The 57671-nt window shown below is 33.4% G+C and carries 67 protein-coding genes and 4 pseudogenes (2 of these 71 cut by a window edge); 18 read left to right on the forward strand and 53 right to left on the reverse strand.

Translation table 11 applies throughout. From position 1 onward, the window contains the following. A protein-coding gene (gene kynU / locus ACLBWW_RS13125; RefSeq protein ID WP_098132637.1) for a kynureninase crosses the window boundary here: on the reverse strand, nt 1-1145 show its 5' portion. The gene continues 142 nt to the left of window position 1, outside the view; 1145 of the gene's 1287 nt are visible here — the first part of the coding sequence; the start codon lies at nt 1143-1145; the stop codon falls past the left edge of the window. A gap of 159 nt (nt 1146-1304) precedes the next feature. Here kynU and ACLBWW_RS13130 point away from each other — a divergent pair, with 159 nt between their 5' ends. Then, on the forward strand, nt 1305-1916 hold the full coding sequence (locus tag ACLBWW_RS13130) for a TetR/AcrR family transcriptional regulator (RefSeq protein ID WP_447614065.1): 612 nt from the start codon (nt 1305-1307) through the stop codon (nt 1914-1916). 271 nt (nt 1917-2187) lie between these two features. On the opposite strand, the gene ACLBWW_RS13135 is transcribed toward ACLBWW_RS13130, so the two are convergent. The 7 genes and pseudogenes from ACLBWW_RS13135 to ACLBWW_RS13165 form a co-directional block, all read right to left on the reverse strand. Beyond that, the gene (locus ACLBWW_RS13135; RefSeq protein ID WP_048547317.1) at nt 2188-2427 is read right to left on the reverse strand and encodes a DUF3953 domain-containing protein; all 240 of its coding nucleotides are present in this window, start codon (nt 2425-2427) and stop codon (nt 2188-2190) included. Between the two features lie 21 nt (nt 2428-2448). Continuing rightward, nucleotides 2449-2694 carry a DUF3977 family protein gene (locus tag ACLBWW_RS13140; protein ID WP_098067942.1) on the reverse strand — a complete coding sequence of 82 codons (246 nt, stop codon included), beginning with the start codon at nt 2692-2694 and terminating at the stop codon, nt 2449-2451. A gap of 112 nt (nt 2695-2806) precedes the next feature. After that, nucleotides 2807-4657 carry a sigma-54-dependent Fis family transcriptional regulator gene (locus tag ACLBWW_RS13145; protein WP_447614066.1) on the reverse strand — a complete coding sequence of 617 codons (1851 nt, stop codon included), beginning with the start codon at nt 4655-4657 and terminating at the stop codon, nt 2807-2809. A gap of 311 nt (nt 4658-4968) precedes the next feature. Further along, nucleotides 4969-5310 (reverse strand): NIPSNAP family protein, encoded by a 342-nt coding sequence (locus ACLBWW_RS13150; protein WP_098077513.1) that lies wholly within the window; start codon nt 5308-5310, stop codon nt 4969-4971. Between the two features lie 4 nt (nt 5311-5314). Continuing rightward, entirely contained in the window at nt 5315-5866 is a 552-nt protein-coding gene (locus ACLBWW_RS13155) for a GNAT family N-acetyltransferase (protein ID WP_098221956.1), read from the reverse strand. Nucleotides 5867-5878: 12 nt separating this feature from the next. Then, nucleotides 5879-6649, reverse strand: a complete 771-nt coding sequence (locus tag ACLBWW_RS13160) for a DeoR/GlpR family DNA-binding transcription regulator (RefSeq protein WP_098633667.1) — start codon at nt 6647-6649, stop codon at nt 5879-5881. 276 nt (nt 6650-6925) lie between these two features. Continuing rightward, nucleotides 6926-7547, reverse strand: a pseudogene (locus ACLBWW_RS13165) (DUF4085 family protein). Between the two features lie 220 nt (nt 7548-7767). On the opposite strand from ACLBWW_RS13165, the gene ACLBWW_RS13170 reads away from it, so the two are divergent. Next, the gene (locus ACLBWW_RS13170) at nt 7768-8361 is read left to right on the forward strand and encodes a hypothetical protein (RefSeq protein ID WP_048547333.1); all 594 of its coding nucleotides are present in this window, start codon (nt 7768-7770) and stop codon (nt 8359-8361) included. Between the two features lie 82 nt (nt 8362-8443). Here ACLBWW_RS13170 and lpdA read toward each other — a convergent pair whose 3' ends face one another. The 5 genes from lpdA to ACLBWW_RS13195 all read right to left on the reverse strand — a co-directional run bounded on the left by lpdA (nt 8444) and on the right by ACLBWW_RS13195 (nt 13768). Continuing rightward, nucleotides 8444-9823, reverse strand: coding sequence for a dihydrolipoyl dehydrogenase (gene lpdA, locus ACLBWW_RS13175; RefSeq protein ID WP_098721263.1), 1380 nt, complete (start codon nt 9821-9823; stop codon nt 8444-8446). Between the two features lie 15 nt (nt 9824-9838). Beyond that, nucleotides 9839-11041, reverse strand: coding sequence for a dihydrolipoamide acetyltransferase family protein (locus ACLBWW_RS13180; RefSeq protein ID WP_098721262.1), 1203 nt, complete (start codon nt 11039-11041; stop codon nt 9839-9841). 27 nt (nt 11042-11068) lie between these two features. After that, nucleotides 11069-12103, reverse strand: coding sequence for an acetoin:2,6-dichlorophenolindophenol oxidoreductase subunit beta (acoB, locus tag ACLBWW_RS13185; RefSeq protein WP_447614067.1), 1035 nt, complete (start codon nt 12101-12103; stop codon nt 11069-11071). Between the two features lie 17 nt (nt 12104-12120). Continuing rightward, nucleotides 12121-13119, reverse strand: coding sequence for an acetoin:2,6-dichlorophenolindophenol oxidoreductase subunit alpha (acoA, locus tag ACLBWW_RS13190; RefSeq protein WP_048547341.1), 999 nt, complete (start codon nt 13117-13119; stop codon nt 12121-12123). Between the two features lie 169 nt (nt 13120-13288). Beyond that, entirely contained in the window at nt 13289-13768 is a 480-nt protein-coding gene (locus ACLBWW_RS13195; RefSeq protein WP_048547343.1) for a DinB family protein, read from the reverse strand. A 194-nt stretch (nt 13769-13962) separates the two neighbouring features. Here ACLBWW_RS13195 and ACLBWW_RS13200 point away from each other — a divergent pair, with 194 nt between their 5' ends. Both ACLBWW_RS13200 and ACLBWW_RS13205 read left to right on the forward strand, forming a co-directional pair. Further along, nucleotides 13963-14808 (forward strand): oxidoreductase, encoded by an 846-nt coding sequence (locus ACLBWW_RS13200; RefSeq protein ID WP_048547873.1) that lies wholly within the window; start codon nt 13963-13965, stop codon nt 14806-14808. A 40-nt stretch (nt 14809-14848) separates the two neighbouring features. Then, the gene (locus ACLBWW_RS13205) at nt 14849-15358 is read left to right on the forward strand and encodes a GrpB family protein (RefSeq protein ID WP_048547345.1); all 510 of its coding nucleotides are present in this window, start codon (nt 14849-14851) and stop codon (nt 15356-15358) included. 76 nt (nt 15359-15434) lie between these two features. Here ACLBWW_RS13205 and ACLBWW_RS13210 read toward each other — a convergent pair. From ACLBWW_RS13210 to ACLBWW_RS13245, 8 genes and pseudogenes are all read right to left on the reverse strand, one after another. Then, nucleotides 15435-15817 (reverse strand): annotated as a pseudogene (locus ACLBWW_RS13210) (DUF4181 domain-containing protein). A gap of 23 nt (nt 15818-15840) precedes the next feature. Beyond that, complete coding sequence (locus ACLBWW_RS13215; RefSeq protein ID WP_141497601.1) at nt 15841-16278, reverse strand: NUDIX domain-containing protein; 438 nt, start codon at nt 16276-16278, stop codon at nt 15841-15843. Between the two features lie 28 nt (nt 16279-16306). After that, nucleotides 16307-16630 carry a DUF4181 domain-containing protein gene (locus tag ACLBWW_RS13220; RefSeq protein ID WP_098132629.1) on the reverse strand — a complete coding sequence of 108 codons (324 nt, stop codon included), beginning with the start codon at nt 16628-16630 and terminating at the stop codon, nt 16307-16309. 68 nt (nt 16631-16698) lie between these two features. Next, nucleotides 16699-17523, reverse strand: coding sequence for a PP2C family serine/threonine-protein phosphatase (locus tag ACLBWW_RS13225; RefSeq protein WP_088110299.1), 825 nt, complete (start codon nt 17521-17523; stop codon nt 16699-16701). Continuing rightward, nucleotides 17507-18049, reverse strand: coding sequence for an HIT family protein (locus tag ACLBWW_RS13230; RefSeq protein WP_095205759.1), 543 nt, complete (start codon nt 18047-18049; stop codon nt 17507-17509). The genes ACLBWW_RS13225 and ACLBWW_RS13230 overlap by 17 nt, the downstream gene beginning before the upstream one ends. Nucleotides 18050-18089: 40 nt before the next feature. Next, on the reverse strand, nt 18090-18257 hold the full coding sequence (locus ACLBWW_RS13235) for a hypothetical protein (RefSeq protein WP_048547350.1): 168 nt from the start codon (nt 18255-18257) through the stop codon (nt 18090-18092). A 360-nt stretch (nt 18258-18617) separates the two neighbouring features. Further along, complete coding sequence (locus ACLBWW_RS13240; protein WP_000095064.1) at nt 18618-19454, reverse strand: ABC transporter permease; 837 nt, start codon at nt 19452-19454, stop codon at nt 18618-18620. After that, a complete protein-coding gene (locus ACLBWW_RS13245; protein WP_000370614.1) occupies nt 19447-20652 on the reverse strand; it encodes a quaternary amine ABC transporter ATP-binding protein in 1206 nt (401 codons plus the stop codon). Before ACLBWW_RS13245 ends, ACLBWW_RS13240 begins: the two co-directional genes overlap by 8 nt. 171 nt (nt 20653-20823) lie before the next feature. Between ACLBWW_RS13245 and ACLBWW_RS13250 the strand changes: the two genes are divergently transcribed. After that, nucleotides 20824-21681, forward strand: coding sequence for a glycine betaine ABC transporter substrate-binding protein (locus tag ACLBWW_RS13250; protein WP_098221967.1), 858 nt, complete (start codon nt 20824-20826; stop codon nt 21679-21681). 44 nt (nt 21682-21725) lie between these two features. On the opposite strand, the gene clpP is transcribed toward ACLBWW_RS13250, so the two are convergent. Both clpP and ACLBWW_RS13260 read right to left on the reverse strand, forming a co-directional pair. After that, entirely contained in the window at nt 21726-22307 is a 582-nt protein-coding gene (gene clpP, locus ACLBWW_RS13255; protein ID WP_000991621.1) for an ATP-dependent Clp endopeptidase proteolytic subunit ClpP, read from the reverse strand. 21 nt (nt 22308-22328) lie between these two features. Beyond that, complete coding sequence (locus ACLBWW_RS13260; RefSeq protein ID WP_098079751.1) at nt 22329-23015, reverse strand: RNA polymerase subunit sigma-70; 687 nt, start codon at nt 23013-23015, stop codon at nt 22329-22331. Between the two features lie 143 nt (nt 23016-23158). On the opposite strand from ACLBWW_RS13260, the gene ACLBWW_RS13265 reads away from it, so the two are divergent. The 3 genes from ACLBWW_RS13265 to ACLBWW_RS13275 all read left to right on the forward strand — a co-directional run bounded on the left by ACLBWW_RS13265 (nt 23159) and on the right by ACLBWW_RS13275 (nt 24687). Beyond that, nucleotides 23159-23479: a 2Fe-2S iron-sulfur cluster-binding protein gene (locus ACLBWW_RS13265; RefSeq protein WP_001125375.1), complete on the forward strand. Its 321-nt coding sequence runs from the start codon at nt 23159-23161 to the stop codon at nt 23477-23479. Nucleotides 23480-23483: 4 nt separating this feature from the next. Next, a complete protein-coding gene (gene rpiA, locus ACLBWW_RS13270) occupies nt 23484-24146 on the forward strand; it encodes a ribose 5-phosphate isomerase A (RefSeq protein ID WP_098143882.1) in 663 nt (220 codons plus the stop codon). 106 nt (nt 24147-24252) lie between these two features. Continuing rightward, on the forward strand, nt 24253-24687 hold the full coding sequence (locus ACLBWW_RS13275; protein WP_098123849.1) for a GNAT family N-acetyltransferase: 435 nt from the start codon (nt 24253-24255) through the stop codon (nt 24685-24687). A 117-nt stretch (nt 24688-24804) separates the two neighbouring features. On the opposite strand, the gene ACLBWW_RS13280 is transcribed toward ACLBWW_RS13275, so the two are convergent. The 20 genes and pseudogenes from ACLBWW_RS13280 to recQ all read right to left on the reverse strand — a co-directional run bounded on the left by ACLBWW_RS13280 (nt 24805) and on the right by recQ (nt 42065). Beyond that, nucleotides 24805-26172, reverse strand: coding sequence for a lytic polysaccharide monooxygenase (locus tag ACLBWW_RS13280; RefSeq protein WP_098221970.1), 1368 nt, complete (start codon nt 26170-26172; stop codon nt 24805-24807). A gap of 454 nt (nt 26173-26626) precedes the next feature. Next, nucleotides 26627-27820, reverse strand: a complete 1194-nt coding sequence (locus tag ACLBWW_RS13285; RefSeq protein ID WP_098221972.1) for a macrolide family glycosyltransferase — start codon at nt 27818-27820, stop codon at nt 26627-26629. Between the two features lie 92 nt (nt 27821-27912). Beyond that, on the reverse strand, nt 27913-28593 hold the full coding sequence (locus tag ACLBWW_RS13290) for a formylglycine-generating enzyme family protein (protein WP_098067952.1): 681 nt from the start codon (nt 28591-28593) through the stop codon (nt 27913-27915). Nucleotides 28594-28754: 161 nt separating this feature from the next. Beyond that, nucleotides 28755-29258, reverse strand: coding sequence for a DNA topology modulation protein (locus tag ACLBWW_RS13295; protein ID WP_000720552.1), 504 nt, complete (start codon nt 29256-29258; stop codon nt 28755-28757). Continuing rightward, complete coding sequence (locus ACLBWW_RS13300) at nt 29255-30184, reverse strand: phosphotransferase enzyme family protein (protein WP_098221975.1); 930 nt, start codon at nt 30182-30184, stop codon at nt 29255-29257. The genes ACLBWW_RS13295 and ACLBWW_RS13300 overlap by 4 nt, the downstream gene beginning before the upstream one ends. A gap of 24 nt (nt 30185-30208) precedes the next feature. Then, the gene (locus ACLBWW_RS13305; protein ID WP_447614068.1) at nt 30209-30595 is read right to left on the reverse strand and encodes a ribosomal maturation YjgA family protein; all 387 of its coding nucleotides are present in this window, start codon (nt 30593-30595) and stop codon (nt 30209-30211) included. Between the two features lie 65 nt (nt 30596-30660). Next, a complete protein-coding gene (locus tag ACLBWW_RS13310; protein ID WP_000655256.1) occupies nt 30661-31368 on the reverse strand; it encodes a class I SAM-dependent methyltransferase in 708 nt (235 codons plus the stop codon). A 21-nt stretch (nt 31369-31389) separates the two neighbouring features. Further along, on the reverse strand, nt 31390-31743 hold the full coding sequence (locus tag ACLBWW_RS13315) for an MmcQ/YjbR family DNA-binding protein (RefSeq protein WP_048547363.1): 354 nt from the start codon (nt 31741-31743) through the stop codon (nt 31390-31392). Nucleotides 31744-31758: 15 nt separating this feature from the next. Then, nucleotides 31759-32162: pseudogene (locus tag ACLBWW_RS13320) on the reverse strand (GNAT family N-acetyltransferase). Nucleotides 32163-32197: 35 nt separating this feature from the next. Beyond that, the gene (locus ACLBWW_RS13325; protein ID WP_000680417.1) at nt 32198-32614 is read right to left on the reverse strand and encodes a GNAT family N-acetyltransferase; all 417 of its coding nucleotides are present in this window, start codon (nt 32612-32614) and stop codon (nt 32198-32200) included. A gap of 28 nt (nt 32615-32642) precedes the next feature. Next, nucleotides 32643-33014, reverse strand: coding sequence for a hypothetical protein (locus ACLBWW_RS13330; RefSeq protein WP_098067956.1), 372 nt, complete (start codon nt 33012-33014; stop codon nt 32643-32645). Further along, nucleotides 33011-33787: a serine hydrolase gene (locus ACLBWW_RS13335; RefSeq protein ID WP_098221978.1), complete on the reverse strand. Its 777-nt coding sequence runs from the start codon at nt 33785-33787 to the stop codon at nt 33011-33013. The genes ACLBWW_RS13330 and ACLBWW_RS13335 overlap by 4 nt, the downstream gene beginning before the upstream one ends. Before the next feature lie 162 nt (nt 33788-33949). After that, a complete protein-coding gene (locus tag ACLBWW_RS13340) occupies nt 33950-34462 on the reverse strand; it encodes a GNAT family N-acetyltransferase (protein WP_098067957.1) in 513 nt (170 codons plus the stop codon). A gap of 34 nt (nt 34463-34496) precedes the next feature. Then, entirely contained in the window at nt 34497-35507 is a 1011-nt protein-coding gene (locus tag ACLBWW_RS13345; RefSeq protein WP_048547372.1) for an HAAS signaling domain-containing protein, read from the reverse strand. Further along, the gene (locus ACLBWW_RS13350; protein ID WP_048547374.1) at nt 35494-35841 is read right to left on the reverse strand and encodes a PadR family transcriptional regulator; all 348 of its coding nucleotides are present in this window, start codon (nt 35839-35841) and stop codon (nt 35494-35496) included. The genes ACLBWW_RS13345 and ACLBWW_RS13350 overlap by 14 nt, the downstream gene beginning before the upstream one ends. A 169-nt stretch (nt 35842-36010) precedes the next feature. Continuing rightward, nucleotides 36011-36343 carry a DUF952 domain-containing protein gene (locus ACLBWW_RS13355; RefSeq protein ID WP_048547376.1) on the reverse strand — a complete coding sequence of 111 codons (333 nt, stop codon included), beginning with the start codon at nt 36341-36343 and terminating at the stop codon, nt 36011-36013. 76 nt (nt 36344-36419) lie between these two features. After that, nucleotides 36420-38501, reverse strand: a complete 2082-nt coding sequence (locus tag ACLBWW_RS13360) for a HelD family protein (RefSeq protein WP_048547378.1) — start codon at nt 38499-38501, stop codon at nt 36420-36422. Nucleotides 38502-38617: 116 nt separating this feature from the next. Continuing rightward, nucleotides 38618-39361 (reverse strand): class I SAM-dependent methyltransferase, encoded by a 744-nt coding sequence (locus tag ACLBWW_RS13365; protein WP_048547379.1) that lies wholly within the window; start codon nt 39359-39361, stop codon nt 38618-38620. A 179-nt stretch (nt 39362-39540) separates the two neighbouring features. Next, complete coding sequence (locus tag ACLBWW_RS13370) at nt 39541-39924, reverse strand: gamma-glutamylcyclotransferase family protein (protein WP_048547381.1); 384 nt, start codon at nt 39922-39924, stop codon at nt 39541-39543. Between the two features lie 23 nt (nt 39925-39947). Further along, nucleotides 39948-42065: a DNA helicase RecQ gene (recQ, locus tag ACLBWW_RS13375; protein WP_447614069.1), complete on the reverse strand. Its 2118-nt coding sequence runs from the start codon at nt 42063-42065 to the stop codon at nt 39948-39950. A gap of 284 nt (nt 42066-42349) precedes the next feature. On the opposite strand from recQ, the gene ACLBWW_RS13380 reads away from it, so the two are divergent. The 4 genes from ACLBWW_RS13380 (at nt 42350) to ACLBWW_RS13395 (ending at nt 44894) form a co-directional block, all read left to right on the forward strand. Beyond that, nucleotides 42350-42511, forward strand: coding sequence for a hypothetical protein (locus ACLBWW_RS13380; RefSeq protein ID WP_048547384.1), 162 nt, complete (start codon nt 42350-42352; stop codon nt 42509-42511). Between the two features lie 682 nt (nt 42512-43193). Further along, a complete protein-coding gene (locus tag ACLBWW_RS13385; protein ID WP_048547385.1) occupies nt 43194-43817 on the forward strand; it encodes a hypothetical protein in 624 nt (207 codons plus the stop codon). A gap of 129 nt (nt 43818-43946) precedes the next feature. Next, nucleotides 43947-44303, forward strand: a complete 357-nt coding sequence (locus tag ACLBWW_RS13390; RefSeq protein WP_000606238.1) for a hypothetical protein — start codon at nt 43947-43949, stop codon at nt 44301-44303. A gap of 138 nt (nt 44304-44441) precedes the next feature. After that, the gene (locus tag ACLBWW_RS13395) at nt 44442-44894 is read left to right on the forward strand and encodes a hypothetical protein (protein ID WP_048547387.1); all 453 of its coding nucleotides are present in this window, start codon (nt 44442-44444) and stop codon (nt 44892-44894) included. Between the two features lie 51 nt (nt 44895-44945). Here ACLBWW_RS13395 and ACLBWW_RS13400 read toward each other — a convergent pair whose 3' ends face one another. The 4 genes and pseudogenes from ACLBWW_RS13400 to ACLBWW_RS13415 form a co-directional block, all read right to left on the reverse strand. Beyond that, nucleotides 44946-45134, reverse strand: a complete 189-nt coding sequence (locus tag ACLBWW_RS13400) for a hypothetical protein (RefSeq protein ID WP_088096646.1) — start codon at nt 45132-45134, stop codon at nt 44946-44948. Nucleotides 45135-45439: 305 nt separating this feature from the next. After that, nucleotides 45440-45529 (reverse strand): annotated as a pseudogene (locus ACLBWW_RS13405) (DUF6884 domain-containing protein); the annotation flags it as partial. A 216-nt stretch (nt 45530-45745) separates the two neighbouring features. Next, complete coding sequence (locus ACLBWW_RS13410) at nt 45746-47062, reverse strand: hypothetical protein (protein WP_048547389.1); 1317 nt, start codon at nt 47060-47062, stop codon at nt 45746-45748. 69 nt (nt 47063-47131) lie between these two features. Further along, the gene (locus ACLBWW_RS13415; protein WP_098047703.1) at nt 47132-47461 is read right to left on the reverse strand and encodes a hypothetical protein; all 330 of its coding nucleotides are present in this window, start codon (nt 47459-47461) and stop codon (nt 47132-47134) included. A gap of 389 nt (nt 47462-47850) precedes the next feature. Between ACLBWW_RS13415 and ACLBWW_RS13420 the strand changes: the two genes are divergently transcribed. Genes ACLBWW_RS13420 through ACLBWW_RS13435 form a run of 4 tightly spaced genes read left to right on the forward strand, consistent with a single transcriptional unit; the run spans nt 47851 to nt 50553 of the window. Further along, nucleotides 47851-48126 (forward strand): TIGR04197 family type VII secretion effector, encoded by a 276-nt coding sequence (locus ACLBWW_RS13420; RefSeq protein ID WP_048547393.1) that lies wholly within the window; start codon nt 47851-47853, stop codon nt 48124-48126. Between the two features lie 41 nt (nt 48127-48167). Then, a complete protein-coding gene (locus ACLBWW_RS13425; protein WP_098047704.1) occupies nt 48168-48530 on the forward strand; it encodes a DUF3958 family protein in 363 nt (120 codons plus the stop codon). Next, nucleotides 48527-50023 carry a T7SS effector LXG polymorphic toxin gene (locus tag ACLBWW_RS13430; RefSeq protein ID WP_048547398.1) on the forward strand — a complete coding sequence of 499 codons (1497 nt, stop codon included), beginning with the start codon at nt 48527-48529 and terminating at the stop codon, nt 50021-50023. The genes ACLBWW_RS13425 and ACLBWW_RS13430 overlap by 4 nt, the downstream gene beginning before the upstream one ends. Before the next feature lie 20 nt (nt 50024-50043). Beyond that, nucleotides 50044-50553 carry a hypothetical protein gene (locus ACLBWW_RS13435; RefSeq protein ID WP_048547399.1) on the forward strand — a complete coding sequence of 170 codons (510 nt, stop codon included), beginning with the start codon at nt 50044-50046 and terminating at the stop codon, nt 50551-50553. A gap of 151 nt (nt 50554-50704) precedes the next feature. On the opposite strand, the gene ACLBWW_RS13440 is transcribed toward ACLBWW_RS13435, so the two are convergent. Next, nucleotides 50705-51580, reverse strand: coding sequence for a peptidoglycan recognition protein family protein (locus ACLBWW_RS13440; protein WP_098047705.1), 876 nt, complete (start codon nt 51578-51580; stop codon nt 50705-50707). A 70-nt stretch (nt 51581-51650) separates the two neighbouring features. Here ACLBWW_RS13440 and ACLBWW_RS13445 point away from each other — a divergent pair, with 70 nt between their 5' ends. Further along, nucleotides 51651-52334 carry a tyrosine-type recombinase/integrase gene (locus tag ACLBWW_RS13445; protein ID WP_098047706.1) on the forward strand — a complete coding sequence of 228 codons (684 nt, stop codon included), beginning with the start codon at nt 51651-51653 and terminating at the stop codon, nt 52332-52334. A gap of 39 nt (nt 52335-52373) precedes the next feature. Here the strand turns inward: ACLBWW_RS13445 and ACLBWW_RS13450 are convergent, their stop codons facing one another. Next, the gene (locus ACLBWW_RS13450; protein WP_098067966.1) at nt 52374-52823 is read right to left on the reverse strand and encodes a DUF6884 domain-containing protein; all 450 of its coding nucleotides are present in this window, start codon (nt 52821-52823) and stop codon (nt 52374-52376) included. A gap of 20 nt (nt 52824-52843) precedes the next feature. Beyond that, nucleotides 52844-54049, reverse strand: a complete 1206-nt coding sequence (locus tag ACLBWW_RS13455; RefSeq protein WP_142402249.1) for a peptide ABC transporter permease — start codon at nt 54047-54049, stop codon at nt 52844-52846. A 161-nt stretch (nt 54050-54210) separates the two neighbouring features. On the opposite strand from ACLBWW_RS13455, the gene ACLBWW_RS13460 reads away from it, so the two are divergent. After that, nucleotides 54211-54408: a DUF4017 family protein gene (locus ACLBWW_RS13460; protein WP_098076153.1), complete on the forward strand. Its 198-nt coding sequence runs from the start codon at nt 54211-54213 to the stop codon at nt 54406-54408. An 18-nt stretch (nt 54409-54426) separates the two neighbouring features. On the opposite strand, the gene ACLBWW_RS13465 is transcribed toward ACLBWW_RS13460, so the two are convergent. The 3 genes from ACLBWW_RS13465 to ACLBWW_RS13475 form a co-directional block, all read right to left on the reverse strand. Continuing rightward, nucleotides 54427-56073 carry a M3 family oligoendopeptidase gene (locus ACLBWW_RS13465; protein ID WP_098221988.1) on the reverse strand — a complete coding sequence of 549 codons (1647 nt, stop codon included), beginning with the start codon at nt 56071-56073 and terminating at the stop codon, nt 54427-54429. A gap of 108 nt (nt 56074-56181) precedes the next feature. After that, a complete protein-coding gene (gene ppaC, locus ACLBWW_RS13470) occupies nt 56182-57111 on the reverse strand; it encodes a manganese-dependent inorganic pyrophosphatase (RefSeq protein ID WP_000416840.1) in 930 nt (309 codons plus the stop codon). A 162-nt stretch (nt 57112-57273) separates the two neighbouring features. Further along, nucleotides 57274-57671, reverse strand: the 3' portion of a protein-coding gene (locus ACLBWW_RS13475) for a lytic polysaccharide monooxygenase (protein WP_048547409.1). 268 nt of this gene lie beyond the right edge of the window; the window shows 398 of its 666 coding nt (coding positions 269-666); its start codon lies beyond the right edge, outside the window; the stop codon is at nt 57274-57276.

The following is a 57671-nucleotide window of genomic DNA, read 5'->3' on the forward strand; positions in this document are numbered from 1 at the left end:
CGGAAATCAGGGATAACTCCATTTGCTTTTAACGCTTTACATATGCGTGCTGCTTCTGTATGCTCTAAATAAATATGCCCGCCTCGTTTTTCATCCTCTAATGGATTTCCAATTGTAAATCCGTAATCTTTTAATTCATAATCAATTAAATCCAGCATGTATCTTGTAATATGTAGCGATTTTTCACGTAAACGTTCTATACCAGCATCTTTAAATATTTCAAGAGAACCAATTAAAGGTGCAGTACTTAATACGTGCGGTGTACCAATTTGATAAGCACCTGCATGATCAGCAGCTGTTAATGTATGTTCCATATCAAACTGCTTATCTTTTCTAGAACTAAACCAACCTGATAATCCTGGAAGTCTATTAAAATGCTTTTTATTTACATAAAGACCCGCAACTCCACCAGGTCCTGCATTTAAATATTTATAATTACACCAAATGGCGAAATCAACATCCCATTCTTTGAAATAATGCGGAATAGAACCGATTGAATGACATAAATCGAATCCGATATGAATACCACGCTTATGTGCTTCCGCTGTTAAACGTTTCATATCAAGAATTTGGCCGCTTCTATATAGTACAGAAGGCAATAAAATTAACGCGATATCATCTGTCATTGCTTGAATAATATCATCTTCAGAAAGTGTTCTACCGTCTCGGCTCTTCACTCGTACTAAATGCTCATCTGGATCTAGACCCTTTAAACGAATTTGACTTTGAAGTGCATATATATCTGACGGAAATGTTAATTCATCAGCAAGAATTTTTGTACGTATTCCTTTCGGCTCATAAAACGTCGCAATAACTTGGTGTATATTCGTAGTAGTGGAACCGGTTACAATAGTTTCTTCCGATAAAGCTCCAATAAGAGGCGCTGTCAATTCACCTAATTTCTCCGAAAGGAAAAACCACGGATGCTCACCCTCTGTCCAGCCATCAATTCCATACTCTTTCCATGAATGTAGCAACGTAAGTAACGATTTCTCTGCTCTTTTTGAAAGTAGCCCTAATGAGTTTCCATCTAAATATATCGTTCCTTCTTTTTTATAAAATTCAGTTTGAAAATCTTTCAGTTCATCATGTTTATCACATTCAAGCGCATATTCATAATTCGGTTGAAATGGTTCTTTATACATGGTGTCACCTTCTTTTAATTTTCTTTTTATTCTAACTAATTGAAATATATCACCTTAGTTGATATAACGTCAATGATATTATGTCAGTTGACTTTATATGTGAATTCCTTTTACAATACAGTTATATTTTCAGATATTTCAGTATAAAGAGGTGGTTCTTTGAAAAACAATACTCTTTCATCAAGAAAACACCGCTCCTTAGAAACAAAGAAGAAACTATTACACGCTGGTTACACTATTTTTATACATAACGGATTTCAAAAAACGACTATTACACAAATTATTAAACATGCAGAAACTGGTTATGGAACGGCATATGTATACTTTAAAAACAAAGATGATCTCCTTATCGTTTTAATGGAAGATGTCATGAATCAATTTTATGATATTGCTGAGCGCTCCTTTTCCCCTCAAACGAAAGAAGAAGCACATAAAATGATTCAAAATCAAGTTAGAGCATTCCTACAACTAGCAGAAAAAGAACGAGCTATATTACAAGTTGTGCAGGAAGCAATTGGATTATCAAAAGAGATACGTCAAAAATGGGACGAGATACGGGAACGCTTTATAAACAGTATTGCGCAGGATATTACATACTCTCAAGAAGGTGGATTAGTACAGCCTGAATTAAATAAAGAAATTGTAGCTAGTGCTTGGTTCGCGATGAATGAGATGTTTCTTTGGGCAATTGTGAAAAATGATAAAGAATTAGAGTTAGGAGAAATTGTGCATACATTGACGGAAATGTATACGACTGGGCTATATAAATAGCACACTCATTTATATAGGTGTGCTATTGTATGGTCTATAAAAATATTTTATCTGGTTATGGTGATGCTAAAAGTGTTTTTTTTAATAACGGGAATGCCTTAGCAATATTTCCAAGGTAAGAGAAGCGAACATAGCCTTGTCTCTTCTGAACTTGCCTATTGGATAACAGAAAGATTTTGTATTGATAAAGAGATGTACCAAACAGCTATTAAAATTTTTAATGAGCAAACTTCAAAAAAATAACCTGTTACTCAACAAATTAAGTACCAGGTTATTTTAAATATTTTATTAGCGATACAATAATACAAATTAGCGATGTAAGTAAAAGCAACAGTCCCATATTCTTATTCTCTTTTTCATCCTTCTTAACATTTTGTATCCCCATTCCAGCAAGCATAAAACCTAACAATAATTGCAAAATAAGCATATTTTGCTTAGAATCATCATTCCAACTGTAAATAGAATAGCCCATTACAATAATAGCGAGTATAAATGTGGTAATTCTAATCATAAAAACAACCCCTATTTGATTCTATTGTGTTAACCTACTCACAATTCCAACAATAAACTTATACTCAGCTCTACTTTTTCTTACTTTCTTAAACCCTTCTTTCGTATCAAAAATAAAACACGTTTTCCAAAACCAAATTCGTACATATAAAGACTCAAAATAAATAGGTTTTATAATTCCTCGTTCCTCAAATTCAGTTCCATCTTTATTTTCTGTTTCTGTTCGAACGAACCACCTATTTCCAATTCCAATTTCAATATACTTCACATAAGTCCCCCTTTCGGAAATTAATTTCTAACTAATCTATTATTTCCCCGGTAAGCGCACATTCCGACAGAACATGAGCCCATAAAGAAAAAGTAGATTACAAAAATCTACTTTATAACTTATATTTTTGCATTCGTTTATAAAATGTACTTCGAGGTACATCTAACAGTTTTGCAGCTAACGAAACATTTCCATTCGTCTTTTCTAGCGCTTCAATCATACTATCACGCTGTATTTTTTCACGGAAATTTAATGTATGCTCCGTTTTATTTTCTGCTTGCAATTCAAGTTGACGTTGATTTCCCATCATAGTTTGTAATAAAAAAGAGATTTGTTTTTCGCATATTTCCCGTCCTTGGGACAAAATGTAAATACGTTCTAACACATTTAATAATTCTCGAATATTTCCGGGCCATGTATGTTGTGAAAATTGATTACAAATACTCTTTGGAAATACAACATTCCAATTCTTTCGTTCACAAAAATGTTGTATGAAGTACGGAATATCCTCTTTTCTTTCTATTAACGATGGAACATATAGCGGATAAACATGTAACCGATAATATAAATCTTGACGGAATTTCCCTTCTTCTACTAATCGCAGTAAATCTTTATGTGTCGCTGTAATAATACGAATATTTACCGGGACCTCTTTTGAACTGCCAATGGGGGTTACTGTTCGTTCTTGTAAAACACGCAATAATGCCACTTGCATCTCTGGCGGTACTTCACCAATTTCATCTAAAAATATTGTACCTCCGTCCGCTTGTTCAAATTTCCCTTTATATCCTTGGCGTCGTGCACCTGTAAACGCTCCTTCAGCATAACCGAATAATTCACTTTCCATTAATTCTTTCGGCAATGAACCGCAATTAACAGCTATAAAAGGACCATTTTTTCTTGGACTATTTTCATGAATCGCTCTCGCTACATATTCTTTCCCTACACCTGTTTCACCACAAACATATACACTAGCGTCAGTTGGAGATACAAGCTTAATTTCTTCTAACGTATGTTGAAATGCATTACTTGCACCAATAACTCCAGGGAAAGTAATTCCGTTAATAAATGGGGAAGTAGAAAATAAATTTCCGCGTTTATTTTCCTTTACATAAATACATTTCCCAATCATTCTATCATTACTATATACTGGTACTTCTAATTTTGGTTTCAATCCATTTTGTATTAAATCTTCAAGTTTCATTCGTGACCAATTCGAAACTCGTTCTCGAACCTTCTTGCTCGCAGAAACGATAACATCACGATGATTACAAATAACAACTTGTTCATCACTATCAATTACATCTAAAAAACGATGGATTAAATGTAGTTCATTTTGATGCACTCGAATACTACATTCACGTTCAATCGCATGTGCAATCGAAGTTACCATCCCGAGCATATACGGATGTGAAAATTCAATTGGACAGGAGAAATCTAGAACTCCAATTAATTTCCCATCATCATTATGAATGGGAGCGGCCGCGCAGCTCCAGCTATGAGATGCGACAGAATAATGCTCTGTACCACTTATCATAATAGCCTCTTCAATCTGCAACGCGGTTCCTATCGCATTTGTACCAACAGCTGCTTCCGTCCATTTCACACCTTCAATGAAGTTAATATGTTTCGCTCGTTTCAACGTTTGTTGATTTCCACTTAACGATAGAACGTAACCGTCTGGATCGATTAATAATGCCATCATTTGCAGCTCATCAATGGTTTTTCTCATATTTTGTATTTGAGGTATTGCTATATCAAGGAAGATTTCACTCTTTTTCTTTTGATCCTGAAAAATATTAGAAGACAAAATTTTCTGACCTTTATTCATATGAGGATTCACATTTGCTTGTTTACATCGATGCCATGACTCTGAAATTCTTTCGTTCATACGGTTCGAATCAAGGACTCCTTCATCAACAAACTTTTTCCATGTATGTAAGTAAAACGGTGAAGCTAACATTGTATCATCTCCCTATTCATTGTTTTGGAGATCTGTAAAAACATACTTTTATTATAAAACTGTATAAAAGCGTTTTCAATGAAACTAGAAAGACGACACAAATATGTTAATAATATGAATATATCAATGCGATTCTTTATTCTTTTTTAGTAAAACTATATTTTGTATAATAGACGCAAAGAAAATACATAACCAAAACCACTTTTGTGGATTGCCGTTTATAAAGAAAACTATCAACGCTATTGCAAATAAAGTAGTGGATGCTAAACTAAAATATAATTTTGTTTTAATTCCCACTATCCCTCACTCCTCTATGACTTTACAGTACATACTAACTCTTCATTTTTCAACTCTAATATGTACTTCTGTAAAACATATTCTCTTCCGCCATGTTTTTCATACCAATCATGTATTCTGTTAACATGTATCTTGTCATTTCTAATTTTCGATTCAATGTCTTTATACTGGTCATAACTATCATATTCCCATATGGCGAATATTTCTGTTGTGCCATCATTATTATCTTTCATCCAGCGTCCTATTAACCTGGAACCATGCTTTAATTGATTGGGGAAGTTCGTAGTATTAAAATGCTCATTAAATGTTTCTACAAATTCATTCTTTACTATATAATACTTTCTTCTGTAAAACATCCCACTACACCTCTTTTATGAATCTTCCCATTACAACTGTATTATAATACTTCCCATCCGATAGTCTTTTATCATGTTTCAAAATACCTTCTACTTCAAAACTTAATTTCTTATAAAGTTGAATGGCTGCTTCGTTTGTCTCTAACACTTGTAATGATATCTTTTTCACTTCATTTTCATCAGCCCACTGAATAGATTGTTGCAAGAGACTCTTACCAATTCCATATCCCCAAAACTCTCTTAAAATACAAACGCCAAACTCTACTTTATGGGATAATTTTTTCAAATTTGATCCTTCACATCTTGAGAATCCTACGATTTGGTTGTGCACTTCTGCAACTAAAAAGAGATTTTTCATCTCTTCACTATCTGCTTTTATTATTTTTTGAAAACCTATCTTATCTATAAATCCCTCTCCAGCTTCTCTATCCATATTTTCAGTTTCGCCATCGATCTGAACTCTAATCTTCGATAATTGCTCAGCATCCGTTTCAGCTGCTGAACGAATTGTGTAAGTTAATCCATTTATATAAAACTCTTGTTCTTTTATAATCATTTCAAACTCCTTTTAAATGGGGGTTATTGACGCTATTATAATTTCTTTACCTTGTTTCTCAAATTCTTGAATCGTTTCTTTACTAGCCTCTTCATCTGTTATTATAAGGTCAATTTCTATCAGTGACTCTCCTTTTATAAATCCGTCTATTCCAAGTTTCTTATGAGGAGCTAAACAAATATTTCTTCTAGCAATTTTACTCACTCTTTTTCCAAAATAAGCAACTTCTGGAGTTGCAGTACTTATACCGTTCAATGAAATGCCACCACCTGTAGAGAAATAAAGATCAATAGATAATCTACTTATCATTTCAGAGGCAAGTGTATCTGTCATATTTCCTGATGGTTTCACCTTTCCACCAATTAAATACGTTTCTACATTCTTAAATTCCCTTAACTTACTAGCAATTTCTAAAGCATTCGTAATCACTGTAAATGATGTTTCAGGTAAATACTTTAACATCGCATAATGAATAGAGCCCCCGCCAATAAAAATGGAATCTCCTTCTTGTATGTAGGATGCAGCAACTTTTGCAATCGCTTCTTCATTTATAGAACGATCACTATAACGTTTCGTTGGTTCGGCAGCTAAGTTTCTCACTCGCGTAAGTTCAATTGCACCTCCGTGCGTTCTTTTTAATAATCCATCCTTTTCCATAATAGACAAATCTCTTCTTATCGAATCAATAGACATATCGAAACTTTCCGCAAGATTTTTAGCAATTACCCTTCCATCTTTCTTCAGTAACTCCAAAATTTTCTCTCTACGCTCTTCAGTAAACATATACCCACCGCCGTTATTGAAGATTCTGAAATCTCATCCTTATTTTAATTATATGCATGTCTCTTCCGTTTTACAATATTTTCAATTCTTATTTATTCCGTTTTATACAGTATTCTCCCTCTTTCTATCCTTTTTAACTTGAAAACTTCACCAAAATAATTATATATATAGCAAATCTGCCCTTTAACATATATATATTGGAAACTTGATAATTTAGCATCTAAATAAAAAACAGTCCTATAAGACTGTTTTTTATTAGTAAAGTTATAAACTTTACTAATTACCTATCTCAAGCAATACGTCTTTTGCACAAATCGTCACTTCTTGAAATGGGCAATCAAATAAAACACCCAATTCGAATCCTTCATTAATAAGATCTATTTCATGACATAACCACCAAGCACCTTCAAAATCTTCCGGAATAGAACATTTCGTTACGCCTGTAAAAGTTACTTCTAGTTTATCAAATTCACTGAAAGTACCACTGCAATCTAATATAATAATTAGCGTATCTTTTGATATTCTCTCTACTGATTTGACTACACTGTCATGTAGTGAGTAATCATGTAACTGAATAACATTTGTTGGGAGTTTTTTCTTAATCGAATGGAATTGCTCTAAGTAGAATCGATCTAAATGAGCCCTTCTTTTCTCACAATCCTCTATCCATTCTTTCATAAGTTTTTTCAATTCACTAGAAGGATATTCTGAATTAATTATGGTGTTATGAATAAATGGGTGTATGGATTCAGGAAGGAATTTTAATAAATCTGTTTTCCTTTATTTCCTCTATTAAACTTTGTATATCCATTTCTGACCATTCTTTTATAGACTCTATAAAACTTACAAATTCTATAATTTGCATTTCTTTATACCAATCTCCAGTGAAATTCTTCAATCGCACCACCCCTAAAACATTTTAACATCCCACAAAAGCAATACATCTATTTATTATATCATTCCAATAACTATTTTTTCTAAAGAAAAAATGCAAAACTATAAATATTCCGCCTTTTATTTCTAAAACTTCAGAATATTTACAAAAATAAAAAATTAGAATACATTTTAGTTGTACAAGATTCACCTGTACAAAAATCTAAACAAAAAGGGATGGTTATATGTTGAAGAAATTAGTAGCAGGGACATTAGTAGCAGGTTTTGCATTAACTGGCGGACTAGGCGTAGCAAGTGCTGAAGAAAAAGCTAACACAATTAAGTCTTTTGATTATTTAAAAGTGGATGAACAGAATGTTAATTCATTTGCAAAATTAAGTGATCAGGATAAGAAAGACATCCAAATTACTATGGTATTACCAGAGCAAAATGAAAATGGAGATTGGCTAGCTTACGGTTTTACTAGCCGCGAAACATTAGATGCTTATATTGAAAAGGATAAAAAAGTACTTAAAAATAAAATTAATCCTTTAGGTAGCGGTGCTGGTAGTACTGATTTTTATGAACATAAAGATAAAGGTGGCCAATATATTTACTGGAGCAGCGGTTTTAAAAACTTACCTTCTAGCTGGAATGATAGAATTTCTTCTGTAAGTACAGCTTCACCTTCTGCAAGTTATTCAACGACACTTTGGGAGCATACTTCAACACAAGGATATGGAAAAGGTGTTTTATTTAAACATGCTGATTGGTACGGTAAGACTGCCAATTTAGCTGCGGATTGGAACGACATTACTTCAGCTATTGAAATTAAATAGTAATTGTATATTTACTAATTGAAAAAATCCAACCCACTATTTTCTTATTAATGTAGAGAATAGTGGGTTATTATATTTCTATTTAAGCATGCACAGCATGCCCTACAGCTTGTAATAACGCTTCATGAATCGCTTCAGATAAAGTTGGATGCGCTGCAATATAATCTCTCATAATATCAGCGGTAACTTCTGTATGAATCATTACAGTTCCTTGTCCAATTAGTTCGGTTGCACGAGGACCGATAATAGAAATCCCAACAATTTCTTGATATTTAGGTTCCACGATAACTTTTACTTTACCCGTTTGTTCTCCAATAATAAGCGCTTTTCCGTTCGCTGTAAAAGGAAATTCTCCGATAAGAATATCACCATATTGTTCTCTTGCATCTTTTTCGTTTAAACCAACACTTGCGATTTCTGGGGATGTGTATATACATCGAGGTACTGTATGATAGTTAACTTTCACATCTTCTCCACTCGCGTGTAACGCTGCTGTCGTTCCTTCATGGAAAGCAACGTGAGCAAGTTGTATTCCACCAATCACATCACCTGCTGCGTAAATATGTGATACATTTGTTTGCATATTTTCATTCACAGAAATTCCTTTATTTGAAAATTGAACACCTGCTTTTTCTAAATCTAATTTTTGTACACGTGGTTTTCGGCCGACAGAAACGAGAACATATTCCGGATTGACTACTTGGATACTTCCTTCATATTCAAATGAAGCTTGCTTCTTATAATTATTTAATCCTTTTAAAGCTGCTTCTGTAAATATTTCTACACCATCATTTTCTAGTTTCTCTCTTAAAATATGTGCGATATCTTCATCTTCACCAGGTAATAATTGCGGTGCCATTTCAACAATCATAACTTTCGTTCCAAGACGACTATAAATACTTGCAAACTCGCAACCTATTACACCACCGCCAACGATTAATAATGATTTCGGTATATTTTCTAGGGACATTGCATGGCTACTATTTAAAATCCACTTCCCATCAAATGGAGCAAAAGGTAATTCAGTCGGTTCTGAACCTGTTGCTATAATGAACTGGTCTCCATCTACTACATCTACTTTATCACCGTGTGTAACTCGTACACGGTGATCCGTTTCAAATTTCGCTTTACCTTGTATAACTTTTATTTTATTTTTCTTCATTAAATATTGAATTCCTTGGACGAGCTGCGTTACGATCTGTGATTTCCTCGCCTGTATTTGCTTCCAATCAATTGATATACTTCCTTTGTTAAGCGTAACTCCGTAATTATTCGCTTTTCTCACAATGTCATGCACTTCCGCACTTTCTAACAATGATTTTGTAGGCATGCAACCAACATTTAAACAAGTCCCGCCAAGATCAGCTTCATCAATAAGAGTGACATCTTTCCCATTTTGAGCCGCAGTAATTGCTGCTACATAACCAGCAGGTCCGCCTCCAATAACGACTAATTTACTCATTCTCTCACCTTCTCTTTATAAAAGAATTGTTACAGGTTCTTCTAAATAACGTTTAATTGTACGTAAAAATGCAGCTGCTGGTGCACCATCTAATACACGATGATCGAATGTTAAACTTAAAGGTAGCATACTTCCTTTTCTTAATTTTTTTCCTTTATATACAGGAACATGTTCAATTGCACCAACACCTAAAATACCAGTTTCAGGTGTATTTAATACTGGTGTGAAATATTCAATCCCAAAGCTACCTAAATTACTAATTGTAAAGGTTGTCCCTTGCATATCGTCACTACTTAAACTACCTTCTCTTGCTTTTTGTGCCACAATTTTAATTTCTTTAGATAACTCTACTAAAGATAAATTATTAGCAAAGCGAATAGCTGGAACGACTAGTCCTTTTTCTAACGCGACTGCCATGCCTAAATGAACATGTGCAAATTGATGAATTGCGTCATCTATATATGCGCTGTTCATTTCTTTATGCTCCCCAAGCGCTAATACAACAGCACGAGAAACAAAATCCGTAATGGTTAGTTTGTTATCATAGCGTTTTTGTACAACTTCCGCTAATTCTTTATGTAAAGCTACTAAATCTGTCACATCTACTTTCATCGTTAATGTTAATTGCGCACTATTTTGTAAGCTAGCATGCATACGGTTCGCAATTGCTTTTCGCATACCAGTCACAGGAATGACTTTACTTTCTTCTTGTTCAAGTACTTCTGGAATTGCAACTCTTTCTTCAAGCGCCTTTAATACATCTACTTTTATAATTCTTCCACCAGGTCCTGTACCAATTAATGATCTAATATCAAGATTTTCAGTTTTTGCAATCTTTTTCGCAACCGGAGATATTTTGACTCTTTGCTTCGTAACATCTATCGCATATGGTTCTGCATGTTGTACATTTTTAGGTTCTGGATTCGATGTTTTCTCTTCTATAACATTTGTATTTTCATAGACTTCTTCTACTTTTTCATTCGGTTTACCGATATAGCAAATTACAGTACCCGGCGGCACTCCCTCATCTTCACTTACAGCTATATCAAGAACAGTTCCATCAGCCGGTGCTTCTATTTCAGTTTCGATTTTTTCCGAGTTAATGCTAGCAATTAGTTCACCTTTTTCTACATTATCACCTGCTTTAATATTCCAGCTCGTAATAATACCTTCTTTCATCGCCATACCTAACTTTGGCATTACAACTTCTACAGCCATGTTTCTCTCCCCCTTCTCATCGTTTCATTACACATGTAATAAAGATTGGTCTCCGATCATTTCTGATACAGTTTCAATTACTTTTTCCGGCGTTGGTAAATATAACTTTTCAAGTGGTGGAGAGAACGGAACTGGTGTATGTGGTGCTGTAATTCGTTTAATAGGTGCATCTAACAAATCGAATCCTTTATCCGCTACAATTGCTGCAATATCCGTTGCGATACTACATCTTGGATTTGCTTCGTCAATAACAATTAGGCGATTCGTTTTTTCAACAGATGCTAAAATCGTATTCTCATCCAGTGGTGATAAAGAACGTGGATCAATTACTTCTACTTCAAGTCCCTTTTTCGATAATTGCTCAGCAGCTGCAAGTGCTGTATGAACTTGTTTTCCAATTGCGACGATTGTTACATCAGAACCTTCACGTTTAATATCTGCTTTCCCTAATGGAATTGTATAGTATTCTTCTGGTACTTCGCCTTTCATATTGTAAAGTGTTTTATCTTCAAAGAAGATAACTGGATCGTCATCTTCAATTGCTGCTAATAATAAACCTTTTGCGTCATACGGAGTAGAAGGAACGACAACTTTTATACCTGGAATGCTCGTAAATAACGCATATAAACTTTGTGAATGCTGTGCCGCTGCGCTAAAACCAGCACCATGCATCGTACGTACTGTAACTGGCACTTTCGCTTTACCACCGAACATGTAGCGGAACTTTGCGCCTTGGTTTAATACTTGATCAAGACAACTACCGATAAAATCATTAAACATTAATTCAGCAATCGGACGTAGTCCTGTTGCCGCAGCTGCCATCGCCGCTCCCATATAACCTGCTTCTGAAATTGGAGTATCTAAAATACGATTTCGGCCAAACTCTTGTACAAGTCCCTTCGTAACACCAAGCACACCGCCCCATGCTTCATCGTCTTGGAAGTGGTCAACTTGTGCACCGCCTGCAACATCTTCTCCGATTAAAATTACATTTTCATCACGACGCATTGATATTTTCATCGCTTCATTAATTGCAGTTGACATACTTACTGTTCTAGTCATTATTTTTCACCCTCCTCTTATTTGTAAGAAACGTATACATCTTTTAATAATTCTTCATCCTCTGGATATGGACTATTTTCACTAAATTCAATTGATCTTTGCACTGCTTCATCTACTGCCTTTTCCATATTGACAAGTTCAGATTCAGTTAATAGTGCTTCATGAATTAAATGCTTACGGAAATTCACAATCGCATCTTTTTCATTTAAATGTTCTTCTTTTTCTTCTGAAGTTTTATACGTTTGTGCTTCACCTTCGAAATGACCGTAATTGCGATATGTCATACATTCAATTATTGTTGGACCACCACCATTACGCGCACGTTCTACTGCTTCTTCCGCGGCTTTATATACTGCAAGTAAATCTTTTCCATCCACTTGAACACCTGGAATATTGTAAGCTTTTGCTCGATCTGCAATGGAATCACAACTTGACGCATATTCAAATGTCGTTGCTTCACCGTAACCGTTATTTTCGGCGATAAAAATAACTGGTAACTTCCAAATCGCTGCTAAGTTAACCCCTTCGTGAAATGTCCCTTCATTATTTGCTCCGTCACCGAAGAAGCAAACACTCACATCTTTCGTTCCTTTATATTTAGCAGTTAATGCTGAGCCGCAAGCAAGTGGAAAACCTCCGCCTACAATCCCATTTGCACCAAGCATTCCTTTATCTAAATCAGCAATATGCATGGAACCGCCTTTCCCTTTACATAACCCTGTCGCTTTCCCGAAAAGTTCAGCCATCATCCCGTTTAAATCACAGCCTTTTGCGATACAATGCCCATGTCCTCTATGCGTACTTGTAATACTGTCACGATCCGTTAAGTGGGCACATACACCAACTGCTACTGCTTCTTCACCTGCGTATAAATGAACGAAACCTGGCAAAACGCCTTGCGCGAATAATTCATGTACCTTATCTTCAAACTTACGAATTTCTAACATTTTTTCATACATCCAACGAGCTTGTTCTTTCGTAATTTCATTCCCTTTACTTTCAGTTGTGTTTAACATGTTCAGCCCTCCTATTTTTTTGTTCATCTTTTATATTGCAACTACTGTGCCAAATTCTAATCCTTGATTTAATAGGTTTCCTCTTTTCTTTCAAAATAAAAAAGTGGACAAAATGAGACATCTGTCTCGTTTTGTCCACTTTTGTTCACCTAATTTGAGAATTATTATTTTATTCATGATCAAAACTCTTCTGTAACTTCCGGATGTAAATAATTTGACCTATATGATAAGCATTATGAGTTGTGACATTTGCTAGCACTTCCCACCACTTTGCACATACCGGAAATCCAACCACATCACTTTCAACCTTTTCTTCATTTATTAGCTTTTGCCATAGTAACAGTTTCTCTAGTAGTTTTTCTCTTAATTCATCGAAAGATTGATTATCTGAAAGCATAAAACTTTTATTATTATCACCAATTGCGGGCACGGCATTCACATTTGATTCTTTGTATCTAGTTTGCCACGTTGAGTTCCAATACAGTAAGTGTTGTACAATTTCAGCTATACTATTACTCTCTTCATTCAGTTTCCAGAAAGCTTCTCTCTCTGATAAATCTTTCACTGCATCTGAAAATGGAATATACCAACTGGGATCGTTTGCATTCGCCAATAATTGATCTGCTAATACATCTTTCACATGGGCCATTTTTCTTCCCTCATTTCATTAACGTATTCATACTCACTTCTCTATATACGCTAAGTCCATATAATTCCCTCTTTTAAAAATCGTTAAAAAAGCTCGTATAACATGAATGGGTACTTCTTTCAAAATGAATGGTAGAATAATAGATTTTCTTATCATAACTCGTTATGATAAAAGAAAAAGAAAGCTGGCAGAAAATGAACAAAAAAGTCGCAATTATTACAGGAGCCTCAAGTGGATTTGGACTATTAACTACACTCGAACTCGCAAAAAAAGATTATTTAATTATCGCTACAATGCGAAACCTTGAAAAACAAGCGAACTTAATATCTCAAGCTACTCAACTCAACTTACAGCAAAACATAACAGTTCAACAATTAGATGTAACCGATCAAAACTCTATACATAACTTTCAATTATATATAAAAGAAATAAATAGAGTAGATCTACTTATTAATAACGCAGGATATGCGAATGGGGGCTTTGTAGAAGAAATTCCAGTAGAGGAATACCGTAAACAATTTGAAACGAACCTTTTTGGAGCTATATCAATTACTCAACTTGTATTACCTTATATGAGAGAACAAAAAAGTGGGAAAATCATTAATATAAGCAGCATTAGTGGTCAAGTTGGATTCCCTGGTCTATCCCCTTACGTTTCTTCAAAATATGCATTAGAAGGCTGGAGTGAATCCCTTCGTTTAGAAGTAAAACCTTTCGGAATAGATGTTGCTTTAGTGGAACCTGGTTCTTATAACACAAATATATGGGAAGTTGGTAAACAACTAGCTACAAACCAATCTGATACCACTTCTCCTTACAAAGAATATATGAATAAAATACAAAAACATATTAATAGCGGCAGTGATACATTTGGTAATCCGATAGATGTTGCTAATAAAATTGTAGAAATCGCTGAATCTAAGCGAACGAATTTACGATATCCGATTGGAAAAGGTGTAAAATTTATGATCTTTGCAAAGAAGATTCTTCCTTGGAGATTGTGGGAATACATTGTTTTGAGAACCTTTAAGAAAATGTAATAGACTTTTTGAAAACCATTTTGAAAGAGGTGCGAATTAAATGTTAGGTTTACCATATGGACAAGTATTTTTAGTTCCGTGGACTGAACAATGGGAAATTGAATATATGAAAGAGAAACAATTCATTGAGGAACAAATTGGCGAATATATTTTAGCGATACACCATATTGGTAGTACTTCTATTCCATATTTAAGTGCAAAGCCAATTATTGATATTGCAATCGAACTAAAAGATTATACGGACGGTTTAACATGTATTAAAAAGTTAGAACTGCTAAACTATAAATACAGAAAAGATGTACTACCTGAACGATATTATTTTAATAAAGGAGAACCACGAACTCATCAAATTCATATGTATGAACAAGGAAATACATATTTAATAGAGCAATTACAATTTAGAGATTACTTAATAGACAATAAAACTGCACGCATGCAGTATGAACAGTTAAAGATTCAACTTTCACAAGCTAATCCTACTGATAAACATAAGTATGCAGAGGATAAAACTAATTTCATTACATCTATATTAACTAAAATAAATGCTTAAATAAACAAGAAACCATTTAGTAGTAAATGGTTTCTTGTTTATTAGTTATTTCATTATTTGTACTATCAAATTTTTATTATACAGCAGGTGGAAAGAAGTAAAATAGTATCGAAGTCATAAAAATAAACGTGAATACCCCAATTACCGAAAATATATGTTCTTTCGACTCTCTATCATACTTCCATTCCATCAATGCTCTTAAGATTAACGTCCCACCTAAATAAGTAAAAATGACATAAGCAATATTAATACTTTCAAATTTAAAGATAAACATAAAGCTAGTTATTAAATAAATAAAAAGTAGTCCTATTTCCAATTTTTTATGTAAACTATTTACATGTTTCTTATATCCCCAAAAACCACCCTTGGGCATATTCAATTTTTTTCTTAAAAACTTATCGAGAAAATAGACAGCTATACAAAAAAAATAGTTATAATCCAAAAAGTAGAAGCTCCCATTTTCACCCCTCCTATTATTTCATTTAATTACTTGAAATAAATTGGACTATATTACGGTTATCCCCTTCTAAATAACTTATGATGCCTTCAGGATATGTCGGCTTCTCCTGTAATTCCTCTAGACTTTTCCAAATTAATATAATATCCTCATGCTCTTTATGCCTTATTTTATTTGTAATGATTTTTTCAACAGTCCCCCAATGTATCAATGTACAATGATGACCTTTTTCGTTGTCCCACTCAAAAATGTGTTCATTTACAATTGCTAACTCTTGAACATCAACTTTCAAATCGTATTCTTCTATTAACTCTCGAATTATTGCTTCTTTTGACGTTTCACCAAATTCAATAGAGCCACCTGGAAAACGATAAAATGATTCATTTTCATCGCATTGTACAAGTACTTTAGAATGATCTTCATTTAAAATCATTGCTTCAGCACGTAATTTAGGATTTTTCATTTTGTCTCCCCATTCATTCCACATATGATTAAATCCAATAGGTATAAAAGAAAAGATTAAGAATAATTCCTGTTATTACTAATAGCGGAACCGTGCCTAAAGAAATGACATACTCCCTCGATTCTTTATCATGTTTCCACTCCATATATGATTGAAAGCAATATAAAGTTATTAAAAATAGTATGGGTAAATTACTAATATAAATAGGATTTAAAGTAGCACATATCATCGCAACAATTATATAAGAAATGATAAGAGCCCTAGTCCCCCATTTATGAGCGTTGTTTACATATTTACTATTCCAGTCAGTTTGTTTCGATATATTTAATTTTTTTCTCACTACTTTTTCCAAAACAACTAAGAATATGATCCATAATACTAATAAAATTCCTTTAACTAAAAGCGGTGATGTCTCCTCCTTTATCTTTTCTCCGGCTGATCACTCGGATAAGTAGCATTCTCTTTGTTTTCAACGTCCCAACTAATAATTGTCGCACTATCTCGTCCGAATTGATGATGGACGTGCTCTAATACATGATAAACACTTTCTTCAAGTTCTATATTATTTCTGTTCATATCATTATATAGATTTAATGGTGTTTCATAGTGTCGTTCCCCGCATTCTAATACTCCATCTGTAACCATTACAATTCGATTCTTCCCAGTACGTAATTCACGAATTCCGGTTGAGTAGCAAGGTACAGATAAATCAAAGGTATTTACATTTCCAATCCATTCGTAAAAGTGACGTTGATTTAATGCATATTGTCCTAACTTATGTAACTCTTCATGAAATACATAAACTAAACAATCGCCAATAGATAACCACCATATGTAGTTTTCTTTTCTTACACATATTAAGCACGCTGTTTCACCTTTTACTCTTTTGCACTTTTCTTTAAATGAGGGGGATTGAAAGATAGTAAGTATATGATTTTCAATAGATCGAAATACTGTATCAATCGATTCATTCATCATTACTTTTATATTTTCATATTCTTTTTCAACTGTATTTACTACTAAATCAACACTTTCCGCACTATTATGTCCATCTAAAATAGCTGCAAATTCCCAATCACCATTTGACCAAACTAACGCACCATCTTCGTTCTTTTTTGCTCCGGCGCTTATATTCCCGCCGTATTTTCCAAGTACAACGTCACCATATTGTTTAACTGAAATTTCTCCTAAACACATTTCTGTATTTCCAACCCAAGAATATTGTCTATTATTTGTTGTATGCATACTCATTTAACATATACTTTCGTATTCTTTCACATATTTTTTTGATTTTCTCTTCGTCACCATATGGCGCATCAGTCCATTTCGCTACTTCAGTTGGTGACCAAAATTCTCTGGGTGTATTTGGATAACGCGGTATGATGTGCATGTGCATATGTGGTACACCATTTCCTGAAACAAAAGTGTAAATATGCTCTGCACCTTCGCTTTCTTTTAACGCTTTACTTACTCTACTTGTTATAAGTCCGAACGTTTTCGCTTCCTCATCTGTTAGTTCAGCAAGACCAGGTATATGTCTTTTTATATCTATCATTACATAACCAAGGTATGTTTCTTCACTATCCCAGTGGACATGTCCAACATAAACGAGTTCATCTTCATAAATAGCTCCACCTGGAACTGTAATATTTCCTTTATGTTTCTCGCAAATAAAGCATTTTCGTTCTACTTGATTATTTGTTGACATATCCAGCACCATCCTTTTTATTAATAATATCATAAAAAAAGGATTTATATTCCGAAAATTCATTCTTTCAATTCGGCAATTTTTGAAATAAATTTGCACCTTATTATTTCTTCAAAAACGCAATCCCAATTACGATTCCAATCACAATTCCGATTACTAAATTATTAGTAAAGAACCCTTGAAACACACCGATTACAACCCCTATACCGACACCTATTGCCAAGGCATCATTCCTTTTATTATTTTTAGCCAAAATTGCATCTCCTCCCATCATTTCTCCCTAAATAACATACATTTACTTGAATGTATTAATATATTCACTATCTCACTTGAATATTTCCAAAAAATGCACTATAACTTCACATATAATATTTTCCATTTTCTGTGCATACTCCTTTTATAATGAAAAAATTTCAAGTAACCATTAAATATATATAGGCATTTACTATAAGAAATATCAGTAAGTTATTTAAGGAGGAATGATTCAAATGCATCCTCATTGGAATCCAAATATAAATCAATGGAACAACACCAAAAACAAGTTTGTGCACCACCTGGTGGTTCTGTCATTGTTCGTATGTAATCTATTCAAACAAAAAACACACTTTGTATAATAAAGTGTGTTTTTTTGTTATCTTCTTTTTTGATGAAATCCTTGTGTAATACGGTCTAATATAATCGCAATGACAACGATAGCTAGTCCGGCTTCAAATCCCATTCCGATATTAACTTGTGTTACAGAGCGGTATACATCAACTCCAAGACCTGGTGCTCCTACAAGAGATGCTGTTACTACCATAGATAAAGAAAGCATAATGCTTTGGTTCACGCCAGCCATGATCGTTCCAGTTGCGAGTGGTAATTGTACTTTAAATAATTTTTGTGATGCGGTAGAGCCAAACGCATTCGCTGCTTCAATTAAATCTTCTGGAACTTGTCTAATTCCTAAGTCAGTAAAACGAATTGTCGGTGGCATTGCAAAGATTACGGATGCGATAATCCCAGGCACTACACCTACTCCAAAAAATGTAATCGCAGGAATAAGATATACGAAAGCCGGCATTGTTTGCATAAAGTCTAATGTCGGTTTTAAAAATTTTGAGAAGCGTTCATTTTGAGAAGCTAAAATTCCGATTGGGATTCCTACAATAATTGAAATAATAACAGACGTAAGTACAAGTGCTAATGTTTGCATCGTCTGTGCCCAGTAGTTAATATTTAAAATAAATAATAAACCAATCAGTGTAAAAATAATTAAAGATACTTTTCTCGTTGTGTACCAAATGAGGAAACAAAGAATAATAATCATCAATATGGCCGGTATTATTGTTAAAAAATTAGTGAGTAAATCAACGAATCCACCAATAATATAAGAGAATCCTCGGAATAAGCCTTCAAGGTGCTCATATAAACTTGCAACAAATGAATCAACCCATTCCCCTAAAGGAATACGTGGTATACTACTCATCGTCTTTCACCTCTTCCTCAATATTACCTGCAAGAGCTTGAATGACACTTTCGCGTTTAATAATTCCTCTTAGCCTTTTCTTCTCATCAATTACTGGTAACGGATATTTCATCTCCGCCATTTTCGCATACGTTTCTTCAAGTAAAGTATCTAAATACACATGCGGGATATCGGTAAGTAATAAATCAGCAATTGGCCACTGTTTTTGAACGGCTTTACTCGCATCATCTGCCGTTAATATCCCTAAAAACTCATACTTTTTGTTAACAACATACACAGTAGAAACGCCAGCGTTCCTCATAATTTGAAGTGCTACACGCGGTCCACGATCAATTAATAAAGTCTCCGGTCGTTTTAATATAGATTCCGCCGTAATTACTTTCCCTAAATTTACATCCGCTACGAATTTCTCTACAAATTCATTGGCAGGACTCATCATAATTTCTTCCGGTGTTCCAATTTGGACAATCTCTCCATCTTTCATTAATGCGATACGATCTCCAATTCGAAGAGCTTCATCTAAATCATGTGTAATAAAAATAATTGTTTTCTCCATTTTATCTTGTAATTCTAACAGCTCATCTTGCATTTCTTTTCGAATCAGTGGGTCTAATGCACTAAATGACTCATCCATTAACAATACATCTGGATTATTTGTTAATGCCCTTGCGATTCCAACACGTTGCTGCATACCGCCACTAAGTTGACTTGGATAATTATCTTTATGATGATCAAGTCCTACTAACTGTAGCGATTCTAACGCTTTATTCTCTCGTTCCTCTACTGGTACTCCTTGAATTTCTAACCCGTACGCAACATTTTGTATCACTGTACGATGTGGAAATAAAGCGAACTTTTGAAATACCATACTCATCTTCGTTCTTCTCACTCTTCGCAACTCTTCTTTTCCCATCGTTGCGATATCTTCACCATCTATGTATATATGTCCCGCTGTTGGTTTAATTAATTGGTTTAACATCCGAACTAACGTAGATTTCCCGCTACCAGACAAACCCATAATAACGAAAATCTCTCCAGTATATACTTCAAAGGTTGCCTTTTTTACACCAACGTTCATTCCTGTCTCTTTCAAAATTTCCGATTTGCTTTTTCCTTCTTTTAATAAAGACAGCGCTCTTTGCGGGTGTTTCCCAAATACTTTTGTTACGTTTTCAACACGCACCTTTGTATTATCCATGTCACTACTCCTTTTCTACCCATCTATTCATATAGTGTTGCGATTTTACAAAGAAATATTACATAAAAATGACATTCATAAGATTTCTTTAAAATTCGCGTTTCCGTTCATAATAAGAATGCTTACTTATACATTTATTTAAAAAGGCAAGCATTTTTTAGGAGGGTTTCGATGAAAAAGAAAATACGGCTTATATGCCTTGCATTATTTATTACTATGATATTCTCTTCATGTAATGCAACAAATGCAAATTCGAAAGGAAAAATTAAACTTGGTGTAACAAGTTGGAAAGAAAACATTGCAACCGCAAACATGTGGAAAGTTCTATTAGAACAAAAAGGCTATAAAGTTGAGCTCATGTATTTAGAAAAAGCGGCAATTTGGACTGGTGTCGCTCGCGGTGATGTTGATGCTAATTTAGAAGTATGGCTACCCGTTACGGATAAACCGCTAAACGATCGTTATAAAGATGATATTGTCTTAAAATCAAAATGGTATGAAGGTACCGGACTTGGCCTTGTCGTACCTTCTTATATGAAAAACATAAACAGTATTGAGGATTTAAATGCTCATAAAGATGAACTAGATAACAAAATTGTCGGTATCGAACCCGGAAGTAGTCTTATGAATTTAACGAATAAAGCAATGAAGGAATATAATATAAAACTAAAACTTGTCCAATCTTCTGAAGCTGCGATGATGAGTGAATTAAAGAAAGCATATACGAAAAAGAAACCAATCGCTGTTACGCTTTGGAATCCGCATTGGGGCTTTTCAGAATTTGACTTAAAATATTTAAGAGACCCTAAGAAAGTATATGGTGAAAAAGATGACATTTATTACTCCGTTCGTAAAGGTTTCGAAAAAGATCATCCGGATATCATAAAATACTTTGACAAATGGAAAATGAACGATGAACAGCTTGGTACATTAATGGTCGAGTTAAATAAAACGAAAGATCCCGAAGAAGCGGCGCGAAAATGGATTAAGAACAATCAAGTGCTAGTTGATGAATGGATAAAAGATTAATAAAACAGGCTAGAGGATATGCTATTCCTCTAGCCTGTTTTATCTTATTTTTTCGTAACAACATCATCTACAATCCCATATTCTTTCGCTTCTTCAGCAGTCATAAAATAGTCTCTTTCTGTATCATGTGCTACTCTTTCAATCGATTGCCCCGTTTTTTCTGCAATCATTTTATTAATATCACGCTTTAACTTTAGTATTCTTTTCGCTGTTATTTCAATTTCTGTTGCCTGGCCTTGCGCACCACCAAGTGGCTGATGAATCATAATTTCACTGTTAGGGAGCGCAAACCGTTTTCCTTTTGCACCTGATAATAATAACAATGCACCAAATGATGCTGCAAATCCCATGCATAGCGTTTGTACATCTGGTTTAATGAGATTCATCGTATCTAATATGGCAAAACCCGCTGTTGTTGAACCACCTGGGCTATTGATGTATAAATATATATCTTTCTCTGCATCTTCCGCTTCTAAAAATAATAATTGAGCTACGACACTACTCGCTACTTGATCATTTATTTCTGAACCGATAATAATAATACGGTCTTTTAATAACCTTGAATATATATCATAGGAACGTTCTCCTAATTTCGTTTGTTCTACAACATATGGAATTGCATTCATTTTATATCCCTCCAATAATTGTTATGCGGCGCAAAGCACACAACTGTAGGAAGAAGGTTTTTTCACATTAAATAATAAGACTGGCTGTTTAGATGGTAACTTAGTAAAATCTATTGTCGGAAGCAGTTTCGTTAATAATTCCGGTCTCTCCTCTCGAATAGACGTTACTACAACTTCCATATCATCTGTGAATTCGACGATCTCTATCCCTTCTTCACTTACAGTTTTCAGCCTATTTCTACTACGAAACAAAGAAGCTTTTACTGCCCCTTCCGATACGGAACATACTTTAGCAATATCAGCTAAACTATATTGAAAAACATCTTTTAATAATAAAATTGTGGATTGTTGTACATTTAATGACGATAATACTTTCCCTACCATTTCATGCAAATCTGCAATGTTCTCTTGTGGGGCATCAAAAATAATTTGTTCCTTTATTTTTTCATGAACTGATTTTGATTTCATCTGGTCTATCCAGCGATTTCTAGCTATTTTATATACAAGCGTCATACAAATATCTTTATTACTATATTTTTGAAGAACTTTACAAACTGTTTCTTGAGCAAGATCTTCGCCGTCCCATTTGTTTTTCGTTAAAAATGTACAGTACCTTTTCAATTCTCCATATTGCTCAATTAAAAAGTTTATATTTGAATGATTCATATCGATATGATTCTTTAAAATATGAGTTACTTTTGTGCACAAAATAACCACTCCTTTTCAGCGCTTACTTAATTAACGATTAAACAAATAAAAAAGTTACGGGGCATATAAAAATATTATGTTTATGTTCAATAATTCGCGGTCATAAATATGTTATGTACAATTTTACGTGAGGAGGAACAAATTTGCCAAAATTAACAATTGAAGGTGCGGGAACTTTTGATGTAAAAGAAGGCACAAAGTTAGTATTAGCGATCGAAGATAACGGTGTACACATTCTCCATCGCTGCGGTGGGAAAGCGCGCTGTACAACTTGTAGAGTAGAAATTATAGCAGGTGAGTTTTGTGAAGCAAGTTCTAATGAAAAAAATGCAATTACGGAAAAAGGAATTGAAGATCACTTACGTTTATCATGCCAAATGCACGTACATAAAGATATAGTCGTTCGTCCTATACTTACAGTGGAAAATTCAGGTCTAGATGCAGGCCCACGTCCAGCAGAATAATATGCTGAATTTAAAACAGCTCGCTGGTGCATATGCTGCAAACTTTGTAAAAGATGGGATGAAAGTTGGACTTGGCACAGGTTCTACTGTATATTGGTTGATACAAAAATTAGGTGAGCGTGTAAAAGAAGGCTTATCATTTCAAGCTGTACCAACGTCAAAAGAAACGGAAGTATTAGCTAAACAACTAAATATCTCTCTAATTTCGTTAAACGACGTACAAAGCCTTGATCTTACAATTGATGGAGCGGATGAAATTGATGCTAATTTACAACTTATAAAAGGTGGTGGTGGCGCATTACTTCGCGAGAAAATTGTTGCCACTTCCTCCAAAGAACTAATTATTATTGCTGACGAATCGAAACTTGTAACACATTTAGGTACTTTCCCATTACCTATTGAAATAATACCTTTTTCCTGGAAACAAACCGAAAGGAAAATTCAATCTTTAGGTTGTCAAACAACGTTACGTTTAAAAAATAATGAAACGTTTATTACCGATAACAATAACATGATTATTGATTGTATATTCCCTCATAACATAACTAATCCTACCAATTTACACACTCAATTAAAAATGATTACAGGTGTAGTTGAAACAGGATTGTTTGTTAATATGACTAGTAAGGCGATTATTGGAACAAAAAACGGGATAAAGGAACTATAATGAAAGCTGACTCTTACAGTCAGCTTTTTATATTTTCTCTGTATTGCGTATCATTATGATATACTATGAAAACAAAAGCACATCACACTAGAAAGGGCTGAACAATTTGCACTCTAAAGTCATAACAGAACTTACAGATTTAGAAACTGCCTTTCATATTCGAAAAGAAGTATTTGTAAAAGAACAAAATGTCCCTCTTGAAGATGAATTCGATACATTTGATAAAATCGGTGAGAAATGCAAACATATTTTAGTTTATTATAACGATCTTCCTGTAGGTACAGGTCGTATACGATTTGTTGACGGTGCAGGAAAATTAGAACGCATCTGTATTTTAAAAGACTATCGTAAATACGGATTAGGAAAAGTAATAATCAAAGCGCTAGAAGACATTGCTCGTGACAAAGAAGCTACAAAAGTAAAACTACACGGTCAAACACAAGCTGAAGGATTTTATAAAAAATTAGATTATCAAACTTCTTCTGATGTATTTATTGAAGATGGTATTCCGCACGTTCTTATGACGAAAGTACTATCATAATAAAAAGGGTAGTATATGAATTTATATACTACCCTTTTTTATTAATAGAAAAATGAATTCTCAAGATGTCCTTTTGCATCAAAGCCCATTATCTCTTAGTTCATACCTTAGTAAAGCTTATACTGTTTTCCATAATGATAAGGCATAAATCCAGTTTGGATCCCCATTTCCTTTATAACTCTGGACAGCTTCATATACTTTTCCCTCGTGTAGAACTCTATCTCCCTTTTCATATGCTTTCTTTGAATTCCACTCTTCATATGAAGCGCTTTCAGTTTTTGTAGTAATTGTGAATATATCACTCTGTACAGATTCATTTCCAGCTACATCAACAGCTTTCACTACATATTTATAAGTAGTATTAGGAAGTAAATTTTTATCCATATAAGAAGTCGCATTGGATGTTGCAATCTTTTTCATTGATCCTTCTGTTTCTCTATAAATATCGTAATGGTCTACACCAATATTATCGTCAGAAGGACTCCACATTAGATCCACACTTGACGCTGTCGTTCCCATACTATGTAATCCTTTTGGTTGTGTTGGTACTTCTGTATCAGGCGCCTCAACTGTTGTTTTTACTGTAAGCGCTGCACTTTCTTTCGATACATTTCCAGCTGAGTCAATTGATTTTACAGTATAAGAGTATTCTGTACTTGGTTGTAATTTTTTATCAATAAAATGAGTTCCTGGTACTGTATCAATCATCTCTCCGTTACGGAAGATTTGATACCCTTTTACCCCTACATTATCCGTAGAAGCGTTCCACGTTAGTTCTATACTATTCGCTGTTACTTTTTGTGTCTGAATTCCATTTGGACTACTTGGAGCTTCTATATCTGGTTTCACATCATTAATTAGATTAACATCAATTACATTATAGAATGCATTTGCTGTATCAGCTACATCCCATACTGCTAAAATCACATGATATCCACTTCTATCAGTAGGTACATTAATTTTGTGAGTTAAATGATTTGAGGCTGCAGAGCCATCATGTTGTACAGTTCCAATTGGTTCTAAATCTGCTCTTGTGAGCGCTTTATTTGGATTCCATCCTTTTTTAGTAATATAGTAATGCCATTTGCTCGTTAAGTGAGGCGCTGTATACTTCCAAGTAAAAGTATTTTCCCCGCCTGTGATTGTATTTTTAAACCAACGATTTGCTGTTTGTTGATCTAAAATACCACCAAATTTACCACCTGCAGAAGCGATTTGGCCATCAACTGGGCCAGCTTGCGGGAACCCTTTTGGAGCTTCCAAACTTTGTGGTTCATACATAACACTTCCGCAGTTTACATTTAGTGCACCATAAGTTGGACTACATAAAGCAGATCGGCTGCTAGGCTTTTCAACAAAACCGTGCGCGTATGCGTTTTGAGGAATAAGTGTCGTGCCAATAATTCCAGCTGTTAATGCAACAGCTCCTAGACTTTTTTTGTTCATTTTCATATTTTGTAGTTGTTTTAATAATCGATTATTCATATTCCTGTCCCCTTCTTGTTATACTTCGTAGTGTAATGTGGGCTTCGATGTAAAAGAATAACAAGAGACAATCTTGTATCGATGTATGTGTTCATTATGCATACACCGCAGTGAAAATATATTTCATTTCTTGTGAAATATTTCACTTGATGAATATATCATGACATAGAACTCGCCTAAGCATGTGCAGAAGTTGTGCAGAAACAGTGAAATTATTACTAACATATAAAACCACATCCTGAAATCATAAAGTAAAACTTTAATTAGTTGGGGTTTTACGGTCGGTTAATACGGGATAAAATAAAAGTGTGCAGCAGAAATTGTAGACTTAGTTCTCAAAATTCACATTTAGTATTTTCATTTTTTCCATTTAAACAATTCTTCTCTTCTTACAACAGAAAAGTGTCTATATCATTTAATATAGACACTTTTTTCATGTATAACTTTATATTTATTACTGACCTACAAATGTAAAAATTTTATCAACAGCTTCCTTATATCCACCCGATGTTCGGAATGATTCCTTCAAATTCAAAGCAGCCTCTTTATATGAAGGGTTATTTAAAATTAACTCCACACTTTCACGCAATTTCTCCACGGTTAATTCATTCATATGTAATTGAACTCCTGCTCCAAGACTCTCCACTTGCTTTGCGATTGCTGGCTGATCTGCACTTTGCGGTATTACAACGAGCGGAACCCCGTTATATAATCCTTCATGCGTACTGTTCATCCCGCCGTGTGTAATAAATAGTTTCGTATAAGTAAGCAGTTCGGTTTGAGACACATAGTTTTTCACAATGAAGTTTTTAGGGATTTCGCCTAGATCACTTATTTTTGTTTTATTACCAATAGACATAACAATTGTATGCTCACTATTCTCAAAGGCCTTCATACACAGTTTATAAAAGTCAATCGCTTCATTAAAAACAGTACCTAATGAAATATAAATCGGACTTTTTTCTTCAATTGAAGTAAAATCAACGTCTCTGTTTTTCATTTGTGCAGAGATAGATGGTCCTACAAATTTATATGTTTCATCAAACGTATCACCAAAAGGCTGGAACTCCTTAATTGTATACACAATAGTAAGGGGTGCAGGATTACAGAAAACTTCATACGATGATTTTATTTCAACACCATATTTTTCAGCAATTCCCTTCGTTAAGTTTTGAAAATCATTCTGTATTTTATCATGAATTTCTACTGGGATATTTTTTGACAGATGACCTAACATTTGCTCAAAGGATTTTTCATCCTGCGCAAAAGATGTGCATGAATTTATGGCTGGAAGTTTAAGAATTTGAGCAATTAAATGGCCACAACCAAACATAGAATCATGAATCATATAATCAAAATGTTCACCTTCAATTTGTTCTAGAACGCTAGATATTACAATATCCGCTGTATGTAGAAGGCCGTTTATTCTTTCCTGTAAATAATTTCTGCCTCCAGATAGAAACGCTTTTATAAATTTTTGATCATCAATCGTTCGTACAGTAGCACCTGTCTTCTCAATCCGATCCCTGAAAGCTTCTATTGAAAAATAAACGACCTCTTCACCACGAGAAATCAATTCTTCTACAACTTGTAAAGTTGGATTTATATGTCCTTCTGATCCAGCGTTAATAAATAAAACACGCGCCATAATAAACACTCCTTACGTTAAATCGTTTCTATGTTGGCAAGAGTACGGATTTTCTCCATACTCTTTTCTTAGTTGTTCGTAGCATGTTCCTACTAAATTGACCTAGCGAGTCTAAAACCGAGATCATCTATATGAAATGTAGGATGGCTTCGACGACGACAAGTAGCGCCGCACCCTCTCGCTGTTTCAGCCCAACTACCACCACGAAAAATGCGATATGATCCGTACACTGTTTCATCATACAAATCATAACACCATTCCCAAACGTTCCCTAGCATATCATAAAGTCCCCATGCATTCGGTTCTTTTTGGCCAACGTCATGAATCTCTCCATTTGAATTTTCATTATACCACGCTATATCATGGAGTTTCCCGTATGTATATCCGGTTGTACTTGCTTTACATGCATATTGCCACTCTGCCTCAGATGGTAATCGGTAGCCATTTGAATCTAAATTACATTTCACAATTTGACCACCATCACTAATAGAATAATATTCTTTTAATCCCGCTTTTTTTGAAAGTACATTACAAAACGCAATGGCATCGTTCCATGAAATATTGACAACTGGTTTATGATTTTTATCAAAATTATTTAATGGACTATTTGTAATAGCATCATATAGTTCCATTGTTACAGCATACTTCGCAAGAAGAAATGGTTGAATTTGCACTAGCCATTCTTTTTTTATTCGATCATCTCTTAATACTACCTCTCCAGCTGGAATATTTACCATTAATGAATCGATTGTTTGAATTAAATCATTAGTCATTTTCTATTCCTCCAAACGTTCATTTTATATGAATTTATAGTCATATACTCATTACAAAATACAATTTTCAAAAAGCGTTAAATTTTTCATAATAAAAAACGATTAGTTTAATTAAACTAATCGGTAAGATCCAAAAAGAATTGTTGTGTCACATTCTATTATTATATGTGCTCTAAAAATTTCCGAACCTCATTTGGAGATTTTAAAACAATAACCTTTTTCTCTTCGGACAATTGCTCTAACCCTTTTAAAATTGTAGGTCGTTTAGCATTAGGATATTTCCATATCCATTTAAAAAATTGCAAATCAAATCTTTCTTCACATCCCGCGCCCATATCTGGTCTTGTTTTATTCCGGTATTTTACAATTCTTTTAAACGCACGATAAATACAAATTGTTCTATGAATATCAAGGAAGATAATTGTATCAGCTGCATTCAGTCTGATATCCATCGTCCCGCCATAATTCCCATCAATAATCCACTTCTCATCTTTAATTAAGTTATTTTGAACTGCTATTTGTTCTTCTCTCGGAACACCTTCCCAATTCGGTTTCCAAAATAATGCATCAAGATGATGCACCTTAATATTTAATTTATTTCCTAACTGCCTTGCTAATGTAGATTTTCCTGAACCACCAGAACCAATTAATATTATTTTTTTCATACCTTTACGATACCTTCTATAACTTTTTCAATAGCTTCCTTATTAGCAAAAATCCAGAAGAACATTTCTTCATTTAACTTTAATAAATCTGGTAACTGGACAAAATAAGCAATAAAGATAATTTGAATTGAAAGCATAACATACCAAACGGCTTTTAGTTCTTCTTTCGTTAAATCATTTTGTTTATAATAACCTTCAAAGACTTTGCTAACGATATGTAACCATTTCCCTCTTAATCTTTCATCACTAAATAGCTCGCTTAATATACTTGTACAGCAATAACATAAATCAAATATTTTTACATTATTTTCTAAAATTTCAAAATCTATAAACCCTTCCAGTTTATCATCTTTAAAGATTACATTTGATAGATGCATATCACGATGAATAATTTGTCTCGGTAATGAATGGACCGTTTCCTTGAAAGCTGCGTGCATTCGCTCCATCTTTTGAATTACCTCTCGATGAACATACTCATTCTTTTCTAAAATCGGTATAGCCCATTCAAATACCATCTTATATAAATCTCTTTTTATTAACTCATGGTCACTATTCACCGAATGTAATGCTTTGTGCAGATTAGCTATTTCTTCTCCAATTGTACTTGCTAGCCTTTCCAGCTTATTCGTATCTTTTATTTCTAAAACACTTCCGGCAACATACTCATATAAGCAATAACATTTTTCTTTATATAATACATATTGTTCATCATTTTCTGTCTTTACTACTCTCTGTACTTTAATTCCCTTTTCATACAGTTGCTTCAAAACATCGAATTCAACTAGAAGTTGCTTTATCGATCCCGTTCTCTTTAAAATGTACTCTTTATTCTTGCATAAAACCTTCGCTACTCTTGGTTGCATTACAATAGCTGTGACATGTTCATTTCGAAACCAAAGCTTTGCAATTTCCAGTGCTTGTTCCATTTACAAATACCCCTTTTACAATTCTTATTTCTTCCGAAAAATAACCTCACACAGTATTCCCACTCCAACACCAATTGTATAAGCCACTACATCACTCCACAAAAAACCGTATCCCAACACGAGTCCGCCCAAAGTCGTTGCACGAATGCTATCTATCCATTCCGCATGATACAATTGGCTCGCTTCAATCCCGTAGCAAAACATTAAACTAATAAAAGCCAACTTCTTCGTCTCTGTTTTAGGAAACAAAAATCCAAAGCCAGTGAAAATCATTAATGCCCATAATGCATCACCTAAATAATCATTTAATAGATGTGGTAGTACAAAAGCAAACTTTCTTGAGCTAAGACCTAAAATAATAACAACTATAGTAAATAGTGCATATACTACTCTATTTCGTTTCGTATTCATTTTAAAGTCTCCTAATATGTAATGTAAAACTGTAAATAGCTAGTAAAACAAAGTTATTTTACTAGCTATTTATTGATTGCTTTTATGATAAGAAAATGTGGATTCATATTTAAATAATGATATGATTTTTCGCTTACTTCTTTCATTTTTTCAATTGCCTTCGGTTCCACTATCTCTTCTAATACAAAATAATTTGTAGTTTCATTTAGTATGTCTTGTAATGATCTTCTAAAAAACTTGACTTCAATAGTAATATTCGGTTTAACCCAAGTATCTATTAATAACTGTTTTTCAAAATAATTTTCACATGGAAACTTTGTGAAATCCATAAAAGGATGATGAATAGAATAAATAAGTTCTCCACCTGGCTTCAATACACGACGAAATTCTTGAAATACTTGATTCCAATTTTCTATATAATGAAGAGTTAATGAACTTACAATCACATCATACGTATTATCTTCAAATGGCAATGTTTCTTGCAGATCATGACAAAGGAACGTCGCTTCTTCTCCTATATTTTCTTTTGCTGCTTTTACCATTTCAGGACTTACATCAATTGCTGTAACATTTGCTCCTCTTCCTATGAATTGAGAAGTATACCATCCAGCTGCACATCCAGCATCTAATATCTTTTTTCCTTCTAGTTCCTTTGGAATAAGCTCCATCATCGCCGGTCTTTCATAATAACTGTTATATGGATTTGCGAAATCTAGATTTTCTTTATATGTACTCGCTAATTTATCATACGTATCTTTAATCGAATCTTTCATTACACACACTCCTAATACATATTAATCCATTAACTCCTGCTGCTTTTTCTTTGAAAATGATTGTAGTACTAAATCATACGACCAATCAATCATTTTATTAATTTGCTCCTGCTCTATACCCTTATGAATATAAACGGTATTCCAATGTTTTTTATTCATATGATACCCTGGAATAATTGTTTCTGGATAATCTTCTCTTATTCTTAATGCGACTTCTGGATCACACTTCAATGTAATCGCAGCTTTTTCGCCTTCTTCATGATTTACTATCGCAAATATTTTATTATTAAGCCTCATACATGTTGCACTCCAGCCACCTGGAGAATCTTCTGTCGCTTTTCTTTTCGATAAACAGTACGCTCTTGTTGCATTCATTTTAATTGGCACCTCTTATTCTTTCCCTGTTTGATTACGATGCATCACAATTTGCTTCGTTGCTTGAAATTGCTGCTCACCGTAAAACTTTATTAGCTTCTCTCCGCAAAATAGACTAACAATATCAATATGAGATATTTCTCGAAGTAATATTGTAAGCATTTTCTCTCCAATACCTTTATTTCTTACATTCTCATGTACGACAACATCTTCAATGTATGCTCGAAAACACCATCAGAAACGACTCTAGCAAATCCAACTAATTCATTTTCTTCCCATACTCCAATGGCTATACTATTCTTTAACATTTTTTCAATATCGACTTCTTTTCTTTCTGGCCACCAACCGACAGAATCATAAAGCTTCTTTATTTTTTCTGCACAGATTGGTTGTTCTTGTTGCAATTTATACGTGTACATATGCTTTCTCCCATCAATCAGTATACATAATATTATTATAATCTCTTTTCAAAAAAGTGCTGACTATGACCTTTCGGATGATCTTCAACGATACCATACTCTCGGTAACCGTGCTTTTTATAAAATTCTGGCGCTTGAAAACTAAATGAATCTAGCAATATTAATCTGCACCCTTTTTCCTTCGCAATTTCTTCAATTTTATGTAACAGTTGACTACCATAACCGTCATGACGAACTGATTTATCAACCCATAAAAAGTCGATATGAAGATGATAAAAATACATCGTACCTGTTACACCACCAAATATTTTTCCTTCTTCATTTTTTACTACGAGACTTACTTCTTCCATCGGCTGTTTTACTTCATCTGTTAAGATGGACATATTATATTGAATGACTTTATTTTTAATGTATTCTCCTTCAATACGTGTACCGTTCTCTATATGTTTCATATACATTGCTTCCTTTCAACTTAGTAAGCTACATTTTATTTTTCCCCTTTAAAATACTAATCAAAACGAATCCACCATATGTAACAAAGCATGAAAAGCCAATTATCCCTGGTACAGAGACATAGCCTACCCTTATGTAACTTATAACTGCAAAACAAGCGATAGACAATAAAATAGATGGCCAAAATATAACAGCTATTTTTCTTCGCCCTCGTTTCGATGTACTTTCTTTCTCTTCAGAAACACGTGTGCCAAAAAGCAATACAATACAAATAAGGATCGCTGCAAAGTAAATCGTATCCAATGACAGATTATGATCATAAATCGCGATTCCAACTTCAATAGCGATAATTGTTAAAATTAATATGATAATTGTTGAAGTTTTTAAGTTTCTTTTCAATCGCACACCCCTAGCATGCTTTTACTATATTCTTTATATATGTATTTCAACGATACTGCAAAAACTTCATCTATTTCTTTATTTTCACTTCGATTAGGTAAATCTTTCCCCCCAATAACGTAAAGAACCGGGAATTTGTTAAACACCCCTATTATACCAATATTTATTATTGCTGTAGGCAATCCACCTGTCATATGAGCTATATGATAATATGGTATCCCTTCATATTCTCCTTGCTGCCTTACCATGCCATTAATAATTGGTTCCCATAATTCTGCTTCTGATTTATACCCCTGAAAAATATGTACTAACAGTGAAAGAACTTCATTTAATTCTCCAACATTTTTCTCATCTCTAGCGTCCTCTTGTATATGAATTTTTGAAAAGTACGTTTGGGCATACATTTTCACAACATCCCATCCACCACAGTACATTACAACTGACTGTGCAACGTAACTATCATGACATGCTATCATTACTTCTACTGCTTTACTAAGTGTTAAAGTCCTTCTCCCTTGTAAATGTGGATATAACTGCGCACTATCTTCTTTCGGATTAAATTTAACATGCTGAAGTATATCATTCCAATGACATTTATTTTCCTTCACCATTTGCGCTACTACAAATCCGATTACTACTTTTGCTGCCGATGCTAACGGAATATTTAATTCACCATTATATGAAGCAACTATACGATTGCTTTTTGTAGAATAAATAGTTATCCCAACATGATCAGATTGTATCTCTTTCATTTTTCGAATGACAGTTTCCATTTTCATTCCTCATTTCATATCGTTTTATCACCTTCAATAATTCAATATAGAATGTAAAAACCCTTTTTAGCAGATTAAATCGGCTATTACAATAAGAAAAAGATAGCATGAAATTTCTCCATGCTACCTTTCTAAAATAAATACTAGGAAAAATACAATTATCTATTCTTCCGTAGGCGTTTTAGGACCGCTAAGCTCCAATTGATAAAAAGCTAAATCTAGCCATTTATTAAACTTATAACCAGCCTTTTTGATTGTACCAGCATGAACAAATCCATAGTTTTCATGTAAAGAAATACTTTTCTCATTTTCCGCATCAATTCCAGCAATTAAAGTCATATATTCTCTTTCTTTTGCAATTGTGATCAATGCTCTCATCAAAGAAGTTCCAATCCCACATTTTCTATATTCCTTATCAACATACACAGAATGCTCAATTGAATATTTGTAGGCAGGCCAAGCTCTAAACGGACCGAATGTCGCAAAACCTACTACTTTATTATCTAGTTCATATACTAAAATCGGATAACCCTCAGACTTTTTCTGTTCATACCAATCTATTCTATTTTCAAGGGTTACAGGTTTATATGCATATACAGCGGTTGTATTTAGTATGGCATCATTATAAATATCTAAAATGTATGTTACATCTTTTTCCGTTGCTTCCCTTATCATCGTTTTCTTCCTTTCATATACGTTCTCTTTTTAACTACCTATTTGTTACACGAACACTAGCTTTTCGAAAGCCATCATAAATGTTTAATGCAGCAGATAAAACGTAAATGAGAATCCCCCCACCAATTAGCCACTTTTTAAGTTCTTCCAGAGAAATAGTGAACACATTTGCCACAAACGTAATAAATCCATCGGTAAATATGTGCGGATTTACTACAATTATAATGAATACTATTGTTCCAGCTATTTGGAGAATAGTATTCCCGATTGCCAATCTTTTCGTCCATTGTCCCTGTACTAACTTATAAAGAGATATAGCTATTTCAAAAACAATTATCATCACAACGATTAGCCAATACTGAAGTAACACATCTTGATTAAACGTTGGCGCGACAAACTTCAATCCACTTCCCGTACTACTGTATACGCCAACGAGATGATTCGCATAAAAGTAAAGTGTAGCCCATATTGCCGTCCACATTAACCCTCCAAAAACTTCAAACTTGGAGATTGCTTTTTTCTTCGGAATATACGAAATATTTTTCAAATCATCTGGCGTCCACTTTTTTAAACTTGTTGTCAACGGCTCGGTACCTTTGTCTTTATCCGTTCTTTCTAAAATAGCAAATACAAGTGTCAACCAGAAAAATACATGGAGGCCTACTTCGATAATTTCCCCAATTCCTTTACCTATCAGATTTAAAATAACATTTAATACCGCTTGCTCACCGTCATATCCTACAAAATTTTCTGCAACCATTGCAATGAGTGCGATAACAGCTGCAATCGGTATGATCATTTTTAATAACGTCGTATATACATCAAAATAACGTGGTCCAATTAAATACATCGGCCTATCTAAGTACCCATTTGCCAATGAAACTGGACTCCCCAATTTTTCAAGAACTCTTTTTTCATCATCTTCATTATAATCAGTCGGTAACATATCCTCGATTGTTGACCGTAGTTCAAGAATAATATCTTCACGATTTTTTTCAGGTAATCTCTTCGCTACTTCCTCGACGTAAATATCAATCAAATTCATTCTTGTCCTCCTCCTTTAATAATTTATAAAGTTCTTTCGAATCCTTTATCCATTCCTTTTTCAACTGCAAAAATATCTCTAATCCGTATTCACTTAAAATATAATACTTACGCGGTCTACTCTCCGTTTTATCCCAACTACTCGTCACTAGCTCCTGCTTTTCTAATCGGCGAAGTAGTGGATATAACGTACTTTGATCGATTGTAATCCCTGATTGCTCCAATAATTGAACAAGTGAATACCCATACTGTGGTGTTCTTAACTGGCTTAAAACCGCTAATGTTAATGTACCTCTTCTTAGTTCAGTAATTAACGAATTTAATAAAGCATCCATTCACTCACCTCATTTTCATTACTATATGTCATACAGTATGTGTTTTATACTATGTATCGTACAGTATTAATGTGATAAAAACAATACGTATTTACAAAAAATAGAAAATAAAAAAGCACAAACTATAGATTTTGTGCTTTTCTGGCTAATTTAAATGCTTATAACAATTTTAATTTTGTACCTCTTGTAATATAAACTCTCCTTTTTCTTTAATAAATGGGGTAACATTTACAACTGATTCAATATGAATTACTCCGTATACATGCGGATATTCTTGACCGTTAAAAGCAAGTTCATATTTTATTTCTGCTTTTATTAATGATGGATCAATTGTAAGTAATAAAACATCTTCTTCATGACTAAAATATTTTTCAGCAACTTCTAAAGCTTGTTTTAAAAATGAACAATGAATAAATCCTTCTTCTTTTAGTGAAGTTTCATTAATTTCTCCATTTATCTTTGCGATTTCCCAATTTCTTTTTGTTATTACTTTTGTGATCATTGTTATTTTCTCTCCATGTCTTTATATAGAAAAACAAGAGGTTCTTCTTTTTGTTACTAGAAACGCCTCTTGTTTTTCATATCTTTTTTATTCCTTTAATTAAAGGCGATGCTTCCCCGCTATGGAAAATCCATAAATCATGAAGTGACCTTGTACATCCGACATATAGTAACTTCGCATCATGTTTCGTATTTTTATAATGTTCTTCATCAACATCGATTAATAGAACAGCATCAAATTCTAGCCCTTTTGCCAAATATACAGGTACTACTGAAATACCCCCTTCATATTTACTTTGATCTGCTTCAATGACGTTTACGGCCAATCCTGCTTTTGTTAATTTCTCATATATATCGCGGCATTCATCTTCTGTTCTCCCTATTACCGCAATTGTTTTCACATCTTCGTTTTGTAGATGTTTTAACGTCTTCATAATCTCATTAAATTGATCTTCTGCATGGATTACCTTAACATTTTCACCACTGCGAAAAACTGGTGTTGCGAGCCCAACTGGAATCTCTGCGTTTTTAATTATTTCGTTCGCAAATTCTATAATTTCTTTTGTAGAACGATAACTTCTCGTCAGTTCATAATAACCTGTTTCTTGGAATACTTCCTTAAAAGCACCCCAATCTTCAATCCCTTGATAATCATAAATTGCTTGAGATAAATCACCTAATATAGTGAAAGAATTACCTAGTGTAATTTCTTTTAATACATACACTTGGAATGGTGAGAAATCTTGCGCTTCATCAATAACGACGTGATGGAATTTCTGTCCGATTTCAATACCTGTTATGCGGTGATGTAAGTAAATTAAAGCTGGTAAATCTTCTACATACACTTCTTTTTTACGACAACTCTTTTCAGTTTCTTTCACAAGTTCTTCAGGCAATACTTCGAGTATTTCTTTACTTTTCAATATTGAACTATAAAGTGAAAGTGGGCTCATTTTCGGCCAAAACTTCATATATGTGTTCAATCTCTTTGTCGCTTCTTTTTTTAATAATTTCTTCTCGTTTGTTTCTCCATACTTTTTCAGTTCAATTTCAATCCAGCGCTTCATTCGGCCGACTAATCTTTCTCTTCTTTTCTTTAATGGATAATGTTTATATTCAACTTGCATCCATTTTTTTATGTCTTCTACTGGAATAATAGCTTTGTCCCATGCCTCAAAATCACTTGTTGGTATTAATTCTTTTTCAAATTGAACCATTCTCTCTTCAATAAAGGACTTAAATTCCAGCGTGCCTTTCAATTTACCGAGCATAACCTTTTCTTCATCACGATTAATAGAAAAGGCTTCTTTCAACTTTTCTTCTGTTTGCTTTAGTTTCACAGAATCATCTAACGTACGTAATGCCCAATCTGGAAATGTTGTTTGACTAATATTCCCTACCCCTAATTCAGGAAGCACACTCGAAATATAGTCTAAAAACAGACTATTCGGAGCGAATACAATCATTCTCTCAGCTTCTAATTGTTCACGATATTCATAAATTAAAAAAGCAAGGCGATGTAAAGCGATCGTTGTTTTTCCGCTTCCTGCAACCCCTTGAATTAATAATGGTAAGTTTCTTTCCGCACGAATAATATCGTTTTGCTCCGATTGTATTGTCGAAACAATATCCTTTAGTTTATTATCTTTATTCTCACCTAATCGATATAGAAGAAAATCATCGGCATGTGAGACATCTTCATTTCCTTTTACATATGTATCAACAACACGTTCTAGTTCTCTTTTTCGAATAGAGATGTTTCGCTTTAAATACACATCACCTTCTACTAATCCGTCTGGAGATTGATAAAACGCTAATTCATCACCGCCGGTAAATGAATAAAACATACTTGCAACAGGTGCCCGCCAATCTATTACAATTGGTTTCATTGTGTCTTTATGTGAAACACCTACTTTACCGATGTAGATCGGCATAACACCTTCCTTGCCATCCTCTTGAAAATCTAATCTTCCAAAGTATGGTTCTTGTACACCGATACGTAAATTTTGCCTATTAGATTCTCTCATACTTTCTAGAATTTGTTCTTTAAAATCATCTCCATAATAAACCGGAATGTTTTCGAGCTGTTCTAATTGATCATCCATCGTACGTAATGTATCTTTCATCCTTTGTAACTCTTCTTCAAAAATATTGTTCATTTGATGATTCCCTCCTGTCCGTTCTAATTTTTCAGTCGAAATACAATTGTATTAAAAATCCATTTATAAAGTCAATAGTTTTAGTAAGAATTTTCTAAAATAAAGAAGAGTAGAGATTAATCTCTACTCTTCTTTATTTTAATTCGGTACGCCAAACATTCATTTAAAGTTGCTAATTCTTTATATTTTCGTTTTTCAAAATCATATGCTCCGCCTGGGAAGAACCCTACAATACTTAATCCAGCTTCAGCACATAGATTGCTAATCTCATCTACCGTATAACAACGTAAAGACTGTGTAACTATATCATTTGGATTATTAGGATGCCACCAATGATCTAACATTCTTTCATTTATACGATCATATTCGTATTTTCGCATAGCTGCACTTAAGGTCATTTCTTGTCCACTTACCTTTTTCCAATAAAGTGGTTGATAAATATCAATAAGTGCACATCCATCATCCTTCATCCAGTTTTTAATCCGTTTTAATAGAATCAATTGCTCATCATCTGATCCTACACCAAATCCGTCTAAATAACTAACAACATCAAACTTTTCTTCAAAATTAATTTTATAAAAATCAGCGCAATGAATATCTATATCATTAGTAGAATGTTCTTTTGCAAACATAACTAACTCTGGTACAAGCTCAACAGTAGTCATTTTTACTTGTAACTTAGACATCGCCCTTGCAAATCCACCATTTCCTGCTCCTAGTTCTAACATTGACTGAAATGGATGTCCAATTTGTTCTTGAACTTCTTTCGCAACCTGTTCTAACCAGTTTTCTGTATTAATATCGTAATTGGATAGTTCGAATTGTTTTTCGTAAAATTCTCTCACATCTAATTCATTCATTATTATTCTCCTCCTGCAATAGATTTTTCTTCTACAGGTGAGAAACTAAATTTCTGACACCCATGAAAAAAGGTTATTATTCTCTATATTTACAATTTTATCAAAATAATAAGAATTTTTAAAGTAACAATATAAAAAGCAGATAATGAATGATCCCACTATCTGCTCTATGGCTGCTATTATTTTTCTTGTTGATACTCTACCCAATCACCAGAAATGATAACTTTCTTTAGCATCTCTTTATCTTGAGCGACATACACAAATGCACGTATTATTCTATCTCCTAAATAAATCGTTTCGGTGATTCGGTCATATAAATCACTTTCTGCATTACCTGTATATTCTTCAAGTTCATCTAATTTTTGCAGAATAACCTCATTTACTTCATAAACTTCTCCGTATACTTTGTCTTCATTTGAACAAATCATTGCCGGATACCCCTCGTTTGTATCAAATAATTTCCCATACGTCCATGCTCCGTCTGCAATGCATATTGCACCTTGCATAAAATGAGCATTCGTTTGCTCTTTTCTTAATGTGCCATACACGAAAACGTGATGCATTCCCCTATCCCCTTTATATATCTCTACTTTCTAAATTGTAAATATGCACGAATCATAAAGTAACTCACTTCATTTGGAAGTTGTTCCTTAATCGATTTCAGACCACCTTCTGCATTTTGCACGGCAGTTTCAATCAGTGATTCATATTCTGCAGGAACAAAACTGTTCCAGTCTATTTCCATTCCATCTTCAAAAGAGCGAATTAAATGATTTTCAATTGTTTGTCTTGATAAGCCACGTTCTTTCGCAATTTCATCTAGATCAATGCCTTGTTTATACATTTCATACGTTTCTAAATGAGAATTTGCTGAAGCTTTCCCTGACTTTTTCCGCTCTGTCACCACTTCTGTTTTAACTGTTTCAGCATAGTTTGGATTGTCCTTAATAAAGTGCTGAATTGCTTGTAAGAAGTGAGAACCATACTTCACAAGTTTATGTTCGCCGATCCCTTTCACAGTTAAAAGTTCAGAGTCACTTTGTGGCATTTTTGCACACATATCCTTCAACGTTTGATCAGAGAAAATAACGAATGGAGGTACACCTTCTCCTTGCGCAATTTCTTTACGTACTTCGCGCAGTACTTCAAATAAAGGATGATCTTGAACAATTTGTCTTGTCTCTACTCGTTCTTTACGTAAAACATTCTCTTTACCTAATAATACTTCTTTCCCTTTTTCCGTAACTTTTAATGTTGGATACGTACCATGTTCTACTGCAATTAACTCATCTGAAATTAGAAACTCAATAAATTCACTAACTTCTTTTACGCTACGATTTGATAGTAACCCGTATGTTGGTAAAGTATGAAAATTGAATTCAATAACTTTCTTATTTTTCGAACCAGTTAAAACTTGTGCAATCATTTGTTTTCCAAATCGTTGGTTCGTTCTAATCATGCAAGATAGAACCATTTGTGATTCTCTCGTCACATCGATACTTTCCCGGTCGTCCGTACAATTTCCGCAGCGGCCACAATCTTCTTTCGGTTCTTCTCCAAAGTATTGCAAAATAAATGATTGTAAACATTGTTCTGTATGACAATAATCAGTCATATTTTGCAGTTTTTCAAGTTCATTTGAAAATCGAGATTCACCTGTCGATTGATCAATTAAAAAGCGCTGTACTTGCACATCCTGAGAAGAATATAGCAATATACACGCACTATCTAATCCGTCACGTCCAGCACGTCCTGCTTCTTGGTAATAACTTTCCATGTTTTTTGGCAGTTGATAATGGATAACGTAACGAATATTCGATTTATCAATCCCCATCCCGAATGCAGATGTCGCTATCATTACACTCACTTCATCACGTAAAAAGAGTTCTTGCTGCTCATTTCGATCGGTATCACTCATACCAGCATGGTATTTTGATACCGAAACTCCCGCTTTCATTAAATCTTCATACAACTGATCAACTACTTTTCTAGTAGCTGCATATATAATCCCAGATTCCTTTTGATTTTGACGAATATAATCCGCTAAATATGCATTACGATCTTGTCCTTTAATAACAGAAAATGATAAGTTCTCGCGCTCAAACGTTGTCATAATCGTATTTTCTTGATTAATTCCAAGCGTGTTGCAAATATCTTCACGAACTTGTGGTGTTGCCGTCGCAGTTAAAGCTAATACAAGCGGCTTTTCTGGAAGATAATCTAATATACGATGTATATGTAAATAACTTGGACGGAAATCATGTCCCCACTGCGAAATACAGTGCGCCTCATCAATTGCAATCATTGGGATTTTCATATCGATAAGTTGGTCAACAAACTCCATTGAATCAAGACGCTCAGGCGCTACATAAAGTAACTTATAATGTCCTTGTTTCGCTAATTGAATGCGTTGATTCGCTTCTGTAATTGAAATAGAACTATTAATATAAGTAGCTGAAATACCGTTTTGTACTAATGTATCTACTTGGTCTTTCATAAGTGAAATCAAAGGTGAAATAACTAATGTCGTTCCTTCGAATACTAATGCGGGAATTTGATAACAAATTGACTTACCACCACCCGTAGGCATAATACAAACCGTATCTTTCCCATCTAATACATTTTTAATTGTTTCATCTTGTCCTCTTCGGAATGACGAATAACCGAAATAAGACGCTAAAAGTTCTTGTGCTTTTGTAAACAAAAAAGAGTCACCTGCTTTTCTATATCTTTCATCTATTCCTATTATATCATCACTTATGCGTCATGAAAGTGATGAATACATGACTAACAGCTTGCTTTTTCATTTTTTATGCTTTTCTACGTTTTAAAGGTTGTTTAGCAACGGTGTTTTAATGGCTATTTATGTTTATAAATTTTAAAACAAAAATAAAGCGCATATAAAATGAATTGCAAAATAAATGTACATTTTATTACTCTTCCTTGAATACTACTAATCTTATACATATGAATTCAGGAGGTTACTATATGAAGCAGCAGAATATTAGTCCCATCAAGCAGAAAACAGTACCGAACCAACTCCAATTTTCGAATCATGATGCGTGGAAATATGAATCGTATTATAAATGCCAGCCATTATTTTCTTATAGAAAGCTTTTCCATTTTCTTTCTCAACTTTTTAAACGTTAATGTGTATGTGATATATTATCCATAATAATTTTCTCAATATATACCTTATAGAATTACTATAATACAGATGTTATCATATGAAATATTCTGTTGGATAAACCCCTTAAGTTGACCTGCTTATAAAAGCAGGTCTTTTTTGATTATTATATATTTCAGTACACTTTTAGATACACCTGTATATCTTTTCTCTATTTTATAACCATACTCCACTCACAACAAATGATAATAGTAACGAGATGTAAAATATAAGTTCTTAACATTTATTGAAGTAATTCTTTTTTTCTCCATACACAAAACGAATTTCACTTATTACTATAAAAGTACTCCAGATGAGTTTTTGCTCATCAACATTATCTAGTTAACGGGATCTGCTGCGGGAAGCTGATCTCTTTGACTTTATTAAAGATCCACTTTCATTTGGACACATTTACCAGGTTTTTTAAATAGAATTTTATGATAACATTACTTAGTCGAGTCCGACATCTCGGCAATACCCTTTTGAGGCTCTGCAACTTCCCTTGCAGAGCCTTGTTTATTTTTATATTCATTTTATTTGTATATATCGCAATAAAATTCTTCATCTTTTTCCATATCAATTTCTGAAATTAATTTAGGACACGTAACTAAAAATAAATTCCCATCATACTTTGAGTTATACATGTTCAAAGGAGTGTTACCGTTTATGTATTCTTATTGGCAATCGTATTACTCCCCCTATCATAACCCTTATGTACACTTTGATACATCCGTACGTAATTACCGAATTAGTAAAAACGAGAACTTTTTAAAAGGTTATATGCGTTCTTTATGGGAACAACATGTCGCTTGGACGAGATTAGCTATTATTAGCATTGTCTTTAATTTACCAGACGTAAACGTTACAGTTGGGCGACTTCTTCAAAATGCAACACATATGGGACTGTCACTTGAACCATTCTATGGTGAAGATGCTGTAAAAAAATATAGTGCACTAATTAAAGATCACTTAGTCATTGCAGCGGATCTAGTTAAAGCCGCAAAAGCAGGTGATCAAAATGCAGCTGCCGCTATAGAGAAAAAATGGTACGCTAATGGTGATGAAATTGTGGCGTTTCTTACTAGCATCAACCCATATATAGAAAAAGAAGAATTCAGAAAAATGTTTTATGAACATTTAGCACTTACGAAAGCAGAAGCGCTTGCCTTCCTAAATAAAGATTTTGAAGCAAGCGTAAAACTATACGATAAAATTGAAAAAGAAGCATTAGAAATGGCTGATATGCTAACAAATGCAATCGTAAAACAATTCCCACAAGTGTTTCAATAATAATAAGCCGATTTAAAAAAACAAATCGGTTTATAAAACTTTCTATCAATGAAATTTCACCTCTCCTCTTTACATTTAACGTATATCGATATATTTTATTAATATCCGTTTTTTATAGGAGGAAATCTTTTGATTAACGCCATTGGTCTCGTATTTATCCTCACAAATAAACACGAGAAAAAGAAGAAAGTTTATCTGAATGAAAAATTCGCATTAATAGACATTATTGATTCTAAAGAAGTAATTGATGATGAAGGGAACTCACTAGTAGAACTAACATGTAAATACAGTATTTATCTAGATGAAAAATATTACTGTAAATCTCTCGATGATTATACTGGACAAGTATTTCCGTTCTTGAGCGCTAAAATAGGAAAAGGTCTTCTCAGAAACTTAAATTACTATTTCTCTTACGTTGATGCCTATGATAAAAAACCACCCGTTAAAGAAATTAGGCCACTTATGAAACAAGTAACGAACAGATAGCGAAAAATACTAAAAAAAGAAAGCATCTAACTTCGGATGCTTTCTTTTTTGAATCCAGAACTCATTAACTTCTATCCTTCTTCTAAAAGTATGTATCTAGGCATACTTTTAATTAAAAACATTGGAGGATTAAACTAAATGAAATACTCAGAAACGATTGTTAGTAAACGGCTTCGAACACTTAAAATATCTAGTATATTTATTATGCTAGTTTTAATTGGATGGCTTGGATATACAAAATTACTTTATGAAAACGGATTTCTTCAAGAAAAGAAAAATTCTGTTGAAGTAATGAATACTAGCATTACAGGTGAAATTGAACAAAGTTTCCATGTGAATTTACAAGGTTACCGTAAAATAGACGTTGATACTATTATAGATGTAAGTAAAACCGATCCGAGCGAACTATCATTAATCGAGCTAATTAATACATCTTGTTCGCGAGATTGCATAGGTGAACCATTGACATATGTGAACGCAAACAATGGATATATTTTTTATAAGGAGTATACTGGAACTAATATCGCTATTACAATTAAAAAGCGAGATTCATGGGAAATTGAAAGGAAATTAGTTCAGGATGGAATGTAAAAGGTTGATATACAAAAAGAGTACTTACTTATAAGTACTCTTTCAAAAAAATTACCACTTTCGGCATTTATCGTCATCATCGTCACGTTTATGATTGCAACGGCAATCATCACAATCACAATGACGTTTTCGTTTACAACCACAATCATCACAATCTCTACGTCTACATCTTCCAAACATTAGATCATCCCAAAATCTATTACAATCCCGGAACTGTCTACAACGACAATTGTTTCCCATGAATATGACTCTCCCTTCAATAGTATTCATCATATTCTATGTTTGAAAGTATAAAAAGGATTGTTTACTAGTCTAGTTTTGACTCTTTAGTATAGCTAATCTTACTGAAAACAAATCTTTTTAAAAGTTTTTGTAAAATGATTATTTGTAATCTGTTATACTATAAACCAAAAATATATTTTATACATGTAGGAGGATAAATTTTTAAGAAAATTCTATTATCTGTTCTTTGTCGAGCTGTTATATTAGATGGAGCATGCTCTAAATATACAAACTCTAAAGATTCAACATCGAATAGTTTTCTACTATAGTTCCTTCCCTTCCCCAACAGCCCCTTTCAACCTCTGCAACATATACCCAATCCCTTTACACCCTGCTAATGGGTACGTAATGAGAAATGGCTTTATTACAGGGTTTGTGGAGGTGTTTAATTTAACGAAAGGGTTGAATTTTTAAGATTTGCGACCAGTTTTGTGACCAAAATGTGATCGCTATTTAAATAATAATTTGCTATTTGACATGATTATTTCCATAAAAAAAGGCTTAGGAGAACAAATCCTAAGCCTTTTTTCTATTTTAATGGAGATAAAGAATCATTGGTGAGTACCACATTAATTTAATAATTCTTCAACTATTTCATTTTTATAAAAATACGCATTTAATATATCTTGTGTCTTAATATAATTCACTTCTATATTTTTTGCATAACTGCTAAGTTCTTCCCCAAAAGTAATTACAGCTTCAAATTGTTCTACAAATGCATTTCTTTCTTTTTCGTTGAAATAAGAATACACTATTTTCGGTTTTCGAATACCTGCACTATGAAGACATACCATAATGTTTCTAATTACATGTTGATCATTTTCAATATTCATGCCAAATATAAAAAATGTATCAATTGCATTTGTTAGAATAACATCATTCATCCTATTAGAAAATGGTTTTGTCTTTTTATTATAAGGATTACTCTTAATGGCAAAGTTTGATATTATTGGTAATAACGATTTAAATATAAAATAGTCGCCTATCAAAATATCAGAAAAACTAATATACCCATCAGTATAACTCAATCCATAACTTTGACTAAACACATATTCTTTCTCATCTTTAATAAATTCTCCATGAAAGTGCTCTACGTTACGTTTCGTTATGTTCTCTAATATGTGATCATAATTCAAAGAGCACAGGCATTCAAATTTCTGCAGAAAATCGTTTATTCCAGAAATCGAAATCTCGTTGATTTTATTTAATAATTTATGGTCCACACTCTTTCCATTTGCAAAAATAACAATGGAAAACAGCATACGATAATATGTACTAAAGCCATTAGTGATTACTCTTGAAGTTATATCATCCTTTGCTTCATTCGAATTTTCATCGCCAATATCTATCGCCTTTAAAAATAAATTATTTTCTGGAAATTCATAATAAGATGGCTTTACTTGCTGGATAGCAAAATAAAAATAAATAAGGATTGTCCAGTGTTCAATATTAATACGTTCTATACCTAGTTCTTGTCCTATTTTACAAATTTGATTTAAAATATCTTGTTCACTTAATCCAAAAACAAGTTTTTTAATTAAATTTCTATTCCATAACTCATCAATTAATCTATTGTTTTGTTGTATGCTTTCTGCAAAAATCAATGCATCGCTGAATATTTTTACTATTTTCTCACTAGAAGCATCCTCTAACAGCATTTTAACATTTTCATAATTACCTTTACATTTGTTTTCAAATAGTGAATTCGCTTTAATTTTATATTCTGCATTACCTTTTATAATTTCTTTATGAGCATCATATAACCTGTTAAATATATTTCCGAAATCACTATCGAAATTCATACTAAATCCATTACCACAAAGGAAGGCAGCTTTTCTATTATCAATTATTTCATTCAAATCAAATAAGGATATTTCTTTTATCATCTATTTATTCCTCCATAATGATATAGTTCCATCATTTACTGTAACATTGCCTAGAAACAGATATTAGTTTTATTTGACATCCAACCTGCATTCTATTTCTTGCTGTAACGGTTTCACGTTATATAAGTACTTTAATAAATTTTTCATTGAATCAATTCTTTCGCCAATAATCATAGCAGAAAGATACTCTATATATCGAAGATAAAGAATTCCTTTAGAAATATACAATACGTAATCTATTATCGCTATCATTACTTGATCGTTATGCCCATATTTCTTTTGTATCTTACGCACAATACCCATATTTAATCTTAAATAGGTTTCTAGTTGATATTTCATTATTCTTTTTGAATATCCGGTTGAGCTTAAATGCTTATACAACTCACTATTTTTCTCCATCGAGCCATCCCCTTCTGTTCATCTATAATTTAATTATAACTTGTTTAGTCACACTATGAAACAGGATTGGGATAGTCTCAACTAAGTACCTAAATTATCGATTTTTACCATTGAAAAATATCATTATAATTTAAAATATTAACATCAATTTATTACTCTCCCCTTAGTGTTTTACCTCTACGTTATACTACATTACCTATTGAGAACTATAACAAACACATATGTTGTAAAACACATTTTTTGAGGAAATTTTAACCATTTATTGTTATAATTATATCTGCAATATTTTCCCAGGAGAGTTCCTATAAAGAACAATAGGATAATGGACATACATACTAGGCACTCCCCTTCTTTAATACGTTCATAGAAATATAGAAAGGGTTTATACGATGGGACAATTTCAAAGTAATTTTCAATCGGCACAACAAATTGCTACGCAGATGAGAGCAGCGTCGGATACCATCCAAAGTGCAACAAATCGCTCTATAAAAAAGGCGACGCGTACTACACTTTCTGTTAATTCAAAAGCACAAGAAGCGAACCAACAACTTTTAGATTTGACGAAACAATTTTCCGCCGCCTTTCAACAAGCGGTCGATAACATTCATTTGGTAGCTAAAGAGTTCGAGAGAATGGATCACGAACTTCACAACACTTTTCGCTAATGTGACCACCTTCGTAAAAGTAAAACGGTAGGAGGAAAAAGATGAGTCAAGATATTGAAAAACAAATCAATCAATTGAATCAAAAATTACAAAGTGTATTCAAAGCACAGGATCGGAATCAATCTGCAATTCAAACTCAAGAACACGCGGAAGCAGATTTTCACGAATGGAGAAATCGAAGTAATCGTTTATTTAACCGAATTCTAGAAACTTGGCACGGCGATAGAGAGTTATCTCATTTTTTTATGAATATGCGTCAAGAAGCACAACACATCGAACGAAAACTTACATTCGAATTGGAAAATCAAAAAGAAACATTGCTTAAAGAAAGACGAGACCTTAGTGATTTAGAAGACGACCTATCCTACCAGCAACAACAATTAGCAAGGGAGGTCAATGCATGAGTTTAAATATGTATTTGGGCGAAGTACAAAGCCAAACTCAAAGCATGAATGCTGTATGTACGGCTACCATTCAAGGTATGGAACAAGCCATTCAGTCGATTGATGCTTTTGCAACTGATACTGTGTTACAAGGGCAAACATATAGCAGTGCAAAAGCATTTTTTGTTCAAACCTTTCGTCCTTTAGCGCAAGGAATCATTTATTTATGTGAAGAATTAATCCGTCAGAATGATGCTTTTCCAAGTCAATTTCAATCACAGGTAGCTTCAACTGATGTTATCGAACAAGAGATAAGAGAACAAATACAGGAAATCAATCAATCGATTGCAAGTATAGAAGCGGTAGATGTAGCTATGCCAATGCCTGGAATAGACGCAATTGTTGCAGTCTTAGTTGCGATGAGAAAAAAACTTGAAGAAAAACTAGAGCATTTACATGAATTTGAATATACATCCAGTAATAACTATAGTACGGCTCTTCAACTAGCAGTTAGTATTGCTACTGGTCTTGCCGAAGTCCAAAGTGGAAAAGGCTTTAGTCCTGCAAGTGGCACGTTTAGTACACAAGAATTGAATATGGAGTGGACGACTTCCATTCAGGCGATTGAAGAAGATAGGAAGCGTCAGGCCGACGATCTTTTAAATAGTAGTTCAATTGAAGAAGGAGCAATGTGTGGTCCATTAAATAGTGAGAAAAAAGATAAATCTTTACTAGATAAGTTTAAACATGGTGTCGAAGATATTTATGAAGGTGCCTGGGACTTTATACAAGGCGCTGGTAGTGCAGTAGCTGAAGACTATATTGGACTAACACCACCTGATAATGATAAATTAGAAAGCGAAGCAACTTATCAAGCTGGAAGATTTACTGGACATGTTATATCAACGGCAGGATCTATTGTAGAAATTTTTGAAGGTATTTCGGTCATAGGTGGGGCTAATTTCTTAACATTCGCCGCAGAAGTAGGAAGTGGTGGGTTAGCATCACCAATTGTTCTTCCATTAGATGCAGCTGCTACAGCTGCTGGTGTTGGTGCTGTTGTACATGGTGGATTGGTTTGGGATAAATCGATTCAAAATGCCAAGGATAGTCTTCAAAAATTCGAGTCTTCTTCGTCTTCTGGTGTTGGTAAAGGGGCAAGTAAAGCTGCCAAACCAGAAAAAATTATTAATGATTTAGATAATTACACATCAAAAAAATGGAATGTTGATGGAAACAACATAATGTTTGATAAAAAAGGCATGAAACATGTTTTAGAAAGACATCATCCAGATTATTGGGATGGTTCAGTAAAAAAAGAACAATCATTTTTAAACAAAGATTTGTCGATATCTGATATACAAAATATAGCAGGAGAAGTTATCAGTAAGAATAGAGATACGATTATTTCTAAAGGAACAAAAGGTATGTATCAAATTGAGGGGAAAGTAGATGGAATAACATATATTGTTGGATTTAAAAATGGCAGAATAGGACAATTATATCCTAAATAGAAATCCGAGGAGACGTTAATATGATTAGTGTAAAATCATATATAAAAAATGATAAAATAATAACTTCATTAGATAATATCGAAAGTAACTTTCTTGAATATTTCATAGATTTTGATAATACGAAATGTTTAGAACTGGTTATTGATTTTGATTATATGGAAGGTGCAATAATAATAAACTATTATGGAAATACTATTTTAGGATTTAAAGAATGGGATATGATTGATCAGTTATGGTCATATTTCATAAATGCAATTGAAGAATTGTTTGAAAATAAAAACGATGTAAGTTTTTATTTTCCAGACCAACCTTTAGAGGTAAAAATGCAGGTTATTTCGCAAGAGCAAATTTTATTATCTATTGCAGGAGAAAAAACACGTTTTAATAAAGATGAATTATTATTAACTTTATTAAAAGGAGCAGAAAACTTTTTTGAAATATTAAAAGAATGTCCTGATGAATACCTTGCAGAACAGAGTAATAATGAATTAAAGAGAATAGAAAAGTTATTAAATAAATTGAACATTTAAATGAAAACATATATTAAATACACTGTTTAAATTTAACACCTATAGAATGGTTAAAGTAGACACTTGAAACACTAAAAGAATCTATAAACAGTAAAGAATAAAGTTGTAATTAACAAAGCCGACTCATATCAATTTGAGTCGGCTTTTACTATTACTTCACACTCACATACTTCTCACTAGCAGTAATATAAAATGTCTTCCCTTTAGAATTATGTACACGATATTGTGGAAAACGATTCACCATTACTTTTTTATCAATTGCAAATCCTAAGCCTGCATCTAATGTACCAGCAACATCTTTATCCTGCCAAGAAGGAGAATCATAGAAACGTAGATTGTCCGCTTTAGACACAACACGTTTCCCTGCAATCGTATTAACTGACTCTTTCTTCTCAAACTTGATATAAAACGAGTTATTATATACCCACTGGTCTCCACCAAGATTTAACCATCCATCTTTCTCTCCCCATACTTGGTATGCTTCAGGTTTGTTTAATTGACGAATAACCGAATAATCTGTTCCTGGCCCCTTGCGAAGATTCACATTGTATCCTAAAACATACGCAATTCCTTCCACATTTGAAGTCGGCTTACCTGGATTAGAAGGTTTATTTGGAACTGATACATCACCATTATTATACGCGCGTCGCACGTCCGCTCTGAATTGAGATTCAGAAACGCCATGACTACGCAAATAATCTAGTGGATCTTCATGGTCTGTACCGCCATGATACTTCGTTACATCATAGTGAGTCCATAAACTTTTTTCTACAGATAAACCATTATCTTTTAAAATTTTAGCTAGTAATCTAACATACTTTTCATAGGAACGTTTAAACTTTTCATAATTAGTCGTTTCACAAAGTTCTACATGTACAAATCTTTTGTTTGCGCCTGGTCCTGCACCATAAGCAATGTATTTTGTATCAGCAATTTGAATAGTTTCATTCCAATCAACTGCATAGTGAACGAATGCTGAACGCCATGTACGAGACTCATATTTTTGAATATTAATAGTGCTTGACAATCATTATGCTCCTAGGACAATCCGTTTAATTTTTCAAATTATTAATGGATCTCTAAAAAGAGCAAAGACAATGAAACTAATTAAAGATAATCCAGCTGAAGGAACAAGGTTGCCTAAGATTAAGAAGAGAGAAATGAATATTTGGACCACAGAACAGGTATCTGAATTTATTAGTAAATCACGCACGTTAAAGAGCGTTACACGGTGTCGTATAGGCTATGTAATCATTGCGTTATCGGGTTGTCGGCAAGGTGAAGCTCTCGGCCTTAGATGGAGTGATATAGACTTTACAAATGGCATAATTCACATTAAACAAACTGTTACACAAGATGTTAAAATAAAAACTGGGGCAAAAAACGATTCTAGTATAAGGTCCATCCATATCCCTTCGATACTCGTTGATGAATTACTTTCTCATAGGGATAGAATTGAAAGTGAGAAGAAACAGCTTGAAGCTGAATATAATAACTTTGACTTAGTTGTATGTACTCAACAAGGTAAACCTATCATCCCGCGTAACTTTCGTCATTTCTTCAAAGAAACAACTAAACGTGTTGGTTTACCGCAAATTAGAGTTCATGACTTAAGACATACACATGCGACGATGTTAATTGAACAAAACGTAAATGTGAAATTAATCTCTTCACGCTTGGGACATGTATCGATTAAGACTACGTTAGATATTTATTCGCATGTTTTACCGAGTATGGATAAGTCAATATCTGATGAACTTGAAAAGATAATAAAAATGTGACCAATCTTGTGACCAACTATCACATTCAACAGCTATTCTCTATAGTTCCTTCCCTACCCCCACAGCCCCTTTCAACCTCTGCAACATATACCCAATCCCTTTACACCCTGCTAACGGATACGTAATAATTTCTTCTGCATATAATTGTGTCACTACTTTCTTATGCTTCTTGCCTGCAAGTAAAACAATTTCATCAAACTGAAACAAGTCTTTTTCAATCATCTGTTGTTTTAATTGTTCCATGCTAATAATTTCATCACTCTTTGAATCGAAGGCAAGATCATAGTTTTCTAATACAATATCATTTGGTCTTAAAAATCCATGCTTCGCCGATAAGATAACCCAATTCTCGAAAAACATAGTTGCATACGCCTGACATGCTTTTCCGAATGGACTAATATATACATCTTTTGCCTCCATCGGTCCGTAATCTGGATACTTATCCCAAATCTTCTTTTTTCCGCATGGAATTATGCATAACCTTTTCATCGTTATTTCTTACCTCACTTCTAACTTTTTAAATATAAAAATATAGAATTCCCTACTTCTTCATACTCACCTTCTATATATCCAATCCCTACTACGTTCCATCCATTATTTGTTTCTATTGGCTTTTCATTCATTATAATATGAACTTGTTTCATATTTTTAAAATCTTCTTCAAAAGATGCTAAAACAGGTTGATTTATCATATATGTTTTATTATGTATACTTACACTTAAAAAGGTTTTATGTAACGCTTTATTTTTGTTTAATTTTACATTCATCGGATTAAACGAATTTAATTTTATATCCCCTACAATATACAGATGATACCCTTTTTCTTTATAGAATTGTTTAAAATCCTTGTCTCTTTCGTTTTGAACAAAATGAAGGATTTGTTTCGTTTCCTTACTTATTGCAATTTCATTATTAAAACTCAAATCCACATTTATATTTTGTTTTAAAAAAGAATATAACGATTTATCACTATTAAAGAAGTTCGTTCTCCATTCAGGATGGATTTCATCTAATAATAAACATAAAAGCATTCCTGAGCTATAGCAGCTCTTCCTAATGTTATAATTAGCTTCATATGCATCTAAAATAAGTCCGCTATATTTTCGTATTGTTTCACTTTCATCCTTTTCGCATACTGCAATGTGGGCGTTCATTTCAACATACCAAGCAGGGCCCTCTATACTTTCAACCATACACTCATATGTTATAAACTCTTCTTTCATAAAACTAGTTCTTTGCTCTCTTAGTTCAATAAATTGCTTAATATAATTATATTTCTCAGCTTGTGACTTACAATGCACAGCATCATATAAACACATTCGTTCATTATTTCGCAATTGTATATTTTCTACTAAAATAGGATATAGAAATCCTAGAGATTCATTTGGAAATCTACTTTCTTTATTCAAATATTGAAAGCAATGAAAAAGTTCATGCACAACAACCGCAAATAAACTTTCATAATCTTTATACCTATTCATATTCACAATGGCAGTCGGATAATCTTTGAATAGAATAAGTGTATCACCTTTAAATTGGTCATCCCACTTTAAAATGGCATACTCACCATCATCTTTCAAAAATAATGGATGATGAAATACATACACATGCTCATCATCATATAATGCAAATGCAGCCCTCTTAAAACCAGGCCATAGCCCATTCAATAATTCTATATTTATATCTTTCTTTATTCGATTTAATATATTGTTCATTATATATAACACCCCTATATCATTCTACATACACCTATTCTATTCCACTTAAAAACAACCCTTTTATTTACATAAATATTAGATAAACCTATATCTTATCTCAATTTATAATGTATTATATAAATATACATGTGATGATTTTATGAAATGGGGGTGAACAAATGAAAAATATAATCCCTGCACTAGTACTCTATATTATCGTTTGCGTAATCACTATGATTGCTCCAACATCTGAAGGCTATAATCATATTGGCTGGAAATTGTTTGTTGGGCAAGCATATGCTATACCTATTTTTCTCATTACTGCAATTATTACATTTTATATAAACAAGAAAAAATCTACGAATAAACAGTTATAAGGATAGCAAATGCTATCCTTATTTTAATTCATTTATTTGATCAAAAATTACACTTGCAGTACTTTCTATCCTTTCTTCCGAAAAGTCAAACGTAACACCTGTTTTTTCATATATTTCTTGTATAGGTAAATTCCAATCTGCATTCGCTCCCTCTTTAAAGAAAGCAATCGCTTTTTTTGGATCCTCTCGATAAATTTGAAACAATTGCATTGCTCCTATTTGCGCAATTGCGTATTCAATTTTATAGAAAGGTAACTGAACATAATGAAATGACTCTAACCAGCTTGCACCGATTTCATCTTCTAATCCTGCAATATTGACTGGTGAATATTGATACCTTTTACATACTTTAGCGTATTTCTTATCACGTTCTTCTGGTGTATGGTTTGGATTTGTATAGAGCCAGTGCTGGAATACATCTCCTGCAATGGACGACATTAATAAAGACAAAGCACGATATAATTGTATGCGCTGCACTTCTTTATATTCATCCTCTTGCTTATAAAAGATATTGAGCTTATCCATTACTAGCAACTCAAGACCTAGGGAATAAAGCTCAGCTACCTCTTCACGAAGATATCTTTCTTGCATGCTACTATCATTGTTAAATTGTTTATAAAAATGAAATGCATGCCCCACTTCATGTATTAGCGCGTTAATTGCATAAAAAGATGGACTAAAATTAGAATACACAAAAACCTCTTTACTATGAGGAAAGGTAAAACAAGCAGCTCCCGGTGCTTTATTTTCACGTTCTTCTACGTCAATTAATCCCGTTCTTCGTATATGAATAAATTTCTCATAAAAATATAAATCTGTCTTCCGAAATATTTCTTCCACCCCATTCAATAAATCAATTGCATTTTGGAATGGAGCTTTTGGTAATTTACATGGAGTAAGGTCCCAAGGGCGATATTTTTTTACACCGAGATTGTTTTTAGAAAGAATCCCCAACTGTTCCCATATTGGTACAACATACTTTTCTATAGATTCATGAAGCTTATAACACTCTTTAATACTATAATCTCTATTTTTTTGTTTAAAAGCATACTCACTATAATTATTAAATCCTGCATTTAAAGCGATCTCATTCCGCAATTGTATGAGTTCATTCATAATACAATCTATTTCTATTTTCACTATACTTCTTGCTTCACATAAAGCGTACCAAGCTTTTTCGCGAATAGCTCTATTGGGGTTATCTAGCTTTGCTTTTACATATGCATACGTCTTTTGCTCTCCTTTCCAATTAATAGATATGTTAGACATTATTTCTCTATATTTCGTAATAAGCTTTTGCTCTTTAATGGAAAGAGCAACGTTCTTGTCATTAAACATTTTACTTTTTACCAATCTTGCTTTTTTCATAAAACCGTATTTCTGCTCATTTAATAAGTCGGAAAACGGAGACTCTCTAAATTTCTGGTTAAATTTCGCATTGTATCTTTTTAAAAGTGGTTGAATTGTATTTTGATTATACATATGTAAATTACGTTTATTTCTGTCATTTGTATCTCTATACGTGGCAATTAAACTACTTGTTATCTCCTCTTCTATTTCAGCGGTTACACGCAGTTCATCCAAAAGCCAACTCTCTAATTCTGAAACAGAAGTCATATTTCGCTCTAAAAGTGAATGTAATTTACTCTCCAAATCATTAAGCATACACAATCCTCCCGTTTTAAAAATTTAATTTTCTGTTTTTTAGAGATAGAAAAGGACAAGTAGCCAATCCGACTACTTGTCCTTGCTGTGTATCTGTACTCAATAAAATTAAGCTTGGAATGCTTCTGTTAATACTGGTACGATTTGTTTTTTACGAGATACAACACCTTTTAAAGTAGCAGTGTTGTTTTCTAGAGATACGTTGTATGCTTTCTCAACAACGTTTGCTGCTTTACCGATCGCAAGACCGACAGAATCGTTAGTTAAGATATCAGTTACAACGAATAAGAATAGGTCTAAACCTTTTTCTTCTACTACTGCAGAGATAACTTTTTCAAGTTCCGCTTGGTGTACAAGAACGTCGTTTGTATCAACAGCGTTTACTTGTGCGATTTCAACTTTTGCATTACCCATTTGGAATTCTTTAGCGTCAAGAGAGATTAATTGCTCCATTGTTTTTCCGCTTAAGTCAGCACCAGCTTTTAACATTTCTAACCCGTAGTTATCAGCATCTACACCAGCGATTTCCGCTAATTCACGAGCTGCTGCTACGTCTTGCTCTGTGCAAGTTGGAGATTTGAATAGTAAAGAATCTGAAATGATTGCAGATAACATTAAACCTGCAACTTCTTTACGAATTGTAACGCCATTTTCTTTGTACATTTTGTTTAAGATTGTAGCTGTACAACCAACTGGCTCACAACGATAGTAAATAGGATCGCTTGTTTCAAAGTTAGCAATACGGTGATGGTCAATAACTTCTAACACACGAACAGATTCGATATCGTTAGCACTTTGTTGACGCTCGTTATGATCAACTAAAATAACGTTGTCCACTTCGCTTGCAACTGTCTCAACAAAACGCGGTCCTTCTACTTTAAAATGGTCTAACGCAAATTGAGTTTCACCGCTGATTTCGCCTAAACGTACAGGCTCAGCATTCATTCCTAATTCTTTTTTCAATTCTGCATAAGCAATTGCAGAACAAATTGCATCTGTATCTGGGTTTTTATGCCCGAAAACTAGTACTTTTTCCATGTTTTCCACCTCTTCATGAAAAGGATATCTTAAAGAAGCAAATATGACAATATTTAAAGCATAATTTTTTATAAATAATTGCACTTTCTTCTATATTTTTCATCGTTTTTCGTAAAAAAAGATCATCTAAAATGAATTAGATGATCAAAATGTATATTTTATTTAAAATAAGCTAGGAGCTTGCACTACATGATTTAGCGGAAAATTTGATGCTAAACCGTTATTTACAAGGTTAACATCTATAACTTGATAAAATGCATTCCCAGTATCTGCAATTTCCCAAACAGCTAAAATAAGGTGATATCCATTTCTATCAGTAGGTACATTCGCTTCATGAGTTACTGAAGTTCCTGGTCTTGTTCCCCCATCATTTTTCACATAGAATGGCACTAAATCTAAATCAGACCTTGTTAACGGCTTATTTGGATTCCAATCTTTTTTCGTAATATAGTATTTCCATTCTTTCGTACTATGAGGTGCGGTTAGTTTCCACTTGAATGTATTCGTCCCGCCGTTTAACGTAACTTTCTTCCACCTATCAACTGATTGAACGTCTAAAG

The sequence above is a fragment of the Bacillus sp. M5A3_1b genome (assembly GCF_053345335.1).

Bases quoted from the DNA above. Each gene is read 5' to 3' on its own strand.
- ACLBWW_RS13135 (WP_048547317.1), bottom strand. From the start codon at position 2,427: ATGATTAGAATTACCACATTTATACTCGCTATTATTGTAATGGGCTAT.
- ACLBWW_RS13145 (WP_447614066.1), bottom strand. From the start codon at position 4,657: ATGTTAGCTTCACCGTTTTACTTACATACATGGAAAAAGTTTGTTGAT.
- ACLBWW_RS13150 (WP_098077513.1), bottom strand. From the start codon at position 5,310: ATGTTTTACAGAAGAAAGTATTATATAGTAAAGAATGAATTTGTAGAA.
- ACLBWW_RS13155 (WP_098221956.1), bottom strand. From the start codon at position 5,866: ATGATTATAAAAGAACAAGAGTTTTATATAAATGGATTAACTTACACA.
- ACLBWW_RS13160 (WP_098633667.1), bottom strand. From the start codon at position 6,649: ATGTTTACTGAAGAGCGTAGAGAGAAAATTTTGGAGTTACTGAAGAAA.
- ACLBWW_RS13170 (WP_048547333.1), top strand. From the start codon at position 7,768: ATGTTGAAGAAATTAGTAGCAGGGACATTAGTAGCAGGTTTTGCATTA.
- lpdA (WP_098721263.1), bottom strand. From the start codon at position 9,823: ATGAGTAAATTAGTCGTTATTGGAGGCGGACCTGCTGGTTATGTAGCA.
- ACLBWW_RS13180 (WP_098721262.1), bottom strand. From the start codon at position 11,041: ATGGCTGTAGAAGTTGTAATGCCAAAGTTAGGTATGGCGATGAAAGAA.
- acoB (WP_447614067.1), bottom strand. From the start codon at position 12,103: ATGACTAGAACAGTAAGTATGTCAACTGCAATTAATGAAGCGATGAAA.
- acoA (WP_048547341.1), bottom strand. From the start codon at position 13,119: ATGTTAAACACAACTGAAAGTAAAGGGAATGAAATTACGAAAGAACAA.
- ACLBWW_RS13195 (WP_048547343.1), bottom strand. From the start codon at position 13,768: ATGGCCCATGTGAAAGATGTATTAGCAGATCAATTATTGGCGAATGCA.
- ACLBWW_RS13200 (WP_048547873.1), top strand. From the start codon at position 13,963: ATGAACAAAAAAGTCGCAATTATTACAGGAGCCTCAAGTGGATTTGGA.
- ACLBWW_RS13205 (WP_048547345.1), top strand. From the start codon at position 14,849: ATGTTAGGTTTACCATATGGACAAGTATTTTTAGTTCCGTGGACTGAA.
- ACLBWW_RS13215 (WP_141497601.1), bottom strand. From the start codon at position 16,278: ATGAAAAATCCTAAATTACGTGCTGAAGCAATGATTTTAAATGAAGAT.
- ACLBWW_RS13225 (WP_088110299.1), bottom strand. From the start codon at position 17,523: ATGCATACAACAAATAATAGACAATATTCTTGGGTTGGAAATACAGAA.
- ACLBWW_RS13230 (WP_095205759.1), bottom strand. From the start codon at position 18,049: ATGAATTTTCGGAATATAAATCCTTTTTTTATGATATTATTAATAAAA.
- ACLBWW_RS13235 (WP_048547350.1), bottom strand. From the start codon at position 18,257: ATGGGAGGAGATGCAATTTTGGCTAAAAATAATAAAAGGAATGATGCC.
- ACLBWW_RS13240 (WP_000095064.1), bottom strand. From the start codon at position 19,454: ATGAGTAGTATACCACGTATTCCTTTAGGGGAATGGGTTGATTCATTT.
- ACLBWW_RS13245 (WP_000370614.1), bottom strand. From the start codon at position 20,652: ATGGATAATACAAAGGTGCGTGTTGAAAACGTAACAAAAGTATTTGGG.
- ACLBWW_RS13250 (WP_098221967.1), top strand. From the start codon at position 20,824: ATGAAAAAGAAAATACGGCTTATATGCCTTGCATTATTTATTACTATG.
- clpP (WP_000991621.1), bottom strand. From the start codon at position 22,307: ATGAATGCAATTCCATATGTTGTAGAACAAACGAAATTAGGAGAACGT.
- ACLBWW_RS13280 (WP_098221970.1), bottom strand. From the start codon at position 26,172: ATGAATAATCGATTATTAAAACAACTACAAAATATGAAAATGAACAAA.
- ACLBWW_RS13285 (WP_098221972.1), bottom strand. From the start codon at position 27,820: ATGGCGCGTGTTTTATTTATTAACGCTGGATCAGAAGGACATATAAAT.
- ACLBWW_RS13290 (WP_098067952.1), bottom strand. From the start codon at position 28,593: ATGACTAATGATTTAATTCAAACAATCGATTCATTAATGGTAAATATT.
- ACLBWW_RS13295 (WP_000720552.1), bottom strand. From the start codon at position 29,258: ATGAAAAAAATAATATTAATTGGTTCTGGTGGTTCAGGAAAATCTACA.
- ACLBWW_RS13300 (WP_098221975.1), bottom strand. From the start codon at position 30,184: ATGGAACAAGCACTGGAAATTGCAAAGCTTTGGTTTCGAAATGAACAT.
- ACLBWW_RS13305 (WP_447614068.1), bottom strand. From the start codon at position 30,595: ATGAATACGAAACGAAATAGAGTAGTATATGCACTATTTACTATAGTT.
- ACLBWW_RS13310 (WP_000655256.1), bottom strand. From the start codon at position 31,368: ATGAAAGATTCGATTAAAGATACGTATGATAAATTAGCGAGTACATAT.
- ACLBWW_RS13315 (WP_048547363.1), bottom strand. From the start codon at position 31,743: ATGAATGCAACAAGAGCGTACTGTTTATCGAAAAGAAAAGCGACAGAA.
- ACLBWW_RS13325 (WP_000680417.1), bottom strand. From the start codon at position 32,614: ATGAAACATATAGAGAACGGTACACGTATTGAAGGAGAATACATTAAA.
- ACLBWW_RS13335 (WP_098221978.1), bottom strand. From the start codon at position 33,787: ATGGAAACTGTCATTCGAAAAATGAAAGAGATACAATCTGATCATGTT.
- ACLBWW_RS13340 (WP_098067957.1), bottom strand. From the start codon at position 34,462: ATGATAAGGGAAGCAACGGAAAAAGATGTAACATACATTTTAGATATT.
- ACLBWW_RS13345 (WP_048547372.1), bottom strand. From the start codon at position 35,507: ATGAATTTGATTGATATTTACGTCGAGGAAGTAGCGAAGAGATTACCT.
- ACLBWW_RS13350 (WP_048547374.1), bottom strand. From the start codon at position 35,841: ATGGATGCTTTATTAAATTCGTTAATTACTGAACTAAGAAGAGGTACA.
- ACLBWW_RS13355 (WP_048547376.1), bottom strand. From the start codon at position 36,343: ATGATCACAAAAGTAATAACAAAAAGAAATTGGGAAATCGCAAAGATA.
- ACLBWW_RS13360 (WP_048547378.1), bottom strand. From the start codon at position 38,501: ATGAACAATATTTTTGAAGAAGAGTTACAAAGGATGAAAGATACATTA.
- ACLBWW_RS13365 (WP_048547379.1), bottom strand. From the start codon at position 39,361: ATGAATGAATTAGATGTGAGAGAATTTTACGAAAAACAATTCGAACTA.
- ACLBWW_RS13370 (WP_048547381.1), bottom strand. From the start codon at position 39,924: ATGCATCACGTTTTCGTGTATGGCACATTAAGAAAAGAGCAAACGAAT.
- ACLBWW_RS13380 (WP_048547384.1), top strand. From the start codon at position 42,350: ATGAAGCAGCAGAATATTAGTCCCATCAAGCAGAAAACAGTACCGAAC.
- ACLBWW_RS13385 (WP_048547385.1), top strand. From the start codon at position 43,194: ATGTATTCTTATTGGCAATCGTATTACTCCCCCTATCATAACCCTTAT.
- ACLBWW_RS13395 (WP_048547387.1), top strand. From the start codon at position 44,442: ATGAAATACTCAGAAACGATTGTTAGTAAACGGCTTCGAACACTTAAA.
- ACLBWW_RS13400 (WP_088096646.1), bottom strand. From the start codon at position 45,134: ATGGGAAACAATTGTCGTTGTAGACAGTTCCGGGATTGTAATAGATTT.
- ACLBWW_RS13410 (WP_048547389.1), bottom strand. From the start codon at position 47,062: ATGATAAAAGAAATATCCTTATTTGATTTGAATGAAATAATTGATAAT.
- ACLBWW_RS13415 (WP_098047703.1), bottom strand. From the start codon at position 47,461: ATGGAGAAAAATAGTGAGTTGTATAAGCATTTAAGCTCAACCGGATAT.
- ACLBWW_RS13420 (WP_048547393.1), top strand. From the start codon at position 47,851: ATGGGACAATTTCAAAGTAATTTTCAATCGGCACAACAAATTGCTACG.
- ACLBWW_RS13425 (WP_098047704.1), top strand. From the start codon at position 48,168: ATGAGTCAAGATATTGAAAAACAAATCAATCAATTGAATCAAAAATTA.
- ACLBWW_RS13430 (WP_048547398.1), top strand. From the start codon at position 48,527: ATGAGTTTAAATATGTATTTGGGCGAAGTACAAAGCCAAACTCAAAGC.
- ACLBWW_RS13435 (WP_048547399.1), top strand. From the start codon at position 50,044: ATGATTAGTGTAAAATCATATATAAAAAATGATAAAATAATAACTTCA.
- ACLBWW_RS13445 (WP_098047706.1), top strand. From the start codon at position 51,651: ATGAAACTAATTAAAGATAATCCAGCTGAAGGAACAAGGTTGCCTAAG.
- ACLBWW_RS13450 (WP_098067966.1), bottom strand. From the start codon at position 52,823: ATGAAAAGGTTATGCATAATTCCATGCGGAAAAAAGAAGATTTGGGAT.
- ACLBWW_RS13455 (WP_142402249.1), bottom strand. From the start codon at position 54,049: ATGAACAATATATTAAATCGAATAAAGAAAGATATAAATATAGAATTA.
- ACLBWW_RS13460 (WP_098076153.1), top strand. From the start codon at position 54,211: ATGAAAAATATAATCCCTGCACTAGTACTCTATATTATCGTTTGCGTA.
- ACLBWW_RS13465 (WP_098221988.1), bottom strand. From the start codon at position 56,073: ATGCTTAATGATTTGGAGAGTAAATTACATTCACTTTTAGAGCGAAAT.
- ppaC (WP_000416840.1), bottom strand. From the start codon at position 57,111: ATGGAAAAAGTACTAGTTTTCGGGCATAAAAACCCAGATACAGATGCA.